General features: G+C 69.3%; 54 protein-coding genes, 1 tRNA gene and 1 pseudogene (1 of these 56 only partly in view). 22 read left to right on the top strand and 34 right to left on the bottom strand.

The features are described 5' to 3' along the window. Nucleotides 1-2,618, bottom strand: partial view of a glutamate synthase large subunit gene (gene gltB / locus GGR16_RS23155; RefSeq protein WP_246373275.1) — the 5' portion only. 2,083 nt of this gene lie to the left of the window's left edge; only the first 2,618 of its 4,701 coding nucleotides appear in the window; the start codon lies at nt 2,616-2,618; the stop codon falls past the left edge of the window. A gap of 626 nt (nt 2,619-3,244) precedes the next feature. Here gltB and GGR16_RS23150 point away from each other — a divergent pair. Both GGR16_RS23150 and GGR16_RS23145 read left to right on the top strand, forming a co-directional pair. Beyond that, nucleotides 3,245-4,309 (top strand): threonine aldolase family protein, encoded by a 1,065-nt coding sequence (locus GGR16_RS23150; protein WP_026014944.1) that lies wholly within the window; start codon nt 3,245-3,247, stop codon nt 4,307-4,309. A gap of 70 nt (nt 4,310-4,379) precedes the next feature. Next, nucleotides 4,380-5,105 (top strand): PepSY domain-containing protein, encoded by a 726-nt coding sequence (locus GGR16_RS23145; protein ID WP_019401085.1) that lies wholly within the window; start codon nt 4,380-4,382, stop codon nt 5,103-5,105. Nucleotides 5,106-5,228: 123 nt separating this feature from the next. Here the strand turns inward: GGR16_RS23145 and GGR16_RS23140 are convergent, their stop codons facing one another. Beyond that, the gene (locus GGR16_RS23140) at nt 5,229-5,711 is read right to left on the bottom strand and encodes an Hsp20 family protein (protein WP_019401086.1); all 483 of its coding nucleotides are present in this window, start codon (nt 5,709-5,711) and stop codon (nt 5,229-5,231) included. A gap of 197 nt (nt 5,712-5,908) precedes the next feature. Between GGR16_RS23140 and GGR16_RS23135 the strand changes: the two genes are divergently transcribed. Then, nucleotides 5,909-6,895: an alpha/beta fold hydrolase gene (locus GGR16_RS23135; protein WP_019401087.1), complete on the top strand. Its 987-nt coding sequence runs from the start codon at nt 5,909-5,911 to the stop codon at nt 6,893-6,895. Here GGR16_RS23135 and hisN read toward each other — a convergent pair. Then, nucleotides 6,862-7,644 carry a histidinol-phosphatase gene (gene hisN / locus GGR16_RS23130; RefSeq protein WP_183318478.1) on the bottom strand — a complete coding sequence of 261 codons (783 nt, stop codon included), beginning with the start codon at nt 7,642-7,644 and terminating at the stop codon, nt 6,862-6,864. The genes GGR16_RS23135 and hisN overlap by 34 nt on opposite strands. 153 nt (nt 7,645-7,797) lie before the next feature. On the opposite strand from hisN, the gene GGR16_RS23125 reads away from it, so the two are divergent. After that, nucleotides 7,798-9,084, top strand: coding sequence for an MFS transporter (locus GGR16_RS23125; protein WP_156332667.1), 1,287 nt, complete (start codon nt 7,798-7,800; stop codon nt 9,082-9,084). 183 nt (nt 9,085-9,267) lie between these two features. Here the strand turns inward: GGR16_RS23125 and GGR16_RS23120 are convergent, their stop codons facing one another. Beyond that, nucleotides 9,268-10,158 (bottom strand): N-formylglutamate amidohydrolase, encoded by an 891-nt coding sequence (locus GGR16_RS23120; protein WP_183318476.1) that lies wholly within the window; start codon nt 10,156-10,158, stop codon nt 9,268-9,270. Between the two features lie 315 nt (nt 10,159-10,473). On the opposite strand from GGR16_RS23120, the gene cpdR reads away from it, so the two are divergent. The 4 genes from cpdR to GGR16_RS23100 all read left to right on the top strand — a co-directional run bounded on the left by cpdR (nt 10,474) and on the right by GGR16_RS23100 (nt 11,968). Beyond that, nucleotides 10,474-10,833 carry a cell cycle two-component system response regulator CpdR gene (gene cpdR, locus GGR16_RS23115; RefSeq protein WP_019401091.1) on the top strand — a complete coding sequence of 120 codons (360 nt, stop codon included), beginning with the start codon at nt 10,474-10,476 and terminating at the stop codon, nt 10,831-10,833. Nucleotides 10,834-10,919: 86 nt separating this feature from the next. Next, nucleotides 10,920-10,994: transfer RNA gene (locus GGR16_RS23110), tRNA-Val, on the top strand. Nucleotides 10,995-11,048: 54 nt separating this feature from the next. Continuing rightward, a complete protein-coding gene (gene ykgO / locus GGR16_RS23105) occupies nt 11,049-11,174 on the top strand; it encodes a type B 50S ribosomal protein L36 (protein ID WP_019401092.1) in 126 nt (41 codons plus the stop codon). 203 nt (nt 11,175-11,377) lie between these two features. Continuing rightward, on the top strand, nt 11,378-11,968 hold the full coding sequence (locus GGR16_RS23100) for a tetratricopeptide repeat protein (protein WP_246373274.1): 591 nt from the start codon (nt 11,378-11,380) through the stop codon (nt 11,966-11,968). A gap of 85 nt (nt 11,969-12,053) precedes the next feature. On the opposite strand, the gene pyk is transcribed toward GGR16_RS23100, so the two are convergent. The 4 genes from pyk to GGR16_RS23080 form a co-directional block, all read right to left on the bottom strand. Beyond that, nucleotides 12,054-13,514: a pyruvate kinase gene (pyk, locus tag GGR16_RS23095; protein WP_183318472.1), complete on the bottom strand. Its 1,461-nt coding sequence runs from the start codon at nt 13,512-13,514 to the stop codon at nt 12,054-12,056. Then, the gene (locus GGR16_RS23090) at nt 13,511-13,984 is read right to left on the bottom strand and encodes a DUF1036 domain-containing protein (protein WP_050996494.1); all 474 of its coding nucleotides are present in this window, start codon (nt 13,982-13,984) and stop codon (nt 13,511-13,513) included. The genes pyk and GGR16_RS23090 overlap by 4 nt, the downstream gene beginning before the upstream one ends. A gap of 87 nt (nt 13,985-14,071) precedes the next feature. After that, nucleotides 14,072-15,397, bottom strand: a complete 1,326-nt coding sequence (locus GGR16_RS23085; protein WP_183318642.1) for a glycerate kinase type-2 family protein — start codon at nt 15,395-15,397, stop codon at nt 14,072-14,074. A gap of 60 nt (nt 15,398-15,457) precedes the next feature. Continuing rightward, nucleotides 15,458-16,390, bottom strand: a complete 933-nt coding sequence (locus GGR16_RS23080) for a DMT family transporter (RefSeq protein ID WP_183318470.1) — start codon at nt 16,388-16,390, stop codon at nt 15,458-15,460. A gap of 116 nt (nt 16,391-16,506) precedes the next feature. Between GGR16_RS23080 and GGR16_RS23075 the strand changes: the two genes are divergently transcribed. After that, nucleotides 16,507-16,815 (top strand): DUF1244 domain-containing protein, encoded by a 309-nt coding sequence (locus GGR16_RS23075; RefSeq protein WP_019401098.1) that lies wholly within the window; start codon nt 16,507-16,509, stop codon nt 16,813-16,815. A gap of 147 nt (nt 16,816-16,962) precedes the next feature. Continuing rightward, nucleotides 16,963-17,214, top strand: a complete 252-nt coding sequence (locus GGR16_RS23070) for a DUF2312 domain-containing protein (RefSeq protein WP_019401099.1) — start codon at nt 16,963-16,965, stop codon at nt 17,212-17,214. Nucleotides 17,215-17,299: 85 nt separating this feature from the next. Here the strand turns inward: GGR16_RS23070 and GGR16_RS26105 are convergent, their stop codons facing one another. From GGR16_RS26105 to GGR16_RS23055, 3 genes are all read right to left on the bottom strand, one after another. Beyond that, the gene (locus GGR16_RS26105) at nt 17,300-18,970 is read right to left on the bottom strand and encodes a peptidoglycan L,D-endopeptidase MepK (RefSeq protein ID WP_210289691.1); all 1,671 of its coding nucleotides are present in this window, start codon (nt 18,968-18,970) and stop codon (nt 17,300-17,302) included. Between the two features lie 201 nt (nt 18,971-19,171). Then, nucleotides 19,172-20,920, bottom strand: a complete 1,749-nt coding sequence (locus tag GGR16_RS23060) for a L,D-transpeptidase scaffold domain-containing protein (protein ID WP_183318468.1) — start codon at nt 20,918-20,920, stop codon at nt 19,172-19,174. 110 nt (nt 20,921-21,030) lie between these two features. Continuing rightward, a complete protein-coding gene (locus GGR16_RS23055; protein ID WP_019403301.1) occupies nt 21,031-22,515 on the bottom strand; it encodes a sigma-54-dependent transcriptional regulator in 1,485 nt (494 codons plus the stop codon). A gap of 209 nt (nt 22,516-22,724) precedes the next feature. On the opposite strand from GGR16_RS23055, the gene GGR16_RS23050 reads away from it, so the two are divergent. From GGR16_RS23050 to GGR16_RS23020, 7 genes are all read left to right on the top strand, one after another. Further along, a complete protein-coding gene (locus tag GGR16_RS23050) occupies nt 22,725-24,548 on the top strand; it encodes a M3 family oligoendopeptidase (protein WP_019403302.1) in 1,824 nt (607 codons plus the stop codon). A 69-nt stretch (nt 24,549-24,617) separates the two neighbouring features. Next, nucleotides 24,618-25,982, top strand: a complete 1,365-nt coding sequence (locus GGR16_RS23045) for an ABC1 kinase family protein (protein ID WP_183318466.1) — start codon at nt 24,618-24,620, stop codon at nt 25,980-25,982. Between the two features lie 141 nt (nt 25,983-26,123). Further along, on the top strand, nt 26,124-26,279 hold the full coding sequence (locus tag GGR16_RS23040) for an aa3-type cytochrome c oxidase subunit IV (protein ID WP_019403304.1): 156 nt from the start codon (nt 26,124-26,126) through the stop codon (nt 26,277-26,279). A gap of 82 nt (nt 26,280-26,361) precedes the next feature. Beyond that, a complete protein-coding gene (locus tag GGR16_RS23035; RefSeq protein ID WP_183318464.1) occupies nt 26,362-27,498 on the top strand; it encodes a Re/Si-specific NAD(P)(+) transhydrogenase subunit alpha in 1,137 nt (378 codons plus the stop codon). 52 nt (nt 27,499-27,550) lie between these two features. Continuing rightward, the gene (locus GGR16_RS23030) at nt 27,551-28,000 is read left to right on the top strand and encodes an NAD(P) transhydrogenase subunit alpha part 2 (RefSeq protein ID WP_183318462.1); all 450 of its coding nucleotides are present in this window, start codon (nt 27,551-27,553) and stop codon (nt 27,998-28,000) included. A gap of 4 nt (nt 28,001-28,004) precedes the next feature. Continuing rightward, nucleotides 28,005-29,405, top strand: coding sequence for an NAD(P)(+) transhydrogenase (Re/Si-specific) subunit beta (locus tag GGR16_RS23025; protein WP_019403307.1), 1,401 nt, complete (start codon nt 28,005-28,007; stop codon nt 29,403-29,405). A 112-nt stretch (nt 29,406-29,517) separates the two neighbouring features. Then, nucleotides 29,518-30,390: an alpha/beta hydrolase gene (locus GGR16_RS23020; RefSeq protein WP_019403308.1), complete on the top strand. Its 873-nt coding sequence runs from the start codon at nt 29,518-29,520 to the stop codon at nt 30,388-30,390. 5 nt (nt 30,391-30,395) lie between these two features. On the opposite strand, the gene GGR16_RS23015 is transcribed toward GGR16_RS23020, so the two are convergent. From GGR16_RS23015 to GGR16_RS22995, 5 genes are all read right to left on the bottom strand, one after another. Continuing rightward, nucleotides 30,396-31,286 carry a tetratricopeptide repeat protein gene (locus GGR16_RS23015; protein ID WP_019403309.1) on the bottom strand — a complete coding sequence of 297 codons (891 nt, stop codon included), beginning with the start codon at nt 31,284-31,286 and terminating at the stop codon, nt 30,396-30,398. A gap of 251 nt (nt 31,287-31,537) precedes the next feature. Further along, nucleotides 31,538-31,768, bottom strand: a complete 231-nt coding sequence (rpsU, locus tag GGR16_RS23010) for a 30S ribosomal protein S21 (RefSeq protein ID WP_019403310.1) — start codon at nt 31,766-31,768, stop codon at nt 31,538-31,540. A 141-nt stretch (nt 31,769-31,909) separates the two neighbouring features. Then, nucleotides 31,910-32,995 carry a 5-(carboxyamino)imidazole ribonucleotide synthase gene (locus GGR16_RS23005; protein ID WP_183318460.1) on the bottom strand — a complete coding sequence of 362 codons (1,086 nt, stop codon included), beginning with the start codon at nt 32,993-32,995 and terminating at the stop codon, nt 31,910-31,912. Then, entirely contained in the window at nt 32,988-33,479 is a 492-nt protein-coding gene (gene purE / locus GGR16_RS23000; protein ID WP_019403312.1) for a 5-(carboxyamino)imidazole ribonucleotide mutase, read from the bottom strand. Before purE ends, GGR16_RS23005 begins: the two co-directional genes overlap by 8 nt. Nucleotides 33,480-33,837: 358 nt before the next feature. Then, complete coding sequence (locus tag GGR16_RS22995; RefSeq protein WP_197286595.1) at nt 33,838-34,062, bottom strand: YdcH family protein; 225 nt, start codon at nt 34,060-34,062, stop codon at nt 33,838-33,840. Nucleotides 34,063-34,268: 206 nt separating this feature from the next. On the opposite strand from GGR16_RS22995, the gene GGR16_RS22990 reads away from it, so the two are divergent. Then, entirely contained in the window at nt 34,269-34,457 is a 189-nt protein-coding gene (locus GGR16_RS22990) for a YdcH family protein (RefSeq protein WP_019403314.1), read from the top strand. 71 nt (nt 34,458-34,528) lie between these two features. Here the strand turns inward: GGR16_RS22990 and GGR16_RS22985 are convergent, their stop codons facing one another. From GGR16_RS22985 to GGR16_RS22975, 3 genes are all read right to left on the bottom strand, one after another. Next, nucleotides 34,529-36,157 (bottom strand): acyl-CoA synthetase, encoded by a 1,629-nt coding sequence (locus GGR16_RS22985; RefSeq protein WP_183318458.1) that lies wholly within the window; start codon nt 36,155-36,157, stop codon nt 34,529-34,531. A gap of 92 nt (nt 36,158-36,249) precedes the next feature. Continuing rightward, nucleotides 36,250-37,245 carry a glycerophosphodiester phosphodiesterase gene (locus GGR16_RS22980; RefSeq protein ID WP_183318456.1) on the bottom strand — a complete coding sequence of 332 codons (996 nt, stop codon included), beginning with the start codon at nt 37,243-37,245 and terminating at the stop codon, nt 36,250-36,252. 43 nt (nt 37,246-37,288) lie between these two features. After that, the gene (locus tag GGR16_RS22975; protein WP_019403317.1) at nt 37,289-38,044 is read right to left on the bottom strand and encodes a sulfite exporter TauE/SafE family protein; all 756 of its coding nucleotides are present in this window, start codon (nt 38,042-38,044) and stop codon (nt 37,289-37,291) included. A gap of 182 nt (nt 38,045-38,226) precedes the next feature. On the opposite strand from GGR16_RS22975, the gene GGR16_RS22970 reads away from it, so the two are divergent. Beyond that, nucleotides 38,227-40,170 (top strand): propionyl-CoA synthetase, encoded by a 1,944-nt coding sequence (locus tag GGR16_RS22970; RefSeq protein ID WP_019403318.1) that lies wholly within the window; start codon nt 38,227-38,229, stop codon nt 40,168-40,170. 63 nt (nt 40,171-40,233) lie between these two features. Here GGR16_RS22970 and GGR16_RS22965 read toward each other — a convergent pair whose 3' ends face one another. From GGR16_RS22965 to GGR16_RS22955, 3 genes are all read right to left on the bottom strand, one after another. After that, nucleotides 40,234-40,956, bottom strand: a complete 723-nt coding sequence (locus GGR16_RS22965; RefSeq protein WP_019403319.1) for a DUF1013 domain-containing protein — start codon at nt 40,954-40,956, stop codon at nt 40,234-40,236. Nucleotides 40,957-41,161: 205 nt separating this feature from the next. Continuing rightward, nucleotides 41,162-42,421 (bottom strand): RNA polymerase sigma factor, encoded by a 1,260-nt coding sequence (locus GGR16_RS22960; protein WP_183318454.1) that lies wholly within the window; start codon nt 42,419-42,421, stop codon nt 41,162-41,164. A 57-nt stretch (nt 42,422-42,478) separates the two neighbouring features. Then, complete coding sequence (locus tag GGR16_RS22955) at nt 42,479-42,901, bottom strand: YciI family protein (protein WP_071924114.1); 423 nt, start codon at nt 42,899-42,901, stop codon at nt 42,479-42,481. 210 nt (nt 42,902-43,111) lie between these two features. Here GGR16_RS22955 and GGR16_RS22950 point away from each other — a divergent pair, with 210 nt between their 5' ends. Then, nucleotides 43,112-43,318, top strand: coding sequence for a DUF1192 domain-containing protein (locus GGR16_RS22950; RefSeq protein ID WP_019403323.1), 207 nt, complete (start codon nt 43,112-43,114; stop codon nt 43,316-43,318). 478 nt (nt 43,319-43,796) lie between these two features. Next, nucleotides 43,797-44,330 carry a protease adaptor protein RcdA gene (rcdA, locus tag GGR16_RS22945; RefSeq protein ID WP_019403324.1) on the top strand — a complete coding sequence of 178 codons (534 nt, stop codon included), beginning with the start codon at nt 43,797-43,799 and terminating at the stop codon, nt 44,328-44,330. Between the two features lie 91 nt (nt 44,331-44,421). On the opposite strand, the gene rpmE is transcribed toward rcdA, so the two are convergent. Beyond that, the gene (gene rpmE, locus GGR16_RS22940; RefSeq protein WP_026015329.1) at nt 44,422-44,652 is read right to left on the bottom strand and encodes a 50S ribosomal protein L31; all 231 of its coding nucleotides are present in this window, start codon (nt 44,650-44,652) and stop codon (nt 44,422-44,424) included. Nucleotides 44,653-44,828: 176 nt separating this feature from the next. Here rpmE and GGR16_RS22935 point away from each other — a divergent pair, with 176 nt between their 5' ends. Further along, nucleotides 44,829-46,667 carry an ABC transporter transmembrane domain-containing protein gene (locus GGR16_RS22935; RefSeq protein ID WP_425486599.1) on the top strand — a complete coding sequence of 613 codons (1,839 nt, stop codon included), beginning with the start codon at nt 44,829-44,831 and terminating at the stop codon, nt 46,665-46,667. A 320-nt stretch (nt 46,668-46,987) separates the two neighbouring features. Here GGR16_RS22935 and GGR16_RS22930 read toward each other — a convergent pair whose 3' ends face one another. The 11 genes and pseudogenes from GGR16_RS22930 to GGR16_RS22880 form a co-directional block, all read right to left on the bottom strand. After that, a complete protein-coding gene (locus tag GGR16_RS22930; RefSeq protein WP_183318452.1) occupies nt 46,988-47,200 on the bottom strand; it encodes a hypothetical protein in 213 nt (70 codons plus the stop codon). A 51-nt stretch (nt 47,201-47,251) separates the two neighbouring features. Next, the gene (locus GGR16_RS22925) at nt 47,252-48,265 is read right to left on the bottom strand and encodes a contractile injection system protein, VgrG/Pvc8 family (RefSeq protein ID WP_183318450.1); all 1,014 of its coding nucleotides are present in this window, start codon (nt 48,263-48,265) and stop codon (nt 47,252-47,254) included. Between the two features lies 1 nt (nt 48,266). Then, complete coding sequence (locus tag GGR16_RS22920) at nt 48,267-48,473, bottom strand: tail protein X (RefSeq protein WP_183318448.1); 207 nt, start codon at nt 48,471-48,473, stop codon at nt 48,267-48,269. Then, nucleotides 48,470-48,889 carry a phage tail protein gene (locus tag GGR16_RS22915; RefSeq protein ID WP_183318446.1) on the bottom strand — a complete coding sequence of 140 codons (420 nt, stop codon included), beginning with the start codon at nt 48,887-48,889 and terminating at the stop codon, nt 48,470-48,472. Before GGR16_RS22915 ends, GGR16_RS22920 begins: the two co-directional genes overlap by 4 nt. After that, nucleotides 48,889-50,910 (bottom strand): hypothetical protein, encoded by a 2,022-nt coding sequence (locus tag GGR16_RS22910; RefSeq protein WP_183318444.1) that lies wholly within the window; start codon nt 50,908-50,910, stop codon nt 48,889-48,891. The genes GGR16_RS22915 and GGR16_RS22910 overlap by 1 nt, the downstream gene beginning before the upstream one ends. A gap of 4 nt (nt 50,911-50,914) precedes the next feature. Beyond that, nucleotides 50,915-51,046, bottom strand: a complete 132-nt coding sequence (locus GGR16_RS26610; protein ID WP_425486602.1) for a GpE family phage tail protein — start codon at nt 51,044-51,046, stop codon at nt 50,915-50,917. After that, complete coding sequence (locus GGR16_RS22900; RefSeq protein WP_183318442.1) at nt 51,046-51,330, bottom strand: phage tail assembly protein; 285 nt, start codon at nt 51,328-51,330, stop codon at nt 51,046-51,048. Before GGR16_RS22900 ends, GGR16_RS26610 begins: the two co-directional genes overlap by 1 nt. A gap of 11 nt (nt 51,331-51,341) precedes the next feature. Next, a complete protein-coding gene (locus tag GGR16_RS22895; RefSeq protein WP_183318440.1) occupies nt 51,342-51,851 on the bottom strand; it encodes a phage major tail tube protein in 510 nt (169 codons plus the stop codon). A 21-nt stretch (nt 51,852-51,872) separates the two neighbouring features. After that, entirely contained in the window at nt 51,873-53,300 is a 1,428-nt protein-coding gene (locus GGR16_RS22890; RefSeq protein ID WP_183318438.1) for a phage tail sheath subtilisin-like domain-containing protein, read from the bottom strand. Between the two features lie 86 nt (nt 53,301-53,386). Beyond that, nucleotides 53,387-54,190: a DNA adenine methylase gene (locus GGR16_RS22885; RefSeq protein ID WP_183318435.1), complete on the bottom strand. Its 804-nt coding sequence runs from the start codon at nt 54,188-54,190 to the stop codon at nt 53,387-53,389. Nucleotides 54,191-54,348: 158 nt separating this feature from the next. Next, nucleotides 54,349-54,789, bottom strand: a pseudogene (locus tag GGR16_RS22880) (hypothetical protein); the annotation flags it as partial.

Here is a 54,789-nt window from a genome sequence, read left to right as displayed (position 1 = left end):
TTCTCCTGCTCGTTCACGAGGCGCGCGAACTCGCGGTAGCGATCCTGCGCATTGAGGCGCACCGCGTGCTGCAGCGTCGCCACCGTGTCCGGGTTCCAGACGTGGTCCTCGCCGCGCAGGCGGTAGGCATAGTCGCCGCCGACCTCGAGGGAATTGCGCAGCACCGGCACGTCCCCGAAGGCGTCGCGGTGGCGGCGCACCGTCTCCTCGGCGATCTCGGCAAGGCCGATGCCCTCGATGGTGGTGGCCGTGCCGAAGAAGAACTTCGCGACGAAGTCGCTCTTCAAGCCGACCGCGTCGAAGATCTGCGCGCCGCAATAGGACTGGTAGGTGGAGATGCCCATCTTCGACATGACCTTGAGCAGGCCCTTGTCGATGGACTTGATGTAGCGCTTGATGATCTCCTCGTCGTCGACCTCCTCGGGGAAGTCGAGCGCCTCGTGCATCGCCGCCAGCGTGTCGAAGGCGAGGTAGGGGTTGATCGCCTCGGCGCCATAGCCGGCGAGCAGGGCGAAATGGTGCACCTCGCGCGGCTCGCCGGATTCGAGGACGAGACCGACCGAGGTCCTCAGCCCCTTGCGGATGAGGTGGTGGTGCACCGCCGCCGTCGCGAGCAGGGCGGGGATGGCGATACGGTCCGGCCCCAGCATGCGGTCGGAGAGGATGATGATGTTGTAGCGGCCGTGAACGGCCGCCTCAGCGCGCTCGCACAGCCGCTCCAGCGCACCGGGCAGGCCCTCCGCGCCCTGGCCGGCGGGATAGGTGATGTCCAGCGTCTTGGTGTCGAACTGGTCCTCGCTGTGGCCGATGCAGCGGATCTTTTCGAGATCCTCGTTGGTCAGGATCGGCTGGCGCACCTCGAGACGCTTGCGGCGCGAGGTGCCCTCGAGGTCGAGGATGTTCGGCCGCGGCCCGATGAAGGAGACGAGGCTCATGACGAGCTCCTCGCGGATCGGATCGATCGGCGGGTTCGTCACCTGGGCGAAGTTCTGCTTGAAATAGGTGTAGAGCAGCTTCGGCTTGTCCGACAAAGCCGAGATCGGCGTGTCGGTGCCCATGGAGCCAACGGCCTCCTGGCCGGTGACGGCCATGGGCTGCATGAGGAGCTTGAGGTCCTCCTGGGTGTAGCCGTAGGCCTGCTGGCGGTCGAGCAGGCTCACGTCCGTGCGCGATTCACGCGCCTGGACCGGCGGCAGCTCCTCCAGCACGATCTGGGTGCGCTTCAGCCACTCCTTGTAAGGGTGGCGGCGGCTCAGTTCGCTCTTGATCTCCTCGTCGGAGACGATGCGGCCCTCTTCGAGGTCGATGAGCAGCATCTTGCCCGGCTGCAGGCGCCACTTCTCGACGATCTTCTCCTCGGGGATGGGCAGCACGCCCATCTCGGAAGCGCCGACGACGAGCCCGTCCTCGGTGACGAGGTAGCGCGCGGGGCGCAGGCCGTTGCGGTCGAGCGTCGCGCCGATCTGGCGCCCGTCCGTGAAGACGATGGCGGCCGGGCCGTCCCACGGCTCCATCAGCGCGGCATGGTACTCGTAGAAGGCGCGCCGCTCCTCGTCCATGAGCGGATTGCCGGCCCAGGCCTCGGGCACCAGCATCATCATGGCGTGGGCGAGCGAATAGCCGCCCTGGGTGAGGAACTCGAGCGCGTTGTCGAAGCAGGCCGTGTCCGACTGGCCCTCGTAGGAGATGGGCCAGAGCTTGGAGATGTCGTTGCCGAAGATCTCGGAATCGACCGAGGCCTGCCGCGCCGCCATCCAGTTGACGTTGCCGCGCAGGGTGTTGATCTCGCCGTTGTGCGCCACCATGCGGTAGGGGTGGGCCAACGACCAGGTGGGGAAGGTGTTGGTCGCGAAGCGCTGGTGCACGAGGGCGAGCGCGCTCTCGAAGCGCGGGTCGCGCAGGTCGGCGTAATAGTCGCCGAGCTGGTCGGCGAGCAGCATGCCCTTGTAGACGAGCGTGCGCGTCGACAGGCTCACCGGGTAGTAGCCGGCGGTGCGCGGGTCGTTGAGGTCGTAGATGGCGTTGGAGACGACCTTGCGCAGGATGAAGAGGTGCCGCTCGAAATCGTCCTGCGTCGTCACGCCCTCGCCGCGGCCGATGAAGACCTGCACGTGCCGCGGCTCGGTGGGCTTCACGCTCTCGCCGAGCACGGAGGGATCGACCGGCACGTCGCGCCAGCCAAGGAGCACCTGGCCCTCCTCGGCGGTGACGCGCTCCAGCGTCTCCTTGACGATGGCGAAGCCTTCCGCGTCGCGCGGCATGAAGAGATGGCCCACGGCATAGTCGCCGGCCGGCGGCAGGGCGATGCCGAGCTTCTCGCATTCCTCGCGCAGGAAGCGGTCCGGCACCTGCACCAGCATGCCGCAGCCGTCGCCCGCCTTCGGGTCGGCGCCGACGGCGCCGCGGTGGTCGAGGTTCTTCAGGATGGCAAGGCCATTGGCGACGATGTCGTGGCTCTTGTCGTTCTTCATGTGGGCGATGAAGCCGACGCCGCAGGCGTCACGCTCGCGCGCAGGGTCGTAGAGGCCTTGCGCGGGCGGCAGACCGGGGTCCGCAGCGCGCGTTTTCTGAAGCAGCGCCGGGTTGGAGACCAGCTTTTGCTCGTTCGTCGCGCTCATGTTCTGCCCCATCGTTGCCGCCGCGGCGGCGTGTCCACGTCGTTCGTCTCTCGCGGGGTCACCGGTCCGTGCCGGCGGCCTGTCGCCGCCCGCCCGTACGCACCCTCTTGTTGGTCTTGGAGGTCCGGTCGCGCTGTTTCCGTTGCGCCCGCACCTCGCGGGCGTCTCGCGGCATAAAGCCGGGGCGCGCCCGCTAAGCCCGCGTCGTGCGGGCGGCAGGTTTCGTATCGCGTTTGGCGGCCGTCAGACGTGCCATAACCAAGACCTGCCTTGCCTTGCTCGCGGAAGGCCCGACCGGATGCCGGGCTCGGGTGATCATCGGAATGGGACAGTAAGGCTGTCCTAAACCGGGCGGACCTTGCCAGATTTTTTCTAAGGTGACAAGCGGGTATTTGCGAGTCGTTTGATCGAAACTTATACGCAGGCCCCAGCCTGGATTGCGTTCGTGACGAATTGACGGAGGCACGCGTAATTTAATTGCGCGCCGGTCGCGGCTGAGCCGTTGCCGTCCGGCAGCAGGGGAGCCAGAGCGTGCTGCCGGAAAGGCGCCGCCATGACCCCTGTGCGCTTCACGCGGGCAGAACCATGCTCTAGCTTCCGCTGGCGACCGGAGTGCGGAGGCAGGATTGAATTTCGCAAGCGACAATGTGGCGGGTGCGAGCCCGCGGGTGATGGAGGCGCTCGTCGCCGCCAATGCCGGCAGCCAGCGCGCCTACGGGGCGGACGAGCATACGGCGCGCGTCGAGGCGCGGCTGAAGGAGATCTTCGAGCGCGACCTTTCGGTCTTCCTCGTCGCCACGGGCACGGCAGCCAACGCGCTGGCGCTCGCCACCCTCTGCCCGCCCTGGGGTGCGGTGCTGTGCCACGCCGAGGCGCATGTGGCCGAGGACGAATGCGGCGCGCCGGAGTTCTTCACGGGCGGGGCCAAGCTCGTCGGCTTTCCCGGGCGGCTCGGCAAGCTCACGGCGGAGGAGATCGCGGCGCATCTCGCCGCGCCGACCGGGCGGCCGCCGCATCAGGTCATTCCCTCGGCCCTCTCGCTGACCCAGGCGAGCGAGGCCGGCACCGTCTATACGCTGGACGAGATCGCGACGCTCGCGGACATCGCCCGCCGGCACGGTCTCGGCGTGCATATGGACGGCGCGCGCTTCGCCAATGCGCTCGTGCGCCTCGGCGTGAGCCCTGCCGACATGACATGGCGCGCGGGCGTCGACGTCCTCTCCTTCGGCGCCACCAAGAACGGCTGCCTTGCGGCGGAGGCCGTGATCGTCTTCGACCGCGACAAGGCGGCGCACATGGCGCAGCGTCGCAAGCGCGGCGGCCACCTCCTCTCCAAGGGCCGCCTGCTCGGCGCCCAGCTCGACGCCTATCTCGCCGACGGCCACTGGCTCGACCTCGCGGCCCGGGCCAATGCGGCGGCAGACCGGCTCGCCGCGGGCCTCGCGCGTCTCGGCTGCCGCATCGCTCTGCCGGTCGAGGCCAACGAGATCTTCGTCTTCCTGCCGCAAGCGATGGACGAGGAGCTGCGGGCGGCGGGCGCGCTCTACCACCCGTGGGTGACGTCGAGCCTGCCGGAGGGCGTTGCGGCCGGGGAGGGGGAGGTGCTGGTGCGCCTCGTCACCGCCTTCGATACCGCGGAGGCGGCCGTCGACCGCTTCCTCGCCATCGCCGGCGGACAGGCGGCGGCCTGACCTGCCGTTGCCGCGGCGGCGCCCAACGCCCGCCCCAATGCCGGTGCACAGACGAGGGTGACGAATGGCAATGAACGAGGCAGATGACGTGCTTGCTCCTGTTGCCGGACCGCGCCGCGCCCGGCGCGCTGCCGGGCTTCTCACGGCGCTCGCGGCGCTCACCCTGGCGTCGGGCGTCGCCCTCGCCCAGGGCTACTACGCGCCCGAGGTCTATGATGAGCCACTGAGCCCGCGCGAGGTGGTGCGCTCGGTGCGCTCGGAAGGTTTTGCGCAGATCTCCCGTCCGCGCCTGACGCGCGGTTTCTACGTCGTCGAGGGCACGGACGTGAACGGCTGGCGCATGCGCCTCTTCGTCGACGCCTATTCGGGTGCGATCGTCAATGCGCGCCCGCTGCGGTCGACGATCATGGCCGAGGAGCCGTACCGGCCCTATTCGCCCGACAGGTTCGGCGGCGAGATCGGCGTCGAGATCGATACCGGGCGCGGCACCACGATCTACGCGCCGGTGCCGCTCCGGCAACGCCAGCCGAGCATGGCGGCGCTGCCGCCGCCGCGTCCGAGCGACCAGGAACTCGGGCTGCGCGCACCGCTACCGCCGTCGCGCGGGGACGTGAGGCTGCCCGAGACCTCCGGGCAGGCGGATGCGGCTGGCGAGGCTGAGGAGAGACCGAGCGTCGTCCTCGCGCCGCCCGAGGTGCCGCCCGTGCCGCCGGCAGGCGATGTCATCGGCAATGACGGCGATGAGATCGGCGGGCCGGCCTCGGGCGAGGAGATCCTGCCGAGCGCGCCGTTCTGATACAGCGGCCGGTCGGACCCATCGCGGGCTCGATCCCGAAAACAAAAGGCGCCGGAACGTCCGGCGCCTCGTCTTTTCTGGAGCGTTCCATGGCCTCGGCACGCGAGGCCATGGCCTGCCGCGTCAGGCGGCTTCCTTGGCGCGATCCGCCACCTTGGCGTCGATGGCGATGTTCGTCGGCTTCGTCGCGATGGGGATGGTGCGGGGCTTCATCGCCTCCGGCACCTCGCGGACGAGGTCGACGTGCAGGAGACCGTTCTCCAGCGCGGCGCCTGTCACCTGAACGTGGTCGGCGAGCTGGAAGCGGCGCTCGAAAGCCCGGGCCGCGATGCCCTGGTAGAGCATTTCGGGCCTCTGGGCACCTTCGGCGACCTTCTTCTCGCCGCGGATCGTCAGGGTGTTGTTCTTCGTCTCGATGGCGAGATCATCGCTGGCGAAACCGGCGACGGCTACCGTGATGCGATACGCATCTTCGCCGGTTCGCTCGATGTTGTAGGGCGGATAGCTCGGGGAGCTGTCGACGCCGGCAACCTGATCGAGCATCGAGAACAGACGGTCGAAGCCGACCGTCGAGCGGTAGAGGGGGGACAGATCGAATTGACGCATGGCACATCCTCCATTTGAAGCGATATGCGGACAATGCCCGCCTGAAACGGCCAGGCATCCCACCGTGCAGCCGTCAGTGGCCTGCACGCCAGAGAGTTGGTGGCGCCCGGCCGGTCTTTCAAGACCTGTGGCGACGGGGCGGGTGCAGCGGCTATAACCGGCAGCGAGAGGCCGCAAACGGGCGGTGGGAGGGGGCGATGGAACTCGTCGCGACAGAGCTGAACCCGGTGCCGAGCCAGCCGGTGATCACGCCGGTGACCACCGCGGACGGCATCGTGCTGCGCGCCGTGCGCTGGCGGGCGACGGCGCGCCGGACGCGTGGCACGGTCTTGCTCGTGCAGGGCCGGGCGGAGTTCATCGAGAAATATTTCGAGACGGTGGCGGACCTGCGCCGCCGCGGCTTTGCGGTCGTCGCCTTCGACTGGCGCGGGCAGGGCGGCTCGCAGCGCGACCTCGCCAACCCGCGCAAGGGCCACGTCGACGACTTCTCGCTCTATGAGCGCGACCTTGCGGCCATCCTCGATCAGGTCATCCTGCCGCGCTGCCCGCCGCCCTATTTCCTGCTCGCCCATTCCATGGGCGGGACGATCCTCCTGCACGCGCTGAGGGGGAAGAAGACGCCCTTCGCCCGCCTCGTCGCGGCCGCGCCGATGATCGACATCGCCATGGTGCCCTGGCCGCGCGCCGCGCGCCTCCTGTCCGAGATGCTCGATGCCTGCGGCTTCGGGGCGAGCTACGTCCCCGGTGGCGGCGCCACGTCGATCTCCACGAAGCCCTTCGCGGGCAACCGGCTGACGTCGGACCCGGTGCGCTATGCGCGCAATGCCGAGGTGGCCGCCCGGGCCCCCGAGCTTGCCATCGGCGATCCGACCGTGGCGTGGCTCGACGCCGCCTATCGCGCCATGGGCGCCTTCGCCGATCCGAATTTCGCGCTCGAGATCAGGACGCCGGTGCTCGTCGTCGCGGCCGGGGCCGATCCGGTGGTCTCGACACCGGCGACCGAGCGTTTCGCCGCCCGCCTCAAGACGGGCCGCGCCATCGTGATTCCCGGTGCCCGGCACGAGATCCTGATGGAGCGCGACGGCATCCGCGACCAGTTCTGGGCCGCCTTCGACGCCTTCGTGCCCGGCTCGGAAGGGGCGCTGCCGGATCAGGCCGAGAGCAGCTTGAGCGCGGCTTCGTGAATCCGCGGGTCGCCCGCGGCGACGACCGTGCCGCCCGCTGCCGGTGAATCGCCCTGCCAGTTGGTGACGACGCCGCCGGCCCCCTCGATGATCGGCACCAGGGCGACGATGTCGTAGGGCTTCAGCCCGGCCTCGATGACGAGGTCGATGTGGCCGGCCGCGACCATGCAATAGGCGTAGCAGTCATAGCCGTAGCGCACGAGGCGCGTCTCCCGCTCGACCCGCTCGTAGCGCGGGCGCTCGTCCGCATCGAAGAGAGAGGGGGAGGTGGTCGAGAGGGTCGCCTCGGCCAGGCTCGCGCAGCGCCGCGTCTTGAGCGTACGCGCACCCATGGGGCCCTTGTAGCCGGCACTCCTGCCGCCACCGTAGAAGCGCTCGCCCGTGAAGGGCTGGTGCATGAGGCCGTAGACGGGCGCGCTGCGGTGGGTGAGGCCGATGAGCGTGCCCCACAGTGGCAGGCCCGAGATGAAGGCGCGCGTGCCGTCGATGGGATCGAGCACCCACACGTAGTCGGCATCCGTGCGCTCGTCGCCGAACTCCTCGCCGCAGATGCCGTGCTGGGGAAACTGCCGGCGGATGAGCTGGCGCATGGCGGCCTCGGCCGCGCGGTCCGCCTCCGTCACCGGGTCGAACCTGTCGCCGAGCGCCTTGTTCTCGGCCATCAGGGCGGTGCGGAAGAAGGGCAGGATGGCGCGCCCGGACACGGTTGCGAGCTCGTCCATGAAGGCGCTGAAGTCGACCGCTGCCATTCCCATCCCCTCCGCCAGCCGTGCACGAGCCTCGCACCTCACGCGGGCAGGGCTGCGTTGCAGAGGGGTCTTATCGCGGGCGGGGCCGTTTAGAAAGAGAGGAACGAACGACAGGCCATGCGCCCGGTGGAGCGCGAGGCGGGAGGAGCGGGCATGAAGGATGGTCAGATCCCGGCGGATGCCGGCACGACGCCGGTGGGAAGCCAGGCGGTGCTGCTCATCGCGGTGCTCGCGGGCATCTACAGCGTCAGCCAGTTCCTGCGCAACTCGATCGGCGTCATCGCACCGAATCTCGCCGCGGACCTTTCGCTCTCCGCCACCGATCTCGGGCTTCTTTCCAGCGGCTTCTTCCTGACCTTCGCGGCGGCGCAGATCCCGGTCGGCATCTCCATCGACCGCTACGGGCCGCGCCGCGTCATGCTGGTGTGCTCCCTGATCGCGGTGGCCGGCGTCCTGCTCTTCGCGCTGGCGCGGGACGCGACAATGCTGGTCGGCGCGCGGCTTCTCCTCGGCATCGGCTGCTCCAGCTTCTTCATGGCGCCGCTCGCCATCTATGCCCGCCTCTTCCCGCCCGAGCGCTTCGCCTTCCTCACCGGCATCCAGCTCAGCATCGGCAATTTCGGCACGCTCGCCGCCACCGCCCCGCTCGCCTTCGCCGCCGAATCGATCGGCTGGCGGGCCAGCTTTCTGGTCGTCGCGGCCTTTGCGACGGCCGCGGGCCTCGCGGTCTTCCTCGGCGTGCGCGGTCCCGCCGTCACCGCATGGGCCGGCCGCGAATCGTGGCGCATGGCGCTCGCCGGCGTGCGCGAGGCGGTGCGCGTGCGCTCGTTCTGGCCGCTCTTCCTGATGCACGCGACCGGCTATGCGGCCTTCGGCACCGTCATCGGCCTGTGGGCGGGGCCGTTCCTGAGCGACGTGTACGGCTTCGACCTCGAGCGGCGCGGTGTCGCGCTCTTCGCGGCCTCGGCGACGCAGATCGCCGCCCTCTTCCTCTGGGGAGCGGCTGACCGGCTCTTCCGCGGGTACAAACCCCCGGTCGTGCTTGGCGCCTCTGCAACCATCGCATGCCTCGCCTACGCTGCCCTCATGCCTCTCGGCCCGGTCTCGGTGGTCGTCTGGCTAGTCGTCTTCGGGGCGGCCGTGGCCTACACGCCGCCGGTCATGGCGCACGGGAAATCTCTTTTTCCTCAAAATCTTATAGGTCGCGGCATCACGCTGATGAACATCGGCACCATGGGCGGCGTCTTCGTGATGCAGACGGTGACGGGGCGGCTCATGGACCTCTTCGGCCGTGGCCCCCTCGGGCACTATCCACAAGAGGCCTACAAGGCTGTCTTTTCCTTGCTGGCCCTTGCAATTGCGGCCGCACTCATTACCTACGTCCTCGCACACGACCCCCACCCCGGCCGGGATCGCGATCCCGGGGGCACAAAAAAATAGGTCAATCACCCTTGCTTTTTGTGCGGTGCGGTGGCATGTTGTTGCAGTGCGGTACGGCGATGTTCCGTCGCGGTGCCGCTGCCCTCCTTGGGCGTTTCCTCCCTAGACTTGGGCCGCGCACGCAAGTGTGCGGCCTTTTTTCTTGCCTGGCGCCGGACTGACGGGGCTGACGGCGAGCGCCGGCTATTCGGCAGCCAGGCGCCGCTCGGTGAGATCCGCGCCGGCCGTCTCGGCGATGAGGGAGAAGACCTCGGTGATGTCGCTCGCGAGGCGGGCGAAACCCTCCGTGCGCTGCATCGTCCGCTCGTCCATGTAGAGGCTGCGGTTGATCTCTACCTGCAGGGCATGCCGGCCGGCCGCGGGCTCGCCGTAGTGCTCGGTGATGAAGCCGCCGGCATAGGGGCGGTTGCGGGCCACGCGATAGCCGAGGCGCTCGAAGGACTGCGCGACCCTGTCGCTGGTCGCCGCGGCGCAGCTCGTGCCGAATCGATCGCCGATGACGATGTCGGCGCGCGAGTTCTCGTCCCGCGTCACGCTTGAGGAGGGCATCGAATGGCAGTCGACGAGCAGGACCGAGCCGAACCGGCGCTGGGTGCGCATCACGATCTGCCTGAGGGCGCGGTGGTAGGGCTTGTAAAGCCATTCGATGCGGCGCATGGCCTCGGCCACGGGGAGCTTGCCGGGATAGATCTCCTGCCCGTCGCCCACGATGCGCGGGATGGTGCCGAGCCCGCCCGCGACGCGCAGCGAGCGCGTGTTGGCATAGGGCGGCAGCCGGCCGTCGAACATGCGCGGGTCGAGCTCGTAGGGCTCGCGGTTCACGTCGAGATAGGCGCGGGGAAAGCGGGCGACGAGCATCGGCGCGCCGAGAGCGCCCATGCCGGCGAAGAGCGCGTCCACATAGGCATCCTCCGAACGGCGCAGGGCGAGCGGATCGAGACGGGCGCCGTCGACGAAGCTCTGCGGGTAGACGGCGCCGGCGTGGGGCGCATTGAAGACGAGCGGCACCGTTTGATCGGACGGTTCGACGACCGTGAAGGGGACTGCGAGTTCCGGCTCGATCGGAGACGACATCGGGGACCATGACGCTGATACGGGGACGACGGCGCCCGCGGGCAGGGCCGTCTCGAACGGCGATTGTGGCCGATTTGCCGGCGCGTCGTCCATCGCCGCGTCGCCTGGCGCCCGTGCGATCCGTGCCGCGCCGTACGTCATGCGTGGTTTTTCACGCCTTTTTTACGAGGAGCGTGGCTAGACGGTAGGGCACGGCGTCGGCAGCTCGGACGGAGCATTGTCCGGCGACGGACGTGCCACTAACCTCTCGGCCGGGCAGCGCGGCACGGCAGATCCGAGCCCGCAGCCCGCCCGATCACTTTCGACGCGTGCGCCATGAGCAAGATCCTTCTCGCCGAAGACGACAACGACATGCGGCGCTTCCTCGTCAAGGCCCTGCAGAACGCGGGCTACGAGGTGGTGTCCTTTGACAACGGGCTGTCGGCCTACAATCGCCTGCGGGAGGAGCCGTTCGAACTGCTGCTCACCGACATCGTCATGCCGGAGATGGACGGCATCGAGCTGGCGCGGCGCGCCACCGAGCTCGACCCCGACATCAAGGTGATGTTCATCACCGGTTTCGCGGCGGTCGCGCTCAACCCCGATTCGCAGGCGCCGAAGGACGCCAAGGTGCTGTCCAAGCCCTTCCACCTGCGCGAACTGGTGTCGGAAGTGGAAAAGTTGCTCGCCGCCTGAGTATTTTTCGCGGACGGCTTGCGCACCCCGCCACAAGCCGCTATATCCGCGGCCCACATGAGGACGTCGCGAAAGCGTCGTCCGAAGGGCGCGTAGCTCAGCGGGAGAGCACTACGTTGACATCGTAGGGGTCACAGGTTCGATCCCTGTCGCGCCCACCATTTTTTTGAGGACGGCCGAGGTTCGCTGGAGCCGCGCCGTACGGAGATCGGACGATGAAGATCCGCAATTCGCTCAAGTCTCTGCGCGAGCGCCACCGCGACAACCAGCTGGTCCGTCGCAAGGGCCGCGTGTACATCATCAACAAGACGCAGAAGCGCTTCAAGGCGCGCCAGGGCTGACGCCCGGGCCAAGCGTCCGGCCGCTTCGGCGGTCTTGCATGAAAAACGGAGAGCCCGGCGATGACGCCGGGCTTTTGGCGTTGGCGCGACGGGCCGCAGCTCACGGCGACGTGTCCGCGAGGGGCCTTGCCCCCGGGGCGCGGCGCGCTAGGCTCATTCTCATGACACGCGCAATCCGCCCGCTTGTGCTTCTTTCGATGGGGATGGCCCTTGCCGTTCCGCCGTGGAGCGGCGTTGCGGCCCAGTCGCAGGGCTCCGAGCGGCGGGAGGCGCCGAAGAGCGCAGAGCGGCCTGTATCGCCCGAGGCGCGGCGTGCGGCGCAGCTCGACCAGCTGTTCGAGCGGCTCGGCAACAGCGGTGACGCGGCCGAGGCGGCGGGTATCGCCCGCCTCATCGAGCGCCAGTGGCTGCGCTCCGGCTCCGATACGGCCGACCTCCTGATGAGCCGGGCGCTCGTCGCCGCGCGCTCGGGCAACCCGCCGCTGGCGATCGAGCTGCTCGACCGGGTCGTCGTCATCGAGGCGGGCTGGGCCGAGGCCTGGGCGAAGCGCGCGACGCTCTTCGGCATGCTGGGGGATCGCCGGCAGGCCATTCTCGACCTCCAGCAGGCTATCGCCCGCGAGCCGCGCCACTACGAGGCCTGGACGGCCCTCGGCCGGCTTTTCGAGGTGGACGAGGAGAAGGTGCTCGCCCTGCGCGCCTATCGTCAGGCGCTGGCCGTCCACCCGCACCTGGAGGCGGTGAAGGCCGCCGTGGAGCGGCTGGCGCCCGACGTCGACGGCCGGGACATCTGACACGCACCAGAGGGCGCCAGGCGCCCACGGGCGCGCGTGGCGCCCGTGTCAGCCCGTTTGAGCCGGATCTGCTGCCAGCCTGGTGTCAGGCCTTGCGCGACGTATTGCCGTGGCCGAGCGCGCCCCCTTCCGGGGCGACGAAGGCGACGCGCACCATGTTCGTCGCGCCCGGCGTGCCGAAGGGCACGCCCGCCACGATGATGACGCGCTGACCGGTCTCGGCATAGCCCGCATCGCGGCTGATGTCGCAGGCGCGGTCGGCCATGTCGTCGATGTCGCGGGCATCCTCGGTCACGATGGGATGCACGCCCCAGACGAGGGCGAGGCGCCGTCCCGCATCGGCGTTCGGGGTCAGGGCGAGCAGCGGCGTCTGCGGGCGCTCGCGCGCGATGCGCAGGCCCGTGGCGCCGGAGGAGGTCCAGGCGACGATGGCCTTGAGGTCCAGCGTCTCGGCTATCGAGCGCGCGGCGGAGGCGATGGCGTCCGCGCCCGTCGCCTCGGGCTCGGCGCGCTGGGCATTGATGATGGCGCGGTAGTTGCTGTCGCGCTCGATCTCCTCGGCGATGCGGTTCATCGTCGCCACCGCCTCGACCGGATACTCGCCCGCCGCGCTCTCGGCCGACAGCATGATGGCGTCCGCACCCTCGAAGACGGCAGTGCCGACGTCCGACACCTCCGCGCGCGTCGGGACCGGCGAGGTGATCATCGATTCGAGCATCTGCGTCGCCACGACGACGGGCTTGCCCCAGCGGCGGGCGCTGCGGGTGATGAGCTTCTGGATGCCGGGCACCTTCTCGAGCGGCATCTCGACGCCGAGGTCACCGCGGGCGACCATGAGCGCATCGGAGACCTCGATGATCTCGTCGAGGCGGGCGACCGCCTGGGGCTTCTCAATCTTTGCCATGACGAGCGCCCGCCCGCGCGCGACCTTGCGCACCTCGGCGATGTCCTCCGGCCGCTGCACGAAGGACAGAGCGATCCAGTCGACGCCGATGTTGACGGCCGCCTCGAGATCGGTGCGGTCCTTCTCCGTCATGGCGGAGACCGGGATCGTCGTGTCGGGCAGGCTGACGCCCTTGCGGTTGGAGATCTTGCCCCCCACCACGACGCGCGTGGTGGCCTTGCCCTTGCCGACGCTCTCCACCTCGAGCCGGATCTTGCCGTCGTCGATGATGATGGCATGGCCGGGCTCGAGCGCCGCGAGGATCTCGGGGTGCGGCAGGTGCACGCGCTTGGCCGTGCCGGGCTTGGGGTCGGAATCGAGGACGAAGCGCTCGCCCGCCGACAGCATCGCGGCATCCTTGGCGAAGGTGCCGATGCGCAGCTTCGGGCCCTGCAGGTCGACCAGGATGCCGATGGGCCGGCCCGCGCGCTGCTCGACGCCGCGGATGGCGGCGACGCGCTCGGCGAGGCCATCCTTCGAGGTGTGGCTCATGTTGATGCGGAAGACGTCCGCCCCGGCTTCGTGCAGCCGGGCGATCATGGCCGGGTCGTTGGACGCGGGTCCGAGGGTGGCCAGGATCTTTACGCGCCGCATCCGTCTCATCTACGCACCTCGGCTGCTCTGTTGCTGTCCGTGAGCTGGACGGTCCAGCTCTTCTGCTGGCCCGTGTCGACCTCGAAGAACCCGGTCCGCTCGTAGCCCCGGGCGAGGCAATTATCGATGCCGCGAATGGAGAACTCGCGGTCGCGCGTGCACAGGAAGGAGCGGCCGCCCCATTCCCCGCCGCCGGAATAGTCGAGTGCGTAGATGTAGTAGAAACGCCCGGCGAGCGGCCCCTTGAGCAGCGTCTCGCACTTGCGCTCGTCGATGTTCCACCAGCCTTCGGTCATCCAGCCCTGCGGATCGCGATAGCCGAGCGCGACGCCGACGCGCGCCCCTGTCATGTTGCAGATGCGCAGGTCCGCCCGGGCGGGCGACACGGCCCCGACGGCGAGTGCGAGCGGCGCCAGCGCGAGGACGCTGAGGGCGAGCTTTCGCAGCCGGGGCAGAGAATGCGAGCGATCGGTTTTCATCGGCAAATCGAGCATCTAATCGATACAGGTCTTGAGCGTCGCGGCATGGAATGTCAACGCGCTCCTCGTCGTCCGCACCGGCGCATCCTAGCGGTCGTCGACGAGGATCACGCGACAATCGTTGACGTTGGTGCGTGTGGGACCGGGCAGGAGAAGGTCGCCGAGGGCTTCGAAGAAGCGCGTCGAGTCGTTGTCGGCCAGAGATGCGGCGGGATCGAGGCCAAGGCCGCGTGCACGCGCGATAGTCGTCTCGTCGACGATGGCGCCTGCCGGGTCGCTGGCGGCGCCGCCGCCGCCGTCCGTGCCGTCGGTGTCGCCGGCGAGGGCGGAGATGCCCGCCGCGCCGTCGAGGGCGAGGGCGAGCGCCAAAGCGTATTCCTGGTTGGGGCCGCCGCGTCCCTTGCCCTTCAGCGTCACCGTCAGTTCCCCGCCGGAGATGATGGCGGCCCGGCGTCCGGCCTCGCGCAGGGCGAGCGCCTGCCGCGCATGGTCGGCCGCGACCTCGCGCGCCTCGCCCTCGAGGTCGGCGCCGAGGACGATCGGCTCATAACCGGCGTCTCGCGCGGTGCGCGCCGCGAGTGCGATCGAGTCGGCCGGGCGGGCGATGATCTCGAAGCGGCTGTGGGCGAAGGCCGGGTCGCCGGCCTTGGGCGATTCGTTGGCCGGATCGTCGAGCAACGCCTCGGCCGAGGCGGTGAGGGGAACGCCCCGGCGCGCGGCGATGGCGCGCGCCTCGGCGAGCGTCGTCGGGTCCGGCACCGTCGGGCCGGAGGCGATCGTCGAGGGGTCGTCGCGCGGCACGTCGGAAATGGCGAGGGTCAGGATCGTCGCCGGGGCGGCGCAGCGGGCGAGGCGCCCACCCTTGATGCGCGACAGGTGCTTGCGCACGGCGTTGATCTCGTCGATCGAGGCGCCGGAGCGCAGCAGCGCGCGCGTGATGCCCTGCTTCTCCGCCAGCGTCAGGTTGCCGGCCGGCGCGATCCAGTTGGCGGAGCCGCCACCGGACAGAAGCACGAGCACGAGGTCTTCCTTATGCGCCCCCGCGGCGAGGGCGAGCGCCCGCTCCGTGGCGGCAAGGCCGGCGGCGTCCGGCACGGGGTGCCCGGCCTCGACGATCTCGATCCATTGCGTGGGCTGGCCGTAGCCGTGCCGCGTCACGGCGATGCCGGTCATGCGCTCGCGCGGGAGGCGGTATTCGCTCTCGTAGAATTCCTCGGCGACGACCGTCATCGATGCGGCGGCCTTGCCGGCCGCGAGCAGGATGATGCGCCCGCTGGCCGGCGGGGGAGGCAGGTGCTGCGGCAGGCAGAGGCGCGGATGGGCGGCTGCGACGGCAGCCTCGAAGACCGCCTCCAGCACGGCGCGGCGCGCGCCGACGGGGCCCGACAGATGCGCCGCGTTCAGGTCCGCCATGCCTTCGTCGCCCAAGCCCTCGGCCATGTCGTTCTCCCTCGTTCCTCCCGGCGCCCGGCCCTAGTGCGGCACAGGCGATTGTCGTTCCACTGCGGTGCGCGGGGCTTTCGGCCGCGCGAGCCAGATGCCGAACAGGATGAGCAGTCCGCCTGCGGTTTGCACCAGCGTCAAGGCCTCGCCCGCGATCAGCCAGCCGCAGGCCGCGGCGAAGACCGCTTCCAGGAAGATGACGAGGGAGGAGAAGGTGGCCGGCAGGTGCCCGAGGGCAAAGGCGAGCAGCCCCTGGCCGCCGGCGTGGCTGAACCAGGCGAGCGCGACGAGAACGGCAAGGCCCCAGCCGCTTCGCGGCAGGATGTGCGGCTCCATGACGAGGGCCACGACGAGCAGGATGGCGGCGGTGATGAGGCTCGATTCGAAGGTGACGCGGGCGGCCCCGGTCGTCTTGCGCGCATGTTCGACGGCGAGGAAGTAGAAACCGAAGAAGACGGCCGTGGCGATGCCGAAGCCGTCGCCCACAAGCCGCTGCGGCGCGATGTCGAGGCTCTGGCCGATGAGGGCCGCCCCGCCCGCGAGGCAGAAGGCGAGGCCGACGAGAACCGGCCCGGCGACCCGGCGGCGCAGCACGAGCCAGCTCGCCAGCACGACGAAGAGCGGCGCCGTCGTCGCGAAGAAGGTGGCGTTGGCGATCGTCGTGTTCATGATGGCGAGATGCCAGAAGAACAGGTCGCCGGCGAAGAACAGGCCCGCGAGCACGGTGCCGCGGCCGAAGGGGCGTGACGGCGCGGCCCTGCGGCCGCGCTCCTCCGCCTGCATCCAGACCCAGAGGATGGGCAAGGCGAGCGCCACGCGCCAGAAGGCGCTGGCGAAGGGCCCGACGTCGGCAAGCCGCACGAGGACGGGTGACACGCCCATGGCGAGCGCCGCGGCGAAGAGCGCGCCGAGCGCGAGCGGCGAGGGCGAATGCGTGGCCTTGGAGGGCGAGGTGACGCTCAAGGGGGCACCGGCGGTCGGCAGCGGGAGGTCGCGGTCCCGACCCTCCTATGGCAAGTTGCGGCTTTCGTCACCATTGTTCCTCGCGACGGCCGGACCGGCGAGGAAGGAGAGCGGCAATGCAGCAGATCGACGCCCATACGATGACCGAACTCGAGGCTGCGGTCTTCCGCAGGCTCGTGAAGCACCTGCGCGAGCGCACCGACGTGCAGAACATCGACCTCATGAACCTCGCCGGCTTCTGCCGCAACTGCCTGTCCAACTGGCTCGAGGAAGCGGCCGCCGAGCGTTCGCTGACGCTCGACCGGGCGAATGCGCGCGAGCATGTCTACGGCATGCCCTACGAGGACTGGAAGGAGCGCTACCAGAAGGAGGCGACGCCGGAGCAGAAGGCAGCCTTCACCAAAGCGGGCCATGGCCACGGCTGATCCGGCCTTGACACCGGGATAGCGGGGACATGCGGCAGGCGAGCGCCCCCGCCCTCTTCCAATCCGCGCCGGAGCCACTAGTCTGCGCGGCTCGCGCGCGGGCGGCCGGAGGTCGCCCGTTTCCAATCAGTGAGACGGAAGAGACATATGGTCAACGACGTTGCCGACAGTGGCGTTGCCGCCGAGGAATTGAAGCAGTTCATCGAGCGCATCGAGCGGCTCGAGGAGGAGAAGGCGGCCATCGCGGGCGACATCAAGGAGGTCTATGGCGAAGCCAAGGGACGCGGCTTCGACACCAAGGCGATCCGCAGGCTCGTCAGCATGCGCAAGAAGCCGCCGGAGGAGCGCCAGGAAGAAGAGGCGATCCTCGAGCTCTACATGCAGGCGCTCGGCATGTGAGGCGCCGCGAGGCTGCCGCACCGGCCCAACAAAAAGCCCCGGTCCTGCCGGGGCTTTTTGTTGTCCGGGTTCGCGCCGCTGCGCCTCAGGGTTGCGGGGCCTCCGGACCGTCGGTCCGAAGCGGCAGCGCGAGCGTGAAGGCCGCTGCCGCGAGCCGGCCTGCCGGTACGGGTGCCGGGGAGGTGTCGGCGGCCGCGTGGGCCATCGCGATGCGAGAGGAGGGAGTCGGCGGCTCGACGGGATCGCCGCCGAAGAGCGGGCGCAGGACGCGGGGCACGGCCGCCGCGGCGACAGGACGGCGCACCTGGGGCGCGGGCCTCGCCTCCTCGGCGACGGCCGGCGAGACGGCGGCGGTGAGGCCGGGCCGGATGGGCGGGACCGGCACGTCGGCCGCGGCATAGGCCATCGGCACGAGGCCGGCGACGCGGGTCGCGGGCGGACGGGTGGCCGCTGCCGCGGCGAGGGCCGCGAGGGCGCCGCTCTCGTCGGACGAGGCGCGCGTGCCGATCTCCTGCGAGCCGAGGCCGGCGGCGGCGAAGCTGACCGGCCGGCTGGGCGGCACGGGAACATTCGCGACGACGGCCGTCGCGGCGATGGCGTTGACGGAGGCGATGGCATCCTCGGGCCGACGCGGCGGCACGGGCGCCAGGGCGAGGGCGACGGGCGCCTCGGCGGCCGGAGCGGCTGCAGGGGCGATGTCGTCCGGCCGGGCCTGGGGCAGAGGCGCCGTTGCCGGGGCCGCTGCTGCTGGAACCTGGGCGACCTGCGGCTGCGCCTGAGGCGCGACGGCCGCCACCGCGGTGGGACGGGGCGCCTGCGGCTGCGCTGCCGGCGCGCTGCCGCCGCGCCGGTCGCGCAGGAAGAAGGACACGTTGCTGTTGTCGGCGACCGCCGCATCGCCGCCCGAGGGAGCGGCGCCGGAGGAGGCGACCCGCGTGCGCGTGTTGCCGTTCGGCTTGGCGAAATCCTCGTCCTCCTCCTCCTCGAGGCCGAAGAGGGAAGCCCAGAAGCTCTTGCGCGAGCCGCTCGGCTGGGCCGATTCGGCTTCGGCATAGGCCGTGTAGGAGCCGGCGACGGCATCGCCGCGCGACATGATCTCGGCGCGGGCGAGCTCATAGCCCGCCATCGGCTTGCCGTCGGCGGGAATGTGCACGGTCTTGCCGTCGGGGAAGAGGCGCGAGAGCTGGTCGCGCGTCATGCGCGGCCACGAGCGCACGCTGCCGACGTCGAGATGCACGAAGGGGTTGAAGGCCGTCGGATAATAGCCGACGCCGCCGCGCTGCAGCCGCATCGCGATGGCGCGCACCTGGGCCATGTTGGCGTCGGGCAGGTAGAAGTCCATCGCCTTGCCGCGCATGTGCTGGCTCTGCTTGGCGACCGCGCTGGAGCGGCGGCGCAGCATGGCGTTGGTCTCCGGCGCGCGGTAGCCTGAGACGACATGGAGCGGCTGGCGCGAGCCCACCTCGCGGTGCACGGCCCAGGCCACGTCGAACAGCTTGGGGTCCATGGCGATGGGCTCGTCCCGGCGCCAGTCGCGCAGGATCCAGTTGAGCTTCTCCAGCGCCTCGCGGTCATAGACCCCGTTGCGCTTGAAGGTAACGGTCACGCTTTCCTTGGTATGGGTCTGGTACAGGCTGATCGCCCGCGTGTCGCCATTGGCGACCGCATCCTGGAGACTGCGGGTCCCGGCGACGACCGCGGCACAGGCGATCAGGATCTTGCACGCGGCACGCGAACAAGGCCCTACCCGGGACAACGCTTGCCTGAAGCGTGTCGAATACAAAGCCAACTCATCCGTTGCTGAGACGGCCTGGAACGCGGCCGTCAGTCAAACGATGAACGAACTCTTACCGCAAAGCCTTAACGCAAGGTTAGCGCCGGGGCCGGCTGCGGACAAGAACCGGTTAAGGCGAGACGATGGCAAAATAATGCCGATCGCTCGCTCCTGCCGCCACGTTCAGTGCAAATCGCGGAGCGCGGCCGCGACACGCTGGTCGTGGCTATAGATATCCGGGTAGCGGACGAGCTTGCCTTCGTCGGTGACGACGAGGGTGAAATAGGTGAGATGGATGGGGATAAGTTCGGGGAGACGCACGAGGCGCTCGCTCTTGCCGATCAGCTTCTTCATCCGCGACTGCGGCCAGGCTTCGCCGAGGACGATCTCGGCGAAGGTGAAGGGATCGTCCACCCGCACGCAGCCGTGGCTGAAGGCGCGCTCGCCGCGCTTGAAGAGGGAGCGACTGGGCGTGTCGTGCAGGTAGACGGCGTGCTGGTTGGGGAACATGAACTTGATGTGGCCGAGCGCGTTGCGCTCCCCGGGCGGCTGGCGAATCGAAATGCTGTTGCCGCGCCGAATCACCTCGTAGCCGCGGCGCGCCGCATAGTCCGGGTCCTGGGCCATGCGCGGCAGGAACTCGTTGCGCAGGATCGACGGCGGCACGTTCCAGTAGGGATTGACGACGACGTGCCGCATCACGTCCGAGAAGACGGGCGTCGGCGTCTCCGGCTTGCCGACGATGACGCGCGCCTCGTGGATCACCTCGCCGCGGTCGAGGACGCGGACCATGTAGGCGGGGATGTTGACGGAGATGTGCCGGTCGCCGAGGTCGGCCGGCAGCCAGCGCCAGCGCTCCATGTTGGCGAGGATGTCGGCCTCGAGGCGGCCGCTCGTCGTCACGCCGCCGCCGAGCGCCGCCAGCGTCTGCGCGCCCAGGATGCCATCGGCGGCGAGCCCGTGCTCGCGCTGGAAGTCGGCGACGGCGGCCGCCACTTTCTCGTCATAGGTGTGGTCGCCGTCCGGCGTCACGTCGAGGCCGAAGCGGGCGCGGATGAGCGGCACGCGCTCGTCCTGCATGCCGAGCCGCAGCGCCGGGCCCTTGGGCACGCGCACCATGGGCGTCTGCGCCGGCCGCTCGGAGCGCACCTCCGCGAGCTTGCGCTTCAGCGCCGCATATTGCGCGTGCTGCGGGTTGTAGGCCGCGAGCGCGGCACCGGGATCCGCGGCGGCGCCGAGGCGCTCCAGCACGTCGCCCGCCTCGGGCAGTTCGCGCGTCGGCGTCAGCAGCTTCGACAGCTTCGTGGGCTCGATGCGCCCGCCGCGCGCATCGCGCGCATAGAGGACGACGGCCGCGGTGAGCTTCAGGTCGGCATCGGCGAGCGCCTTGCCACGGTTGTCGCCCTCGAGGCCATCGACCTGCGGCAGCGGATAATCGGCAGGGTCGAGCCCGTCGGCCGCCGCGCCCTGAAGCACCGCCATGACCTTGCGGGCCGCCGGCGTGAAGGCGCCGTTCGCGATCCACAGGGGATTGAAGCCGCGCGCCTCGTAGAAGGCGCGGACCGCCCTGCGCTGCTCCTCGCCGAGGCGCGGCAGCGCCCAGTCGCGCGCATCGAGGATGCGGCCGGCCAGGGCGACGGAGGGCTCGTCCGCGGTGATCGACACCGCGATGTCCGGGAGATCGGGCGGGGCGAGCAGATCGGGCGGGGCTAGCGCGTCCGCGCGTGCGGGCGAGGGCGTTGCAGGCCGAGGCGCCTCGGGCTCCGTTGGGGCGATGTCCGTCACGTCGACCGCCGCAGCGGGCGGGGTGGGCAGGACGAGGCTCTCGGACTGCGCCGGCAAAGCCGGCTCGGCCGCTGCGCGGCCCGCGATGGTGGCGGTCAGAAGACCGGTGCCAACGGCGACGATGCACGCTGCAGCGCTTGCCCGCATGAGTGCCCCCTTTCCCGCCGGTCCGGCCGCCGTGTCGGCCGGACCGGCTGTCTTGTAAACGATTCGCATGGTGAGAGGTTCGGCACCGTGTGCTGTCATACCTGCCGTCTTCATTCGATGGTTCCGTCCGCGTCCCCATCCGCGGCCTCGGCGAGGCCGAGTTCCTTGAGCTTGCGGTAGAGCGTCGAGCGGCCGATGCCGAGCTTGCGCGACACCTCGGACATGTGGCTGCGATAGTGGCTGAGGGCGAAGCGGATGGCGTCGGCCTCGATGTCGGCGAGCGGGCGTACGTCGCCGATGTCGTCGAGGAGGCGCAGGCTGCCCGGATCGCGGACCTCGACATGGACGATCTCGCGCGCCGGGGCAGGGGCGGGCGCCGGCCCCACGGGGGCGGGCGGGATGTCGACCGCATAGCCGTCGACCTGGCTCGCGATCTGCGGGAACTCCGCCACCGTCAGCTCGGGCCCGTCGGCGAGGACGACGGCGCGGAAGATCGCATTCTCGAGCTGGCGCACGTTGCCCGGCCAGTCGTAACGGGTGATGAGCGCCATGGCCTCTGGCGCGATGGCGCGCACGCGCTTGCCCTCCTCGGCGGCGAAGCGGGCGAGGAAGCCGAGGGCAAGCTCCGGGATGTCCTCGCGCCGCGCGCGCAGCGGCGGCAGGGTCATCGGGAAGACGTTGAGGCGGTAGTAGAGATCCTCGCGGAAGCGGCCCTGCTTGACGAGGTCGAGCAGGCTGCGGTTCGTCGCCGAGATCAGGCGGATGTCGACCTTGACCGGCCGGCGCCCGCCGACCGGATCGACCTCGCCCTCCTGGATGGCGCGCAGGAGCTTGACCTGCGCGTCGAGCGGCAGTTCGCCGATCTCGTCGAGGAAGAGCGTGCCCCCGCTCGCCTCGACGAACTTGCCGGCATGTTTTTCCGTGGCGCCGGTGAAGGCACCTTTCTCGTGGCCGAACAGGGTCGATTCCACGAGGTTCTCGGGAATGGCGCCGCAGTTGACGGTGACGAAGGGCTTGCCCTTGCGCTCGCCCGAGCCCTGGATGGCGCGGGCCAGCACCTCCTTGCCGACGCCCGATTCGCCCTCGATGAGCACCGGGATGCCCGAGCGCGCCGCGCGCTCGGCGAGGTGCAACGCCCGCCGCATGGCCTCGCTGCGCGTGGCGATGTCGCGGATGGAGAGGGCGCCCTCGACGCGCCGCTTCATGCGGCGGATCTCGTCCTCCAGCGCATCCGTGCGCAGGGCGTTGGCGATGGAGACCTGCAGGCGCTCCGCCCCCACCGGCTTGACGACGAAGTCCGCCGCCCCCGCCCGCATGGCCGAGACGACGGTTTCGATGGAGCCGTGCGCGGTCTGCACGATGACGGGCAGCGCGATGCCTTTCTCGCGCATCGCCGAGAGCACGCCCATGCCGTCGAGATCGGGCATGACGAGGTCGAGCAGCACGAGATCGACGGGCGGCTGGCCGCCGGTCATCCGCGTGAGCGCCTCCTCGCCCGAGCTCGCGATGAGCGGCTCATAGCCGAAGCGCCGCACCATGCCCTCGACGAGGCGGCGTTGCACCGGGTCGTCGTCCACGATCAGGATCGTCGTCATCTCGCTCAATCGCCCGGCTGTGTTCCGTTTCGGGGCGATGCTGGGCGAGAACGGTAAAGCTCTTGTTAACGCAGCCGCGCGCGGCCGCCGGATCTTGCATCGCGTCGCGGCGTTGATCATCGCGGTTCAAAGCCCGATGATCGGCCCGAAACGGAATCGTCCCGCGGCCGGCAAGGGCATGCGGGGCAGCGGACAACGACAGGAAGACGATGACGAACAGCAGCACGGGCGCGCAGGCGCGGGACGGCAACACGCTCGGCGGCCTGCCGGAATGGGACCTGTCGCATCTCTATCCGGGCATGGATTCGCAGGCCTTCGCCGACGATCTCACGCAGGCGGAGGAGGAGTGCAAGGCCTTCGCCGCCGCCTATCGGGGCAAGCTCGCCGCGATGGCGGCGGCGCCGGATGCGAGCGAGCAGCTCGCGGCGGTGGTCGCCCGCTACGAGAAGCTGGAGGATCTTCTCGGCCGGCTCATGTCCTACGCCGGGCTCGTCTATTCGGGCGACACGACGGACCCGAAGCGCGGCAAGTTCTACGGCGACACGCAGGAGCGCCTGACGGCGGCGAGCTCGGATCTCCTGTTCTTCACGCTCGAGCTCAACCGCATCGACGACAAGGTCCTGGCGGCTGCGGCGTCGCGGGCGCCACTCGCCCACTGGCGTCCGTGGCTCGAGGACATCGCCAAGGACAAGCCCTTCCAGCTCGACGACAGGATCGAGCAGCTCTTCCACGAGAAGTCGGTCACCGGCCGGGCAGCCTGGAACCGGCTCTTCGACGAGACCATCGCCTCGCTGCGCTTCACCGTCGACGGCGAGGAACTGACGCTGGAGCCGACCCTCAACAAGCTGCAGGAGCCGCAGGAAGAGGTGCGCCGGGCCGGCGCCGAGGCGCTGGCGCAGGTCTTCCGCGCCAATCTGCGCACCTTCACCCTCGTCACCAACACGCTCGCCAAGGACAAGGAGATCTCGGACCGCTGGCGCAGCTTCGAGGACGTGGCCGATTCACGCCACCTCGCCAACCGCGTCGAGCGCGAGGTGGTGGAGGCGCTGGTCAAGGCCGTGCACGAGGCCTATCCGCGCCTGTCGCACCGCTATTACGCGCTCAAGGCGCGCTGGTTCGGCAAGGACAAGCTGGCGCACTGGGACCGCAACGCGCCGCTGCCCAAGGTGGAGATGCGCACCATCGGCTGGGAGGAGGCGCGCGACACCGTGCTCGGCGCCTATGGCGAGTTCTCGCCGCAGATGGCGGACATCGCGCGCCGCTTCTTCGACGAGCGCTGGATCGACGCGCCGGTGCGGCCGGGCAAGGCGCCGGGCGCCTTCGCGCATCCGACCGTGCCCTCCGCGCACCCCTATGTGCTGCTCAACTATCTCGGCAAGCCGCGCGACGTGATGACGCTCGCCCACGAGCTCGGCCACGGCGTGCACCAGGTGCTCGCCGCGCCGAACGGCGCGCTCATGGCGCCGACGCCGCTGACGCTGGCCGAGACGGCCTCGGTCTTCGGCGAGATGCTGACCTTCCGCCGCCTCCTCGACGCCACGAGCGACAAGCGCCAGCGCAAGGCCATGCTCGCCGCGAAGGTGGAGGACATGATCAATACCGTGGTGCGGCAGATCGCCTTCTACACCTTCGAGCGGCTCGTCCACACCGAGCGGCGGGCCGGCGAGCTCACCTCGGAGCGGTTGTGCGAATTGTGGCTGAAGGTGCAGACCGAGAGCCTCGGCCCGAGCGTCGACCTGCGCCCGGGGTACGAGGTGTTCTGGGCCTACATCCCCCACTTCATCCATTCGCCGTTCTACGTCTACGCCTATGCCTTCGGCGACTGCCTGGTGAACTCGCTCTACGGCGTCTACGAGGGTGCCCGCGAGGGCTTCGCCGAGCGCTATCTCGCCATGCTCGCGGCCGGCGGCACCAAGCACCATTCGGAGCTGCTCGCCCCCTTCGGCCTCGACGCGCGCGACCCGGCCTTCTGGCAGATCGGCCTCGGCATGGTCGACCGGCTGATCACGGAACTCGAGGGGCTGGAGGATTGAGGGGGCGCTCGTGGCAGTCGCAATCCGGTCTCTTCGACACCAGATAGGGGCAGTTGGAGAAAACGCCCCATGAGCGATCCCGAAGGCAACCGGTTCTCGGCGCGTGCGGCCCGCTATGCGCGAGTCGGCGCCAATGTGGGCGGCATCGCCGCGCGGATGGTGGGCACGCGGGTGCTCGGGCGGGATGCGGACCGCTCGCGCTATGCGGCGGAGCTGACGGGGGTGCTCGGCGGCCTCAAGGGGCCGCTCATGAAGGTGGCGCAACTGCTCGCCACCATCCCGGACGCGCTGCCGCCGGAATATGCGGCGGAACTGCAGAAGCTGCAGTCGCAGGCCCCGCCCATGGGGGCGGCCTTCGTGCGCCGGCGCATGATGGCCGAGCTCGGGCCCGACTGGGCCGGGCGGTTCGGCGCCTTCGACCTGCAGCCGGCGGCGGCCGCGTCCCTCGGCCAGGTGCATCGGGCGCGCTCGCACGACGGGGCGCCGCTCGCCTGCAAGCTTCAATATCCGGACATGCAGTCGGCCGTCGAGGCGGACCTCAGCCAGCTCGGCATGCTGCTCGCCGTGCAGCGGCGGCTGAGCCCGGAGATCGACACGGCCGAGATCCAGGAGGAGATCGGCGCACGCCTGCGTGAGGAGCTCGACTACCGGCGCGAGGCGCGCCATGCCGCGCTCTACGCCCACATGCTCGCCGACGTGCCGGAGGTGCGGGTGCCGGGCGTGTGGGCGGAACTGTCGACGCTCCGGCTGCTCACGCTCGACTGGCTCGAGGGGCGGCCGATCCTCGACTACAAGCAGGCGCCGCTTGAGACCCGCAATCGCCTAGCCACGGCCATGTTCAAGGCCTGGTGGCATCCGTTCTCGCATTTTGGCGTCATCCACGGCGATCCGCACCTCGGCAACTACACGGTCTTTGATGATGCGGCAGGCCACGCCGCCGGCATCAACCTGCTCGACTACGGCTGCATCCGCATCTTCCCGGCCCGCTTCGTCGGTGGGGTGGTGGACCTCTACCAGGGCCTGCGCGACGACGAGCCGGACCGGGTCGTCGCGGCCTACGAGACCTGGGGCTTCCGCGGCCTGCGCAAGGACCTCATCGAGGTGCTCAACCTGTGGGCGCGCTTCATCTACGGCCCCCTGCTGGACGACCGGGTGCGCACGATCGCCGACGGCGTGGCGCCCGGCGAATACGGCCGGCGCGAGGCCTGGCGCGTCAAGCAGGCGCTGCGCGAGAAGGGGCCGGTGCGCGTGCCGCGCGAATTCGTCTTCATGGACCGGGCGGCCATCGGCCTCGGGGCGGTCTTCCTGCATCTCGGGGCCGAGCTGAATTTCCATCGCCTGTTCGAGGCGGAGATCGACCGTTTCAGCCTCGATACGGTCGCGGCGGCGCAGGGCAGGGCCCTGTCCACGGCCGGTCTTTCCGCGCCGGCGTGAAGAATCGCTCTTGCGCGTCGATTAAAACGGTTTAATAGCAGAGCCCGCCAAATGAACGAGGCCACGCTGTCGCGGCCCGCGTTGCATGCGGCGACACCTTGCGGTAAAGCCGGACGACGCCGGATCATACCGAGGATTACCATGGCAGAGCACAAGCACGCCGTTCCCGCCGGGGGGCACCCGGACATGGATTATCCCGCCCACGAGCGCACCTACGCAGCGTTCATCACCTTCTCGAAATGGGCCACCATCGCGGTCGTGCTCGTCTTCGTCTTCTTGGCGATCTTCCTGCTCTGACAGCGGGCCCGGCCGGGCCCCGCGGTTTTCATCACGATCGGCCCCTGCCCTGGCGGGATGGCCTTGTTCCCGGGGGGAAACAATGCGCATCGCGATTGCGAAGGAGACGGCTCATCTCGAAAGCCGCGTGGCCGCGTCGCCGGAGACGGTGAAGAAGTTCACGGCACTCGGGGCGACCGTCGCGGTCGAGGCCGGAGCAGGGCTCACCTCCGGCATCACGGACGCGGACTACGAGGCCGCCGGGGCGACCATCGCCAAGACGGCGGCGGAGGCCGTGAAGGGCGCCGACATCGTGCTCGCCGTCAGGCGGCCGGAGCCTCAGGCGCTGAAGGGCGTCGGCAAGGGTGCGCTCGTCATCGCCATCATGGACCCCTACGGCAACGAGGCCGCCGTGAAGGGCCTCGCCGAGACCGGCGTCGCCGCCTTCTCGATGGAGCTGATGCCCCGCATCACCCGCGCGCAGGTGATGGACGTCCTGTCCTCGCAGGCGAACCTCGCCGGCTATCGCGCCGTGGTCGACGCGGCGGCGGAATACGGCCGCGCCTTCCCGATGATGATGACGGCGGCGGGCACCGTCCCGGCCGCACGCGTCTTCGTCATGGGCGCCGGCGTCGCGGGCCTGCAGGCCATCGCCACCGCCCGGCGCCTCGGCGCCGTCGTCACGGCGACCGACGTGCGCCCGGCGGCGAAGGAGCAGGTGGAATCGCTCGGCGCCAAGTTCATCGCCGTCGAGGACGAGGAATTCAAGCAGGCGGAGACGGCCGGCGGCTACGCCAAGGAGATGTCGGACGCCTACAAGCAGAAGCAGGCGGAGCTCGTCGCCTCGCATATCGCCAAGCAGGATGTAGTCATCACCACCGCCCTCATTCCGGGCCGGCCGGCGCCGAAGCTCGTGAGCAAGGCGATGGTCGAATCGATGAAGCCGGGCTCGGTCGTCGTCGACCTCGCGGTGGAGCGCGGCGGCAACTGCGAGCTGGCGAAGCCCGGCGAGGTCGCGGTGCACAACGGCGTCAAGATCGTCGGCCACCTCAACGTGCCGGGGCGGCTCGCGGCCACGGCCTCCAGCCTCTACGCCAAGAACCTCTACGCCTTCGTCGAGACGCTCGTCAGCAAGGAGACGAAGGCCGTTGCCGTGAACTGGGACGACGAACTCGTCAAGGCAACCTGCCTGACGCGCGACGGCGCCGTCGTCCATCCGGCCTTCCAGCCGCAGGGTTAAGACAGTCCGACAGGCCCCGTCCGGGGCGAGGATCAGCAGGGGGAAGCGAGCCATGGCCAACCTGACGCCGGAACAGGCGCTCGAACAGGCCCGTGCGGCGGCCGACGTCGCCAGACAAGCGGCCGAAGCCGCACAGAGCTATGCCGATCAGGCGGCCGCGGCGCTGGGTGCCGCCGCCCATGCCGCGACGGGCGGCGCCGTCGACCCGACGGTGTTCCGCCTCGCCATCTTCGTGCTCGCGGTCTTCGTCGGCTACTACGTGGTCTGGTCGGTGACGCCGGCCCTGCACACGCCGCTGATGTCGGTGACCAACGCCATCTCCTCCGTCATCGTCGTCGGCGCGCTGCTCGCCGTCGGCGTCGAGACGGCGCCGGTGCTCGGCGACGGGCCGGTGTGGGCGCGGATCTTCGGCTTCATCGCCCTCGTCTTCGCCTCCGTGAACATCTTCGGCGGCTTCCTCGTCACGCAGCGCATGCTGTCCATGTACAAGAAGAAGGGCTGAGCGAATGTCGGCCAATCTCTCGACCCTTCTCTACCTCGCCGCGGGCGTCCTCTTCATCCTCGCGCTGCGCGGCCTGTCGCATCCGGTGACGTCGCGGCAGGGCAACCTCTACGGCATGATCGGCATGGGCCTTGCCATCGTGACGACGCTGGTGGGCCATCCGCCGGCGGGCGGGCTCGCGTGGCTGCTCGTCATCGTCGGCATCGCCATCGGCGGCGGCACGGGTGCGGTCATCGCCAAGCGCGTGCCGATGACGGCGATGCCGCAGCTGGTCGCGGCCTTCCACTCGCTGGTTGGCATGGCGGCGGTGCTGGTGGCGGCGGCCGCGCTCTATGCGCCGCAGGCCTTCGACATCGGCCAGGTCGGCACCATTCACGGTGGCAGCCTCGTCGAGATGGCGCTCGGCGTCGCCATCGGCGCCATCACCTTCACCGGCTCGGTCATCGCCTTCCTCAAGCTCGACGGGCGCATGAGCGGCAAGCCGATCATGCTGCCGAGCCGGCACGCCATCAACATCGCGCTCGCCGTGGCGCTCGTGGTGCTGATCGTCCTCTTCGTGCTGACGGAGAGCCGCCTCGTCTTCTGGCTGATCACGCTCGTCAGCTTCGCGCTCGGCGTGCTGCTCATCATCCCGATCGGCGGCGCCGACATGCCCGTCGTCGTGTCGATGCTCAACTCCTATTCGGGCTGGGCGGCGGCCGGCATCGGCTTCACCCTGGGCAACCTCGCGCTCATCATCACGGGCGCGCTGGTCGGCTCCTCGGGTGCCATCCTGTCCTACATCATGTGCAAGGGGATGAACCGCTCGTTCATCTCGGTCATCCTCGGCGGCTTCGGCGGCGAGAGCGCGACGGCGGCAGCCGGCGAGACCGAGGCGCGGCCCATCAAGCAGGGCTCGGCCGACGACGCCGCCTTCCTCATGAAGAACGCGAGCAAGGTCATCATCGTGCCGGGCTACGGCATGGCGGTGGCGCAGGCCCAGCACGCGCTGCGCGAGATGGCCGACAAGCTCAAGCACGAGGGCGTCGAGGTCAAATACGCCATCCACCCCGTGGCGGGCCGCATGCCGGGCCACATGAACGTGCTGCTCGCCGAGGCCAACGTGCCCTACGACGAGGTGTTCGAGCTCGAGGACATCAACTCCGAGTTCGCGCAGGCGGATGTCGCCTTCGTCATCGGCGCCAACGACGTGACGAACCCGGCGGCCAAGACCGACCCGGCCTCGCCAATCTTCGGCATGCCGATCCTCGACGTCGAGAGGGCGAAGACCGTGCTCTTCGTCAAGCGCGGCATGGGCTCGGGCTATGCCGGCGTCGAGAACGAGCTGTTCTTCAAGGACAACACGATGATGCTCTTCGCCGACGCCAAGAAGATGGTCGAGGAGATCGTCAAGGCGCTCGACTGACCGGCTCCGGCAGCAAACATCGGAAGGGCCGCCGCAAGGCGGCCTTTTTCTTGGGCGCGCCTCACGAGGCCGTGGCTGGCGGCTGCGGGCCCGCTCGTGATATGGCGCAGACATGATCAAGGTCGCGCTCAACGCCACTGCGCTGTTCGCCGTCGTCTACGGGCTGATGGTGGCGGGGCTCGTCGTCTTCCAGCGCGACCTGCTGTTTCCCGCCGACGCCGCGCCGATCGACGGCAGCGTGGCGGCCATCCCGGGGCTCGAGCAGGTGCAGCTCGAGACGAGCGACGGCGAGAGCCTGAATGCCTGGGTGGTGCCGCCGGCGCCGAACAGGGCGGTGCTCGTCTTCTTCCACGGCAATGCGGGCAATCTCGCGCTCGCCTTCCGCGTCAGCCGCTTCCGGCAGCTGGTCGCGGACGGTACCGGCCTCGTTGCCGTCAGCTACAGGGGCTATGGCGGGTCGACCGGCCGGCCGAGCGAGGCGGGCCTGCACCGTGACGGCGCGGCGGCCTATGCCTATGCCGCCGAGCGTTTCGGTACGGAACGGCTCTTCGCCTATGGCGAATCGCTCGGCACGGGCGTTGCCGTGCGCCTTGCGGCCGAGCAGCGGCTGGCCGGGGTCATCCTCGAGGCGCCCTACCTGTCGACGGCCAAGGTGGCCTCAGGCATCTATCCGTTCGTGCCGGTGTCGCTGCTCATGAACGACCAGTTCCGCAGCGACGAGATCGTGGGCCGCATCGGCGTGCCGATGCTCATCCTGCACGGCATGCGCGACGGTGTCATCCCCTTCGCCCATGGCGAAGCGCTGTTCGGCCTTGCCGTGACGGCGCGCCGCTTCGTCCGCTTTGTCGACGGTGGCCATGTCGATCTCTTCGACCATGGCGCGGTGCCGCACATCCAGCGCTTCATCGCCGATACCCTCGCAGGGAGGGTCGCCGGCACGGATGTTCTGACCGTTCCGGCGCAGCAGGAGGCCGGCCGGCGGTAGGGGGATCAGCGGAACAGCGCGAGGCCGCCGCCAACGCGGGACATGCCCTCGCGCGCCACCTGGTTGCTGCTGTCGATGGACAGCGCCCGCTGGTACGACTCGGTCGCCTGCGCGCGGTCGCCCTGGCGCTCGAAAGCGACGCCGCGCCACGCCCAGGCCACCGCATTGCGGTTGTCGGCGTTGAGGGCGGCGTTGAAGTCCTCGATCGCCTCCTGGTACTTGCCCACGGCGACGAGGCTCTGGCCGCGCGCGGCATAGGGCGCGCCGGCGAAGGGGTTGCGGTCGATGGCCGAGCGGAAGTCGGCGATGGCGAGCTCGTTCTGCCCCTGGCGCTGGTGCACGAGGCCGCGGGCATGATAGGCCTCGGCCGATTCGGGGTTGAGCTGGATGACCCTGGAGAGATCGGCCAGCGCCTGGTTGAAGTCGCCCTTGACGCGCAGCAGATTGGCGCGGCCGAGATAGGCGGGGCCGTAATTGGGGTCGGCCTGGATGGCACGGTTGAAGTCGGCCAGTGCCTGATCGTCCCGGCCGGTCTGGCGCAGCGACAGCGCCCGGTTGGTGTAGGCCGCGGCGAAATTCGGATCGAGCTTGATCGCCTGGTTGAAGTCGCTCATCGCGTCGCTGTAGCGGCCGGAGCGCGCATAGGCCGCACCGCGGGCGTTATAGGCCTGGGGATCGTTCGGGTTGGCCCGGATCACCTCCGACAGCGAGGCGAGGTTGGTCTTGCTCGCGTCCGTATTGTCCTGCACGAACTCCGCCACGCCGCGCGAGCCGCCGACGCCGCCCACCGTCTCGCAGCCGGCCAGGGCCAGTGCCACCGCAAGCGGCAGCAGGCCGCGGCCGAGCGTCGTCGCCGACAGGATGGCGCCAGAGGCCGACTTCCCCCGTTCGTTCACGTCAATCCTCCACCCCGAACATGTTGATCGTTTGTTGCGTGCCGGTTCTGGGACACAAGTGAGGCAGGAGCGTGAACGCCCCGGCGCGGCCGGGACCTCGCTGGCGCTCCCCGAGAGGCGGGACGGCGGGCACATGCAAACAAAGCGCCCATCCGCGAGGAGGGCGCTTGCGCTGCCGGGGCCCGGACCCCGTGATGATACGCCAATGCCGCGATGCCGGAGGCGAGAGGCGCCCCCGCTGCGGCGGCCCCTCAGCGGGTCGGCTTCGGCTTGCTCGGCAGCAGGCCTTCGCGCTGCAGGCGCTTGCGCATGAGCTTGCGGGCGCGGCGGACGGCCTCGGCCTTCTCGCGGGCGCGCTTCTCCGACGGCTTCTCGTAGTGGCCGCGGAGCTTCATTTCCCGGAAGATGCCTTCGCGCTGCATCTTCTTCTTCAGCGCACGGAGCGCCTGATCAACGTTGTTGTCGCGAACGAGAACCTGCACGCGTCGTCTTCCCGCTTTTGAATTCGTGGTGAGTGGCGAAACGCCGTAATGGCGCGAACGGCGCGCCACAACCGTGGCAGGGTGGATAACAGATCGGATGGCGCCTGTCCACAGGTCCGGCGCCGGAAACCGGTCTACACCTCAGGTTTTGACGCGGGTGACGTGGCCCATCTTGCGACCGGGCCGGGCGGTCGCCTTGCCGTAGAGGTGCAGATGCGCGCCCTCCTCGGCGAGGAGCTCCGGCCAGGCGGCCATGTCATCGCCGATGAGGTTGGTCATCTCCACCGGCCCGACGAGCGCGACCGAGCCGAGAGGCCAGCCGCAGACGGCGCGGATATGCTGCTCGAACTGCGAGGTCTTGGCGCCCTCGATCGTCCAGTGGCCGGAATTGTGCACGCGCGGTGCGATCTCGTTGACGAGAAGGCGCGGGGGCTCGCCGTCCGTCTCGACGACGAACATCTCGACGCACAGCGTGCCGACATAGTCGAGCGCCGTGGCGATGCGCCCCGCGATGGCGCGCGCCTCGTCGCACAGGTCCGCGGGCAGGGTGCCGGGCACGCGCGTGATGGCGAGGATGTGGTCGCGGTGCTCGTTCTCGCACAGGTCGTAAGCGGCGACGGTGCCGTCGAGGCCACGCGTCGCCACCACGGACACTTCGCGCGAGAAGGGCACGAAGCCTTCGAGAATCGCCGGCACGTGGCCGATGGCGCCGAGCGCGGCCGCCGGGTCGTCGCCCGTCCTGATGATGACCTGGCCCTTGCCGTCGTAGCCGAAGCGGCGCGTCTTGAGCACGGCCGGCCGGCCGAGGGCGGCGAGGGCGGCGCGCAGGTCCGTCTCGTCGGAGACGGCGCGGAAAGGGGCGGTGGCGATGCCGAGGTTGCTGACGAAGGTCTTCTCCTCGAGCCGGTCCTGGGCCACGGCGAGGGCCCGCGCGCCCGGCCGCAGCGGCACGTGCGATTCGAGGATGTGGGCCGTATCGGCAGGGACGTTCTCGAATTCGTAGGTGACGACGTCGACGCTCGCCGCAAAGCCGACCAGCGCCCCCTCGTCGGCGTAGGGGGCGACGGTGTGGCGGGCCGCCACCTCGAAGGCGGGGCTGTCGGGATCGGGCGCGTAGATATGGGCCTTGAGGCCATAGCGGGCGGCGGCGAGCGCCAGCATGCGGCCGAGCTGGCCGCCGCCGAGGATGCCGATGGTGGAGCCGGGGGCGAGCATCGCGTCAGTCATCCTGCGGCCGCTCGGCCACGGCCGCGCTCTGGGCGGCGCGCCAGTCGTCGAGGCGCGCGGCGAGCGCCGTGTCGGAGAGGGCGAGCACCGCCGCGGCGAGAAGGGCGGCGTTGACGGCGCCGGCCCGACCGATGGCGAGCGTGCCGACGGGAATGCCGGCCGGCATCTGCACGATCGACAGGAGGCTGTCCTGGCCCGACAGGGCCTTCGACTGCACGGGCACGCCGAAGACCGGCAGCGGGGTGAGCGAGGCGACCATGCCCGGCAGGTGGGCCGCGCCGCCGGCCCCGGCGATGATCACCTTGAAGCCCTCGTCGCGCGCGCCCCTGGCGAAGGCGAAGAGCCGCTCGGGCGTGCGGTGGGCGGAAACGATGCGCGCATCGTAGGCGATGTCGAGCGCGGCCAGCGTCTCCGCCGCGTGGCGCATGGTCTCCCAGTCCGACTGGCTGCCCATGACGATGGCGACCGGCGTGTGCGTCGTCATTGATGATCCTGCGAAAAAGCCTTCCGCGCGGGGCATACAGTAACAGGCGGGCAGTGGGCAATCGGCAATCGGCTCCGCTCTCGCGTCTCACCGACGCTGCATGCGTCCGGCAAATGCGACGGGGTATGGTCGCGGCGTGCCTCCGCCAACCCTGCGCACGCTCGTGCCCCGGACGCACCGCAGCACGAAATGATGCGGTGCTGAGCCGGGGTCTATTCACATGGCGCCTTCGGCAGATTCTTGCGCTGGGTCCCGGATCGCATTCCGCTCTCGCTGCATGCGTCCGGGACACGAGGTTGCTTCCGGTTGCGGCGAGGTGATGCCCGCGCGACTGCCGACTGCCGACTGCCGACTGTCGCTACGCAATGATGTCCGGCGTCAGCCTGTCTTCGAGAAAGGTGATGCGGTCCTTGAGGATGAGCTTGCGCTTCTTCAGCCGCTGGATCTGCAACTGGTCGGCGGGGCCGACGGATTCGATCGCCGCGATCGCCGCATCGAGGTCGCGGTGCTCCTCGCGCAGGCGATTGAGTTCGCCCAACAGTTGCTGGCGCTCGTCTTCGTCGTCGATATCAATGGTCATCATGGCGCTGCCCGGGGGCATCGGCCCGGTGAATGACGGGAGCGCGAAGTATGCGGCGCGGCCGCACGCTCGGCAAGCCGAGCCCGTGCAAAAAGGGTGGCTTGCCCACTGCTCGCCGCGGGTGCGCCGCTGATGGCGGAATCTGCTTCGACTCCGCCACAATGCTGTGTCACAGTTCTGTCGTCGGAGTGATCCGAAGGAGGAAAGCGATGTCTTTGAACGCCCATCTGGCCGAGCTCGCAAAGCGGCACGAAGCGCTTGAGCGGGAGATCCAAACGGTGCAGGCCAGCCCCTCGGCTGACGAGCTCAAGATCGCGGAACTCAAGCGCAAGAAGCTGCAGTTGAAGGACGAGATGGAGCGCTTGCGTCATACGACGATATCGCAATCGATACATTGACAGATCTGCCGGCTGAACCGGCACGACGGCCACCCTGAGGGTGGCCGTTTTCATATGGGCCGGCGGCTTCCTCAGACCTCGCGGGCCATCTCGCGCAGGCGGAACTTCTGGATCTTGCCCGTCGAGGTCTTCGGCAGCTCGGTAAAGACCACGTAGCGCGGGCATTTGAAGGCGGCGAGCCGGCTGCGGCAGAAGGCGATCAGCTCCTCGGGCGTCGCCTCCGCCCCGGGCTTCAGCTCGACGAAGGCGCAGGGCGTCTCGCCCCATTTCTCGTCCGGCTTGGCGACGACCGCGGCGGCCTGCACCGCCGGGTGCTTGTAGAGCGCGTCCTCGACCTCGATGGAGGAGATGTTCTCGCCGCCGGAGATGATGATGTCCTTCGAGCGGTCCTTGAGCTGGATGTAGCCGTCGGGGTGCTTGACGCCGAGGTCGCCGGAGTGGAACCAGCCGCCGGCGAAGGCCGTGTCGGTGGCGGCCTTGTTCTTGAGATAGCCCTTCATCACCACGTTGCCGCGGAACATGACCTCGCCGAGCGTCTCACCGTCGGCCGGCACGGGGGCGAGCGTCTCGGGATCGCGCACGTCGAGGGCCTCGAGGACGAGGTAACGCACGCCCTGGCGCGCCTTCTTCGTCGCATAGTCGCCCATCGGCAGGTCGTCCCAGGCGCTGTTCCAGTCGTTGACGACGGCAGGGCCATAGGTCTCGGTGAGGCCGTAGAGGTGGGTCACGTCGAAGCCGGCGTCCTTCATGGCGGCGAGCACCGCCTCGGGCGGCGGCGCGGCGGCGGTGAAGAAGGAGACTTTCTGGGGAAAATCGCGCTTGTCCGCGTCGGGCGAATTGAGCAGCGTCGCCATGACGATGGGCGCGCCGCACAGATGCGTGACGCCGTGCTCGGCGAGCGCGGCATACATCGCGCCGGCGCGCACCTGGCGCAGGCACACATGCGTGCCGGCGACCACCGAGATGGACCACGGAAAGCACCAGCCGTTGCAGTGGAACATCGGCAGCGTCCACAGATAGACGGGATGCTTGCCCATGCCGCAGGTGACGACGTTGCCCATGGCGAGCAGGTAGGCGCCGCGGTGGTGGTAGACGACGCCCTTGGGGTCGCCGGTCGTGCCCGAGGTGTAGTTGAGCGAGATCGCGTCCCACTCGTCGCCCGGCATCTGCCAGGCGTGTTCGGGGTCGCCGCCGGCGAGGAAGGTCTCATAGTCGGCACTGCCGAGGAGCTCGCCGGGGCCGTCGTATTCGGGATCGTCGTAGTCGATGACGAGCGGCTTCGTCCTGGCGAGGGCGAGGGCCTCGCGGACGGTCTTCGAGAACTCACGGTCGGTGATCAGCACCTTGGTCTCGGCATGGTCGAGCGTAAAGGCGATGATGGCCGCGTCGAGCCGGGTGTTGAGCGTGTTGAGCACCGCGCCGGCCATGGGCACACCGTAGTGGCATTCGAGCATCGCCGGCGTGTTCGACAGCATCACCGAGACCGTATCGCCACGGCCGACGCCATGGGCGGCGAGCGCCGAGGCGAGGCGCCGGGCGCGGGCATAGAAGTCGCGATAATTGCGGCGCAGGCTGCCGTGGATGATGGCCGTGCGCTCGGGAAAGACGCTCGCCGCCCGTTCGAGGAAGGTCAGCGGCGTCAGCGGCTGGAAATTGGCCGGGTTGCGATCGAGGTCGAGGTCGTAGGCTGAGGCCGTCATCTTTCCAGTCCACTTCGGAACTTGCGATGTGGCAGCCTAGCCGGCCAGGTCGCAGGCGATCAATCAGCCAAAGGGAGAGGCGCCTCGTCGGCCTAGGGCGCGACCGGCGCGGGCAGGGGCAGGCCCTTGGCGGCCATCACGGTGCGGGCCCGGTCGGGATAGTCGGTGATGAGCCCGTCGACGCCCCAGTCGATCAGGCGCGCCATGTCATCGGTCTCGTTCACCGTCCAGGGCACCACCGCCAGCTCCATCTCCTGGGCTTCCTCGACGAGCGGCTGCGTGAGGTTGCGGAAATTGGGCGACCAGGTGGTGCAGCCGGCCTCCGTGACGAGGGCGGGCACCGAATCGAAATCGTCGACATCGAGGCCGCCGAGCCAAGGCGAGCCGCCGTCCTTGCCGCGCTGGAGCGTGTCGAAATTGCCCTCGCTCGTCAGGCACACGCGCGGGATGTCGGGCGAGACCTCCTTCAAGGCCATGAGGGTGCGCCAGTCGAAGGACTGGACCGTGGCGCGCTCGCCGAGCCCGGCCTTGTCGATGGCCTTCGCCAGCGCCGTGGCGAAGGCGCGCGGCTCGGGCGTGCCGGCATCCGGCGCCGGGCTCGACTTGGTCTCGATGTTGAAGCGCACGTCCTTCGCGCCGAGGCGTTCGGCGAGGGCGAAGACATCCTCGAGCGTCGGTATGCGCGTGCCGTCGACCGGCGTCTGCTCCGGGAAGGACTTGGCGGTGCGGCTGTCCGGCCTGGTGCGGCCGACGTCGAAGCTCCGCAGTTCCTCGAGCGTCATGGCGGTCAGCGCCTTGCCCGGCCCGGCCAGGAAGGTGCCGTCGGGCCCGCGCGTGATGTCGGGATTGAGCTTGGGATCGTGCGAGACGACGAGCACGCCGTCGCTCGTCATGCCGATGTCGAGCTCGAGCGTCGCGACCCCGGTGCGCAGGGCCTTCTCGAAGGCGGGAAGGGTGTTCTCGGGCGAGAGCCCGCGCGCGCCGCGGTGGCCCTGCAGGTCGAAGGCTGCCGCGCTCGCGCCGGCAAGAAGGAGGGCAAGGCAGGCCACGCCGGTGCGAAGGATGGTGAAACGTGCGAACGGCGGCATGGCTTTTCCTGTCGAGCTCTCGTCCCGGGCGGGACGGGAAGAATCAGATGAGTGCAATAAACCCATCATATGTCAGTTTGAGGCCGACGAGCACGAGCAGGGCATAGATGAGGCGATAGAAGGCGGTCGGGTCGACGCGCCGCACCAGCCAAACGCCAGCCATGGTCGAACCGACGGCGACGGGCATGAGCACGAGCGAGGTTGTGAGGTTCTCGTGCGTGAACTGGCCGAGCCAGACATAAGGCGCCACCTTCATCAGATTGACGGTGGCGAAGAACCACGTGGTGGTACCCACGAGCACGTCGCGCGAGAGCCTGAGCGGCAGCACGTAGACCTGGAACGGCGGCCCGCCGGCATGGCTGATGAAGCTGGTGAAGCCGGATACGCTGCCCCACAAGAGCCCCCAGGCGATGCCGCCCGGCCGCTCGCCCGCCGCCTGCTTGGCGAGGTTGAGCCACCAGTTGAGGGCGAAGACGAGGGCGATGAGGCCGACAGCGAGCCGCACCGCCGCCTCGGAGACCGCCGCGGCCGTGAAGGTCGCAAGGACGATGCCGGCAAGCGCGCCCGCGAGGGTGATGGCGAGCAGGCGTTTGTTCACGTGCCGGCGGAAGGCATAGATGCCGACCGCGTCCTGCACGATGAGGATGGGCAGCATGATGGCGGCGGCCTGCACCGGCGGCACGAACAGCGCCATCAGCGGAATGCCCAGGATGGCGAGCCCGACGAAGCCGCCCTTGGAGAGGCCGATGATGACGACCGCGGGGATGGCGGCGAGATAGAAGAGGGGATCGGTGATCATTCGGGCTGGGCTCGGCAGGCATCTCTTGGTAGTCAGGCCCGCCGAAAGTCTCAAGGCGGCCGGCCGCCGGGCTGCTATGCTCACAGGGCCGGACATGCTTTCGGGCATGTTGCAAGGCGCCGCCGCCGGTCGCACCATCTGTCCGCCGGGGCATGCCCCGGCCAAGCGGGAGGACAGCCAGCATGATCGCCGCGCCCAAGGCATCTGCAGCACGCAGCCGATACGGGGAGGTCTACGAGGCCTGGCGCACGGACCCGCTCGCCTTCTGGGCGCAGGCGGCCAAGGCCATCGACTGGATGCGCCCGCCGACGCAGATCTTCGATGGCTCCCTCGGCGTCTACGGCCGCTGGTTCCCGGGGGCGACCTGCAACACCTGTTTCAATGCTGTCGACCGGCATGTCGACGCCGGGCGCGGCTCCCAGCCGGCCATCATCTACGACAGCCCGGTCACGGGGGCGAAGCGCATCATCTCCTACAACGGCCTTCTGTCGGAGGTGCGCGTGCTCGCGGCGGTGCTGCGCGACCTCGGGGTCGGCAAGGGCGACCGCGTCGTCATCTACATGCCGATGGTGCCGGAGGCGGTGGTCGGCATGCTCGCCTGCGCCCGCATCGGCGCCATCCATTCCGTCGTCTTCGGCGGCTTCGCCGCACGGGAGCTGGCACAGCGCATCGCCGACGCCGAGCCGAAGGTCATCCTGTCCGCCTCCTGCGGGGTCGAGCCGACCCGGGTCGTGCCCTACAAGCCGCTGCTCGACGAGGCGATCGAGCTCTCGCCGGCGAAGCCCGAGGCCTGCCTCATCCTGCAGCGCGCCCAGGAAGAGGCGAGCCTCGTCAAGGGCCGCGACCTCGACTGGGCGGAGACGGTGAGCAAGGCCCGCGCGGCCGGCAAGGACGCGGACTGCACGCCGGTGGAGGCCACCGACCCGCTCTACATCCTCTATACCTCGGGCACGACGGGAAAGCCCAAGGGCGTGGTGCGCGACAACGGCGGGCACATGGTGGCGCTCGCCTGGTCCATGCAGAACCTCTATGGCGTGGCGCCGGGCGAGGTGTTCTGGGCGGCCTCCGACATCGGCTGGGTCGTCGGCCACAGCTACATCGTCTACGGACCGCTGCTCACGGGCTGCACCACCATCCTCTACGAGGGCAAGCCCGTCGGCACGCCCGACGCCGGCGCCTACTGGCGCGTCATCGCCGAGCATGGCGTCACCACGCTGTTCACCGCGCCGACGGCCTTCCGCGCCATCCGCAAGGAGGATCCGCAGGGTGCGCTGATCGACAATGTCGACATGACGGCCTTCCGCGCCCTGTTCCTCGCCGGCGAGCGGGCCGACCCCGACACCGTGCAATGGGCGGAACGGGTGCTCAACGTGCCGGTGATCGACCACTGGTGGCAGACGGAGACCGGCTGGGCCATCGCCGGCAACCCGCTCGGCCTCGGTGCGCTGCCGGTCAAGCACGGCTCGCCGACGGTGCCGATGCCGGGCTACGACGTGCACATCCTCGACGAGGCGGGCAAGGACCAGCCGCAGGGCACCATGGGCGAGATCGCGGTGAAGCTGCCGCTGCCACCCGGCTGCCTGCCCACCCTGTGGCAGGCCGACGAGCGCTTCCGGGAGAGTTACCTCGATGCCTTCCCCGGCTTCTACAAGACCTCGGACGCCGGCTACGTCGACGAGGACGGCTATCTCTTCGTCATGGGGCGGACGGACGATATCATCAATGTCGCCGGCCATCGCCTGTCGACCGGCGGCATGGAAGAGGTGATCGCCGCCCATCCCGACGTTGCCGAATGCGCCGTCGTGGGCGCGAGCGACCCGGTGAAGGGGGAGGTGCCCGTCGGCTTCGTCGTGCTGAAGAGCGGTGTCGATCGCGCGCCCGCAGAGATCGAGGCCGAGATCGTCGCCCGCGTGCGCGAGGAGATCGGCCCCGTCGCCGCCTTCAAGCTCGCCCTCGTCGTCGCGCGCCTGCCCAAGACGCGCTCGGGCAAGATCCTGCGCGGCACCATGAAGAAGATCGCCGACGGCGACGCATGGTCCGTGCCCGCGACGATCGACGATCCGGCGGCGCTCGACGAGATCGCCGCCGTGCTCGCCCGCCGTCCGGGCGGATCGGCTGCCTCATAAGAAAAACCCCGCGGATGGTGCCGCGGGGTCCAATCGGTCGGAAGCGCCGTTCCCGGCGGCTTCTCAGAGCTCTTCGTCCTCCTCGTCGTCCGGGCGCTTGAGCTGCTTGAGCTTGGCGAAGACGGAATCGACGTCGAGCTTTTCCTCTTCCTCCCGGCGCGGGCGCGAGGTGTCGCCGAAGGGCTGCACCTCCTCCTCGGGCGCGGTGGTGACTTCGGCCGGCAGCAGCGTCTGGTCGCTCTCGGGCGCCACCTGCGGACGGTCCTTGGCGGCGCGGGCCACCTCGAAGTCGAGATCGATCTGCGAGCACAGGCCGAGCGTGACCGGGTCCATCGGCGTCAGATGCGCCGCATTCCAATGGGTGCGGTCGCGGATCTGCTGGATGGTCGTCTTGGTCGTGCCGACGAGACGCATGATCTGCGCGTCCTTCAGCTCGGGGTGATTGCGCAGCAGCCAGAGGATCGCATTCGGCCGGTCCTGGCGGCGCGAGACGGGCGTATAGCGCGGGCCCTTCTTGCGCTTGACCTCCGGCAGCTTGACCTTGGGCGGGGCGAGCTTGAGGCGGTAGGCGGGATTGGCCTCGGCCCGGGCGATCTCCTCGCGGGTGAGCTGGCCGTTCACCGTCGGATCGAGCCCCTTGATGCCGGCCGCGACCTCCCCGTCGGCGATGCCCTTCACCTCGAGCGGGTGCAGCTTGCAGAAGTCGGCGATCTGATCGAACGTCAGCGCCGTGTTTTCGACGAGCCAGACGGCGGTCGCCTTGGGCATCAGCGGTCCGGTGGACATGGTCGGCTCCTTAAGACATTTCGGCGGGCGCCTGGCGCCCCGGCCTGGCGGACACGGTTTCCCTGCGCTCCGACCCGGCGGGGCCGAAGCAATCATCGATCGTCGATGACGGGGACTGGCCGCTATATAAGCGCGTCGCGCCGATCTGGCAAATGATCGCAGAGGATCGCGGCGACGTCTTGTCGGGGCCCGCCTCTTCCCGCATTCAGCCGCCGCAGGCGGCCGCCCGCTTGAGGAGGAAAGCCCTCTCGCGCTCGTTGCGGGTGAGGGCGGCCGCCTCCTCGAACGCCTGCCTCGCCTCGGCGAGGCGGCCGGAGCGGAAGAGGAAATCGCCCCGGGCCGCCGGCAGCGGCGCGTAGTTGCGCAGGGCGTCGCGATCGATCGCCGCGAGAAGCGCAAGGCCGGCCTCGGGGCCGAAGGCCATGGAATGCGCGATGGCACGGTTGAGGTCGACCACCGGCGAGGGCATGACCTCGCGCAGGGTGTCGTAGAGCGCGGCGATCCGCGCCCAGTCCGTCTCCTCGGCCCGCCGCGCCCGCGCGTGGCAGGCGGCGAGGGCGGCCTGCAGGGCATAGGGTCCGCGAGCCCCGCCCAGGGCCTCGGCGCGCGCGAGGGCGGCAAGGCCGCGGCGGATGAGGAGCTGGTCCCAGCGGGCGCGGTTCTGCTCTGTCAGGGGCAGGAGCATGCCGTCCGGCCCCAGGCGCGCGGCGAGGCGGGAGGCCTGCAGCTCCATCAGCGCCAGGAGGCCGAAGACCTCCGGCTCCTCGGGCATCAGGCCGGCCAGGATGCGGCCGAGGCGCTGGGCCTCCATGCACAGCGCAGGGCGAGTCAGGTCCGCGCCGGCCGTGGCGGCGTAGCCTTCGTTGAAGATGAGGTAGATGACCTCCAGCACCGACGCGAGGCGCTCCGCCCGCTCCCCGCCGCGCGGCACCTCGTAGCTCAGCCCGGCCTCGCGCAAGGTCTTCTTGGCCCGGACGATGCGCTGGGCGATGGTCGGCTCGCCCGCGAGGAAGGCGCGCGCGATCTCGTCCGTCGTCAGGCCGCCGATGAGGCGCAGCGTCAGTGCCGCGCGCGCATCCGGCGAGAGGACCGGGTGGCATGCCGTGAAGATGAGGCTCAGCACCTCGTCGCCGACATCGTCGTCGAGCGCCGCCTCGAGCGCGGCCACATGACTCTCGCTTTCCTCGGCGAGATCGCGGCCGATCTCGGCGTGCTTGCGCGTGAGCATCGCGGCGCGCCGCAGCCGGTCGATGGCCCGGCGCCTGGCCGTGGCCGTCAGCCACGCGCCGGGGTTCTGCGGCACACCCGTTCTCGGCCATTCGCAGAGGGCGGCAAGGAGCGCGTCCTGCGCCAGCTCCTCGGCGAGGTCGACGTCCCGCACCATGCGGGCGAGGCCGCCGACCAGCCGCGCGCGTTCGATCCGGAAGACCGTCTCGATCGCGCGGTGGGTGTCGCTTGCCGCCATGCCTTCCGCTTAGGCGAGAAACAGGCGGCAAGGCAAGCATGGCGACGAGGGGATGCCTCAGCGTTCCGGCAGCCTCTCGCGCAGACGGTTGAGCCGCTCCCCGAATTCGGGGGCGAGCTCCTCGCCGAAATCGGTGGCATCGACCACCGGGCGGATCTCGATCTCGCTCGGCCCGGGCATAGGATTGGGGCAGCGCTTCACCCAGGCGACCGCCTCGTCCATGTCCTTGACCTCCCAGAGCCAGAAGCCGGCGACCAGTTCGCGCGTCTCGGCGAAAGGGCCGTCGATGATGGAGCGGTTGGGGCCGTCGAAGGCCACGCGCTTGCCGGCGGACGAAGGCTTCAGCCCGTCGCCGGTCAGCAGCACGCCGGCGCTGATCAGCTCCTCGTTGTACTTGCCCATGGCCTCGAGCAGCTCGGCCGAGGGGATGGCGCCGGCTTCGCTGTCCTTGGTCGCCTTGACCATGACCATCACACGCATCGTCTCGTCTCCTTGTCTTCCGGAGAGGCCCCGATGGCCTTCCTGCCCCTACGACGAGCGAGCATCGCCGGGATCGACATGGCACGCGAAATTTTTTCGACCGAGGCACGGTGGAGGGCCGACAGCGGGTCACCGTCGCCCGGGCGGGTGACAATCCCGGCCGCCTCGCCGTAAACTGAGGGGTCCGCAACTGGCGACGGGAGGGAGGACATGCAGGACATCTTCGGCGACGAGCCGCGCAAGGGTCCCCTCGGCAAGAGTCCCCTCGCTCACGAGATCGGGCAGGATCTGTCGGCGCTGTCGCTCGACGAGCTCGAGGACAGGATCACGCTGCTCAAGGCGGAGATTGCCCGGCTCGAGGGGATGAGAGAGGCGAAGCAGGCTTCACGGCAGGCGGCGAACGCCTTCTTCCGCTGATCCATTCTGGATGATGGATCAGCCTGTGCCGTAGCGGGACGCGAGCGCCCTTGCCGGCCCGCAACAGCTTAACGGAGCGTTAAGGTTTCCGATTTATAACGGAAGCCATCCAGTCTTCTGGATGCCGAGTGGCTCCTGTCCACTCTGTTTGACGCCTCCCTGTTATCACTTCGGGCCGCCCCTCGGGCGGCTCTTTTTTGATGCCCGCGCGGCGGGGGCAGGGCGCCTGAAGCGCCAAGGAAAGCTGATCGACGCCAGGGGCTTGATCGCCATTGCCGCCGCCACGGGGCAGCGGGGCCGACGCCGCGGCCGGCCCGGCATGCATGCTCTTAAATTCTGCCGCTTTCTCTCCATCGGCAGTTTCGTTAACCTATTGCTGAGGTGATTGGCGGCAAACTTGCAACGTGTCTCCCGCAACGAGTGCAACGTTCCATTTCGGAGCAGCATGGTGGCGGAACCGAGGGAGGCGCGAGGACCCATGAGCGAACAGAGCAAGCTCCGCAGCGAGCACAACGACGATACGGCCCCCATTCCCTTCGGGCGCAGCTTCGTGGCCTCCGAGGCTTTCCGGCTGCTGTTCCGCGAGGGGATGGACCTGATCGAGGAATCGGCGGCCTATCTCGACGGGCCGGGCCGCGAGGAAAGCCGCCAGTTGCAGAGGCAGGCGGCGCTCGCCTATGCCGCCGAGAGCATGCGGCTGACGACGCGCCTCATGCAGGTCGCGTCCTGGCTGCTGCTGCAGCGCGCCGTGGCGGAAGGGGAGCTGACGCCCGAGCAGGCGATGCAGGAAAAGCACAAGGTCAAGCTGACCTGGCAGAACACGCCGACGTCGGACGACCTCGTCTCGCTCCTGCCCGAGCGCATGCGCGAGCTCATCGACCATTCGCTGCGCCTGCAGGAGCGCGTGCTGCACCTCGATGCGCTCTTGAGCGGGGAAAGCCTGCTCGCCTCGTCGACGAGCCCGGTCGCCCTGCAGCTCGGGCGCCTGCAGTCGGCCTTCTCCCGGCACTGACCGCAACAGCCTCCCCTCGACAAGCAAAAGCCCCGGCGACAACGCCGGGGCTTTGCATTTGGGGAGAGAGGCAGAAGGCTCCGCCCCGCCCTTACTTCTTGCCGAAGCTGAGGCCGGCGAAACGGTTGTTGAAGCGCGAGACGCGGCCGCCGCGGTCGAGCAGCTGCTGCGAGCCGCCGGTCCAGGCCGGATGGGTGCGCGGATCGATGTCGAGGTTCAGCACGTCGCCTTCCTTGCCGTAGGTCGAGCGCGTGACATATTCCGTGCCGTCGGTCATCACGACCTTGATGAAGTGGTAATCGGGATGCGTATCGCTTTTCATGGCGGTGTCCTTGTCCAACACTGCGCCGCACGTCTCACGCCGGCAGCAGCGCATCATGACGACGACGGATATTCCTGAAGATCGCGACCCTATAGCGCAGCGCCAAGGCGGATACAAGCAGGGCAGAAAGGCCAAAATCGCCGCGGGCGATCCGGCGAGGAGGAAAGGACGGGACGATGGCAGCGGGCAGGGGCCGCACGCGTATGGAAGGCGAAGCCGCGGACGGGGCGGCGGGCGGAAGGGGCGAACGCGCGCCGATGGCGGCGCTGAAGCCGCTGGTGCCCTTCGCGCTCGCCTACCGGGGCCGCATCGCGGCGGCCCTCGTGGCGCTCGTCGTTGCCGCGGGCGCGACGCTTGCGCTGCCGCTGGCGGTGCGGCGAGTGATCGACGGCGGCTTCTCCGACCCCGACAGCGGCATGATCAATGCCTATTTCGGCATGCTCGTCATCGTCGTCGCCGTGCTCGCCGTTGCGAGCGCGGCCCGCTACTACCTCGTGACGACCCTCGGCGAGCGGGTGGTGGCGGACCTGCGCACGGCCGTCTTCCGCCATCTCCTGCGGCTCGATCCCGGCTTCTACGACAGCGCGCGCAGCGGCGACCTCGCCTCGCGCCTCGCCGCCGACACGACGCAGATCAAGGCCGCCTTCGGGGCGAGCGCCTCGATCGCGCTGCGCAACCTCTTCCTCTTCATCGGCGCGGCGACGATGATGGTGGTGACGAGCCCGCGCCTGTCGGCCCTCGTCCTTGCCGCCATCCCGGTCATTGTCCTGCCGCTCGTCGCCTCGGGGCGCAGCGTGCGCCGACGCTCGCGCGCCGCGCAGGACAGGCTGGCGGACGCCTCGGCCTTCGCCACAGAGGCGGTCGGCGCCATCCGCACCATGCAGGCCTTCGGCGTCGAGACGGCGACCGCCGGGCGCTACAAGGCGGCCGCCGAGGACGCCTTCGAGGCTGCGCGCGCCTCCATCCGCGCCCGCGCCTATCTCACCGCCGTCGCGCTCTTCCTCATCGCGGCAAGCGTCGTCGCGGTGCTCTGGTACGGCGCGCAGGACGTGCTCGGCGGGCGCATGAGCGCCGGGCGGCTGTCGCAGTTCGTGCTCTATGCGGTCTTCGCCGCCGGCGCGCTCGGCGAGCTCAGCCAGGTCTGGGGCGAGGTGTCCCAGGCGGCGGGTGCGGCCGGCCGCCTGTCGGAGCTGCTCGCCACGCGTGCGAGTGTCGCCTCGCCCGCCTCGCCGGTCGCCCTGCCGCAGCCGCCGCGCGGCACGGTGGCCTTCGAGAACGTCTCCTTCGCCTATCCGAGCCGGCCGGAGCGCTCGTCGCTGCATGCGCTCGACTTCTCGGTCGCGGCGGGCGAGCGCGTCGCCATCGTCGGGCCGTCGGGCGCCGGCAAGACCACCGTGTTCCAGCTCATCCTGCGCTTCTACGATTGCCAGGGCGGCACCGTTCTGGTCGACGGCGTCGACGTGCGCCGTGCCGATCTTGCGGCGCTGCGCAGCCGCATCGCCTATGTGCAGCAGGAGGCGGTGATCTTCGGCGCGAGCGTCGCCGACAACATCCGCTACGGCCGCCCCGATGCGTCCATGGAAGAGGTGCGCCGCGCGGCGGAATTCGCCGCCGCCGATACTTTCATCGCGGCCCTGCCGCAGGGCTACGACACCATGCTCGGCGAGCGCGGCGTCACGCTCTCGGGCGGCCAGCGCCAGCGCCTCGCCATCGCCCGCGCCGTCCTGAAGGACGCGCCGATCCTCCTGCTCGACGAGGCGACCTCGGCGCTCGACGCCGAGAGCGAGCGGCTCGTGCAGGCGGCGCTCGACCGGCTGATGCAGGGCCGCACCACGATCGTCGTCGCCCACCGCCTGGCGACCGTTCAGTCCGCCGACCGCATCCTCGTCATGGACGAGGGGCGCATCGTGGAGGAGGGCACGCACGCGACGCTCGCGGCGCGCGGCGGTCTCTACGCCAAGCTCGCCCGCCTGCAGTTCGGCGACGTGCCGGCCGAGGTGCTCGCGGCGAAGTAGATTTTTGGAGCGGAGAGGGGCGATCTCTTCTCCCTCCCCCCACGAAGTGGCGGGGAGGGTCGGGGTGGGGGGTGGTTCAGCAGGCAGGCGGCAGCGAATTCGGGGACGAGGGTAACGGATGCGCCGCTCAGGCGGCGCCGCCCCCCACCCCTAGCCCCTCCCCGCCGCAAGCGGGGGGAGGGGGACGGGTTGCTCCGGGCCCTCCAGTCCCTCCTATGAAGCGCGCCACTTGAATTTGCAGAGCGGGACACTTGAATTTGCACCACTCGAAGCGGCCTCTGAGACCTCTCTCAGGGGCCGCAAAGACCCTCTCAGGTGGATCAACGTTCGGCGCGCTCACCATCGATGATCCTCTCGTCCGCCGCCATGCTGACGAGCGTTCGGTGGAGCGAGCCCAGCAGCACGACCCAGACGCCGACATATGCCCACCACGGCAGATCGGGGAGGAACCAATAGACCCCTCCGGTCGCAACGGCAGCGATCCCTCCAGCGATCAATGCCAGCCTCTCAGTCGCCTTCAGATTGGTGCGCATTGCCAGCCTCCCATGCATCGGCCGGCACCGTAGCGGAAGCGCGTCAGCTCGTCACTCCTCGCCGTCGTCACCCTCGCCCTCGCCGCCTTCCTTCTTCTTGCCCTTGCCGGCTTCCAAGCTGGTGACGTAGCCGCCGCCGTCGAGCCGGTGCTCGGCCCGCTCTATGGTCCAGGCGCCGGCGATGCCGTCGCGGAAGCCGACCATGTCCACCTGCATCTCGGCCGCGATATCGGTGCGGCCGGGCATCTCGACGGAGAGCGAGCCTTCTGCCCGGTCAAGCTCTCGCGAGCGTGCCTCGGCCGCGCGCACGGCCTCCTCTTCGCTCGGGTAGGTGTGCGGGAGGCGCATGCGAGGGCCTTCGCCGTTCTCGACCAGGACGGAGCGTCGCTCGGCCCCATCCCGGTCGTACCACTCGGCCTCGACGCCACCATGGTCGGGCCGGTCGGCCTTCGAGACGCGGACGTGCGTCACGTCGCCCGGCCGCAGCACGAGCCGCTCCAGCGTCTGTCCGGAACCTGACCGCCCCGCGCCCTTGTGCGCGACCACGAGCCGGCCGTTGGCGGGCTTTGCGACCGCATCGTGCCGGCGGGCGAGCCGGGTCGCGAAGTGCAGATCGCTTTCCTCGGTCTGGGCGACGTAGCGGACCGCGCGCTTCGCCAGCTCGGGATCGATCGCGGCTTCCAATCCGTGCTCGGATGCGAGCTTCTCGAAGATGGCGCCGAGGGTCGTGCCCTCGAAGTGCCGCGTCTTCTGCTCCTTGAACGACGCACGAAGGTCGGCCGCTCGGCCGTGGACGCCGATCTCCCACGGCGGCCCCTCGATCGTCACCTCGTCGACCGTGAAGCGGCCCATGAGGCTGAGGCCCGTCTCCCGATAGCCCATGAGGATGGTGAGCGACGCGCCCTTTCGCGGCAGCGCCACGACGTTGTCCCTGTCGTCGACGGTGATCTCCACCGCATCGCTGTCGAGCCCGTCTTCGTCGGTGACCGTGAGGCTCAGCAGGCGGTCGTTGAAGGCCTCGGTCACGTTGCGGCCATCGGCGAAGATCTGGAACGCCGGCGTCATGTCAGTCCCACAGCTTGACGGGCGACCGCGGCATCTGGACCTGCGGCTCCGGCACGTCGATCGCAGTGCCGAGCGGCAGCACCGGCCCGAGGTCTGCGAGCCCCGGATTGGTGTCAAGGATCCGCTCGACGAGGCCGGGCTCCGATCCGCGTTCGCGCCAAGCGGTGAGGTCCACCGTGTCCTGGTCAAAGCTGCGCAGTTTGGTCATCCGAGGAGCCCTCCGAGCCCGGTGCCGTCCTCGCCGTAGCGGCCGAGCGTGATCTCAACCTCGACCTTGCGCGGCGTGCCGTCGGCCGTCAGGAAAGAGCCGGTGTCCGTGATCTCGCTGATGTACCAGCGGCCGAGAACACGGCCGGTGCCGGACACCATCATCATGACGCTGCCCGCCTCGGCGGCCTCGCCCATGGCGTCGACTTGCGCGAGCCCGCCGGTCAGCTCGGGATAAATCGTCGCGTTGATGGTGATCTCGCTCTCGGCGGTATGCACGAACTGGCTGGCAGGGCGGCGGCCGATCCTACCTTGCGACACCCACTCGCCGCCGCAGCGGCGCGCCAGCTCCTCATAGGCGTGGCGCGTGACCCTGAAGCGAAACGGGCCGAGGCCCAAGAGAACGCGATCGTACATTATGGCTGCCCAAGGAAGGTTGATCCGGCGGCACCGCCGTCATGGAGGCCGCTCAGACCGCGCCGGGTGCCGCGCTCGACCCCACCGGCCGCTGCCCGGCCGATCTCCGCTGCCGTCGAGGGCGACGATGCCTGGATGCTCACGTGGTTGGTGACGCTCACCGGCATGTGCTGATTGAGGGTCCGGCTTTGGTCGATCTCGTTGACCACATCGGAGAGCATGCGCGGCGCGGGCACCGCCTGAGAGCCCGAGGGTGGCGATGCCGCCGGCTTTTGCCAGCCCATCGTGTTGCGCACCCAATCGGGCACCATGGCTGACCAGTCGATGGTGAGTGCGCTGCGGATCTCGCTCCCGAGATTGGCGATCCATGCCTTGATGTCCCGAGCGACCGACTTCATGCCCTCCCAGAGGGACATGAGAATGGAGCGGCCGATTTCGGTCAGGTCGATCGCAGCGAAGGTCGCCTTGATGTCCTCGATGACCTCACCGATCGAGCGGGCGACCTCGCCTTTCCACTCCTGCACGCGATCGTTCGACCGGCGGAACCAGCGGCCGATGGCCGTCTCGTTCTCCATCCAGCTGTTGAGGCGATCGGCGGCTTCCCAGTTCTCGTTGATCAGCGCCAGGCGCTCCTCGCGCGTGCGCTTCAGATCGTCGAGGATCATGGAGCCGATGGCGAGCGCTCCGCCGGCGATCAGAACACCGCGCAGGCTGAGCCTTTGAAGGACACCGCGTAAGCCTTCTGCAGCTCGGGAGGATCGGAGGAAATAGCCGGCCAGCGGGGCGAGGTTCTGCGCTGACTTGGCGCCGATCCACAGCAGGCCCTGCGCAATACGGAATACGCCCTCCACCAACTTGAACGCTGCCGGCACGAACAGAAGGCCCAGCGCCAGAAGTCCCGCTCGCCCAAGGCCGCCGACCGCGTCCGTTGTTGAGCGTACCGCCTCCGCAATGCCCCGCACGTCGGCGATCGCCTGATTGAGGTCGAACCGGCCGAGCATCTCGCCGAAGGCGCGGACGAAGTCGACGATGCCGGTCGACACCAGCTCTCGATTGGCGGCGATCCAGTCGCGCAACTCGATGAGCATGGGTGTCAGGACCGGCAGTGCCTTCGAGGCGATCGCATCGCGCAGGCCGATGATCGTCGTGGTGACGTCGCTCAGCGCATCGTTGAACGCCTCGGCCTCGGCGCCGGCCTCGTCGCCCAAGACGCCCATGAGGCGGCGCGCCTCTGCGCTCATGTCCGCCAGCCCGTCCTTGCCGAGTTCGGCGATGCGGGTCATGACGAGGCCAGATCGCCCGAAAGCCGCCTGGGCGAGAGCCGCCCGCCGGGCCGGATCCTCGATCTTGGAGAGTGCATCGATCATGAGATCGAAGGCCGCCTCCGGCCCCTTGCTCTTCCTCAGCTGGCCCAGCAGCTTCGGGTTGGCCCGCTTGAGGAAAGAGACGAGCGAACCCCGGCCGGTGCGCAACTCGCCCATGCGCCTGTTGAGACCGTCGATCGACGTCTCGAGTTCTGATGCGGAGACGCCTTGCCGTCCCGCGACGAAGTTCAGCTCGCGCAGGCGCTGGATGGTGAAGCCGGTCTGCCGCGCCAGCTTGGCCTGCTCGTCGATCACGTCGGCATAAGCTCGGCCCATGGCCACGAGGCCGCCGAACGACAGGCCGCCGGCCGCCGCCAAGCGAGTGGCTGTGCGCACGCCGAGGCGCGCGGCCGTAGTCGCATGCCGGCCGGCGAGCGCGACGCCGTCATACATGTGCCGGAGCCCCAAGCCGATGCGCCGGCCGGCGGCTTCATAGACAGGGATGGAGGAGAGGAAGCGGCGGCGCGTCTGGATGATCGCGCGGCCGAGGCCGAATTGCTGGCGCGTCAGGCCGCGGGTCGATTTGGTCGCCGCGTCCGTGGCCTTGCGGACTTCCTTGGTGGTCTTCTCAACGCCGGCCAGCGAGGCCTTGGCCTTTTTCGCCGGGGCGCTGAGCTTGTCGACGAGCTTGAGGATGACATCGATATCGAGCGCCATCGTGTCACCTCAGACCTGCCTTGGCCAATGCTTCGAACCGGCGCAGTGCCCGGCCGTGCCACGCGCGGATCTCGTCGATGCCGCGGTTCTCCAGCTCGGCCGGTGACCAATGGAGGATGACCGCGACGTCCGCGATCAGTTCCTCGACTTGCTCCGCGCCAGCTTCTCGAAAGGGGCGAAGGCTTCGTTGACCCGCGCCATCAGCTCGGCGCTGTCTTCGGGGCTGAGCTTGTCGACCTCGGCGACGTTCATTCCCGCCAGATCGGCGATCGAAAGGGAGATCGCCTCGATCTCGTCGCCCTCCTGCATGCGCTTGGAGAGCAGCTTGAAGTCCTTGAACGTTGCGTCGCGGAAGGTGACGTGGGTCGTCGTCTTGCCGCCCGCCTCGATGCTCCTCTTCAGGGTGTAGGGCCACTCCATCTTGCTCTCCTTCAGGCCATGCCCAGGGCGCGGCGCATGGCGACGTTCTGGTCGACGCCGTTGATGACGCGGATGCCATTGAGGACGTCGACCTCGATCAGGGGCACGTCCGCGATCGTGAGCTTCACGTAGGTGAGCCGCATGGCGTAGGTGAGCTTGGCCAGCTCGCCGGGCTTCCAGTCGCCGAAGTCCAGCTCCTTGATGGAGCCTCGCGTGTGGATCTCGGCCGCGCGATCGGTGCCCGTCTCGCCGACGAGGAACCCTTTGTGCGTGAACGCCTTGGTCTGTCCCGGCGCGAGGCCCCACAGGCCAATGACGCGCGGGTCCGCATCGGCCAGCTCGACCGAGGCTTCGAGCTTCTCGTAGCCGAGGGCGACCTCCACCGGGCCGTCCATGCCGCCGCCGCGGTGCTCTTCGACCACCTCGGTGAACTTCGGCAGGGTGATGCTGGCGACCGCGCCGTGCAGCCCGTAGCCGTCGGCAAAGGTCGAGCAGTTGCGCAGGATGTAGTCGAGAGCCATGGAGCCTCCTCACACCACGCGTCACGCGGCGAGCGCGCGCACGATCTCCTCGACCGCGTCGGTGTAGTAGTCGGGATTGCGGTGGATGCGGAACGTCAGCCGCTCGATCGGCGCCACCGGCTCGATGTCGAAGTCGAGCGTCAGCTTGCCGGAGACGAGATTGCCCGCCGGATTGAAGTCCGGATTGAGCCAGCACCGCCCGCCGACGATCGCGCCCTCGGTCTTGAGGAGCCGCAGGTAGGCGTTGACGCTCTCCACCAGCTCCCGCACGAGCTGGGGCGAGAACGGCCGATCGAGCGCCCAGGTATAGGAGGCCTCGACCTCGTCGCGGATGACGTCGATGATCCGCCGCACCGACAGGAAGGCCGTGAGCGGATCGTTCGAGCAACTCCGCAGGCCGAAGAAGCGGAACCCATCGTTGCGGATGATGGTCGTGACGCCGTTCTCGTTGAGCCAGTTGTGCTCCGAGTTCCGGTCCGACAGGTTGGCCGCGATCGGCCGGCCGGCGCCGACGATGCCGTTGATGACCTGATTGGAGAACGGCCACCAGAAGCCGCGGTCGTTGTCCATCTTCGCCTGCAGCCCGGCCGCATAGGCCGCTCCAGGGCGGGAGACGTTGGTGGCTTCCTCGCCGTCGAAGACGAGCACGCCGGGGTCGAGCACCTGCAGGCGGTCGGAGCCGAAATCCCGACGATAGGCGATCGCGGCCTGGTTGGTGGTGTTCGGACCGTCGACGAACACCACGGCCCGCAACCGATCGGCCACGCCGGCGAGCGCGGCCGTCACGGGGTTGGCGGTCGTGCCGATGACGGCGGTGGCCGCCGCCCCGGCCGCCTCCGCGCCGCCGCCGACGAAGGTGATCGTGGGCGGCGCAGAATAACCGATGCCGGGGCTCGTCACGATGACGCTGGACACCGCTCCGTTCTGGACCGTCGCGATGGCACTCGCGCCGGTGCCGTCGCCATCGATGACGACGGAGGGCGCCTCCGTGTACCCGGTGCCGCCCTCGTTGACGTCGATGGTGGCGACGCCCGTCGCCGGCCGGACGCTGGTGAAGCCGGGCGCGATCAGGATCTTCGGCTTGAGGCCGGTGAGGCTCTGTGCACTGAGCAGCGCGTGGACGCCTGTCTTGGCGACGGGGTCGCCCATGACGTTCGCGAGCGTCTCGCTGGCGTTCGCGCCCTCGTTCACGCGCACCACGACGACGAAGGCGCCGATCGAGGCGTAGATGGCCCGCATGGCGTCCGACAGCGTGCCGGCGGCACCGAGGGAGGCCGCGAGCATCGTGTTGCCGGGGATCGCCACGGGCTTGTTGAGGGGAAACAGGATCGGATCGGCGTTCGGCGCCGTGCCGACCAGACCGATGACCGAGGTGCGAACGCGCCGGACGGGGCGGATGCCGTCCGACACCTCGATCGTCTCGACGCCGTGCAGATATTCAGTGGTCATGCTGGCCTCCTCGGGCTAGCATTAGGAGCCAGCACCGAGGAGATCGCCCCGGAAGAGCTTCAGGGCAGCGACGCGGAAGAGGCCTCTCAGACCCCTCTGATGATCAGTTCACGGACCGCTTTTGCGGAGCCGTTGCCGCCGGCCGTGTAGGTCAGGTCGACCGGCTCGATCGATGCCCAGGAGAAGAGGTCGCGTACCTCCGGGACGTCGTTGATGGTCAGGATGAACCGGCCCCGCAGCGCCCGCAAGACCTCGGCCATCTGGGCGAACTCGTCCCGGCTGAACAACTCCCGGCCGTAGTAGTGCTCGGTGCCCCAATAGGGAGGATCGAGCACGAAGAGCGTCTCGGGGCGGTCCCACCGCTTTACGAACTCGGCCCACGGCAGGCACTCGATCCAGACGCCGGCGAGCCGCTCGTGCGCGGCCTCCAGCAGCGGACCGAGCTTGCGCACATCGAAGCGCGCCGGGCCGCGCGTGTCGATGCCGAAACTGCGACCGGCGACCTTCCCGCCGAAGCTCAAGCGCTGGAGATAGAGGAACCGGGCCGCCCTCTCCAGGTCGGTGAGGCTGTCCGCCTCCTGGGCGAGGAGCCGTTCGAATTCGGCCCGGCTCGTGATCTGCCAGCGCAGCATGTCCATGAAGGCGACGAAGTGCCTCTGCAGGATCCTGAAGAACACGGCCACGTCCCGGTTGAGGTCGTTGATGGCTTCGGCCTTGGGGATCGAGTGGCGCTTGAAGAAGAGCCCGCCCATGCCGACGAACGGCTCGCAATAGGTGTTGTGCGGGACGGTCGCGATGATGTCCGCCAGCTGCTTGGCGAGCTGGCGCTTGCCTCCGATGTAGCCGCTTGCGGGGCGGATCGGCCGCACCCGGTGCAATTCGCTATGCATGTTGCCTGTCGTTGGAGAATCAGCGCCCATTCCGGGGCGGCCTTGCGGCCGTCGTGACGGGCGGCGTGGTTCAGCTCTCGTCGGGCGGCTTACCTGCCAGGGACTGGCCGCCGGAGCCCTCGGGCTCCCCTGTCACGTCACGTCGATGAAACGTGGATCTACATAAGCGCCGCCTCGCGAAACGCCTGATCGATATCAGCTGGCGTCATTTCGAAGGCCGGCCCGATGAGATCGAACAGGGGATGCGAGCGCTGATAAGTGCTCGCATCTTCATATTCGATCAGCGCCTGCGAACGCTCCGGCTCGTCGAGTGTTGCAATGGCCGCCCGGATCGCTGCGTCGTCGTGCCCGGCGCTCAGCATCCAGAGGCGCAGCTGCCGGCGGGTGATGTCGGCGATGGGAGCGTCTTCGAGGGCGTAGCTCTCGCGCGGCACTCCGTCGTCGTCGACCAGGACGGGCTCGCCAGTCGCGACCTTGCCGGGCGGGATCAGCGCCGGCTGGATGACGGCGAGCCCCGCGTCCTCCAGCTCGGCCGGCGACCAGCAGCGCTCAACGTCCAGCGTGTTGTGGCGGGCCTCGTCGAGCCAGCCGTCCCAGCG

Source organism: Chelatococcus caeni (genome assembly GCF_014196925.1).
Lineage (GTDB): Bacteria > Pseudomonadota > Alphaproteobacteria > Rhizobiales > Beijerinckiaceae > Chelatococcus_A > Chelatococcus_A caeni.
This window is presented reverse-complemented; position numbering and strand designations above follow the sequence as displayed.

Coding starts and splice junctions, on each gene's coding strand:
- GGR16_RS23090 (WP_050996494.1), bottom strand. CDS start 13,984: ATGAAAACCGATCGCTCGCATTCTCTGCCCCGGCTGCGAAAGCTCGCC.
- GGR16_RS22990 (WP_019403314.1), top strand. CDS start 34,269: ATGTCTTTGAACGCCCATCTGGCCGAGCTCGCAAAGCGGCACGAAGCG.
- GGR16_RS22980 (WP_183318456.1), bottom strand. CDS start 37,245: ATGCCGCCGTTCGCACGTTTCACCATCCTTCGCACCGGCGTGGCCTGC.
- GGR16_RS22925 (WP_183318450.1), bottom strand. CDS start 48,265: ATGACGCCGGCGTTCCAGATCTTCGCCGATGGCCGCAACGTGACCGAG.
- GGR16_RS23120 (WP_183318476.1), bottom strand. CDS start 10,158: ATGTCGTCTCCGATCGAGCCGGAACTCGCAGTCCCCTTCACGGTCGTC.
- GGR16_RS23030 (WP_183318462.1), top strand. CDS start 27,551: ATGGCCAACCTGACGCCGGAACAGGCGCTCGAACAGGCCCGTGCGGCG.
- GGR16_RS23135 (WP_019401087.1), top strand. CDS start 5,909: ATGGAACTCGTCGCGACAGAGCTGAACCCGGTGCCGAGCCAGCCGGTG.
- rpmE (WP_026015329.1), bottom strand. CDS start 44,652: ATGAAAAGCGATACGCATCCCGATTACCACTTCATCAAGGTCGTGATG.
- GGR16_RS22950 (WP_019403323.1), top strand. CDS start 43,112: ATGCAGGACATCTTCGGCGACGAGCCGCGCAAGGGTCCCCTCGGCAAG.
- GGR16_RS23145 (WP_019401085.1), top strand. CDS start 4,380: ATGAACGAGGCAGATGACGTGCTTGCTCCTGTTGCCGGACCGCGCCGC.
- GGR16_RS22885 (WP_183318435.1), bottom strand. CDS start 54,190: ATGCATAGCGAATTGCACCGGGTGCGGCCGATCCGCCCCGCAAGCGGC.
- GGR16_RS22975 (WP_019403317.1), bottom strand. CDS start 38,044: ATGATCACCGATCCCCTCTTCTATCTCGCCGCCATCCCCGCGGTCGTC.
- GGR16_RS23070 (WP_019401099.1), top strand. CDS start 16,963: ATGGTCAACGACGTTGCCGACAGTGGCGTTGCCGCCGAGGAATTGAAG.
- GGR16_RS23060 (WP_183318468.1), bottom strand. CDS start 20,920: ATGCGGGCAAGCGCTGCAGCGTGCATCGTCGCCGTTGGCACCGGTCTT.
- GGR16_RS22910 (WP_183318444.1), bottom strand. CDS start 50,910: ATGGCGCTCGATATCGATGTCATCCTCAAGCTCGTCGACAAGCTCAGC.
- GGR16_RS23005 (WP_183318460.1), bottom strand. CDS start 32,995: ATGACTGACGCGATGCTCGCCCCCGGCTCCACCATCGGCATCCTCGGC.
- GGR16_RS22970 (WP_019403318.1), top strand. CDS start 38,227: ATGATCGCCGCGCCCAAGGCATCTGCAGCACGCAGCCGATACGGGGAG.
- GGR16_RS22895 (WP_183318440.1), bottom strand. CDS start 51,851: ATGGCTCTCGACTACATCCTGCGCAACTGCTCGACCTTTGCCGACGGC.
- GGR16_RS23025 (WP_019403307.1), top strand. CDS start 28,005: ATGTCGGCCAATCTCTCGACCCTTCTCTACCTCGCCGCGGGCGTCCTC.
- GGR16_RS23140 (WP_019401086.1), bottom strand. CDS start 5,711: ATGCGTCAATTCGATCTGTCCCCCCTCTACCGCTCGACGGTCGGCTTC.
- GGR16_RS23085 (WP_183318642.1), bottom strand. CDS start 15,397: ATGGCGGACCTGAACGCGGCGCATCTGTCGGGCCCCGTCGGCGCGCGC.
- GGR16_RS22955 (WP_071924114.1), bottom strand. CDS start 42,901: ATGCGTGTGATGGTCATGGTCAAGGCGACCAAGGACAGCGAAGCCGGC.
- GGR16_RS22920 (WP_183318448.1), bottom strand. CDS start 48,473: ATGACCAAACTGCGCAGCTTTGACCAGGACACGGTGGACCTCACCGCT.
- GGR16_RS23020 (WP_019403308.1), top strand. CDS start 29,518: ATGATCAAGGTCGCGCTCAACGCCACTGCGCTGTTCGCCGTCGTCTAC.
- GGR16_RS23055 (WP_019403301.1), bottom strand. CDS start 22,515: ATGACGACGATCCTGATCGTGGACGACGACCCGGTGCAACGCCGCCTC.
- GGR16_RS22915 (WP_183318446.1), bottom strand. CDS start 48,889: ATGTACGATCGCGTTCTCTTGGGCCTCGGCCCGTTTCGCTTCAGGGTC.
- pyk (WP_183318472.1), bottom strand. CDS start 13,514: ATGAGACGGATGCGGCGCGTAAAGATCCTGGCCACCCTCGGACCCGCG.
- cpdR (WP_019401091.1), top strand. CDS start 10,474: ATGAGCAAGATCCTTCTCGCCGAAGACGACAACGACATGCGGCGCTTC.
- GGR16_RS23045 (WP_183318466.1), top strand. CDS start 24,618: ATGAGCGATCCCGAAGGCAACCGGTTCTCGGCGCGTGCGGCCCGCTAT.
- GGR16_RS22985 (WP_183318458.1), bottom strand. CDS start 36,157: ATGACGGCCTCAGCCTACGACCTCGACCTCGATCGCAACCCGGCCAAT.
- GGR16_RS22935 (WP_425486599.1), top strand. CDS start 44,829: ATGGCAGCGGGCAGGGGCCGCACGCGTATGGAAGGCGAAGCCGCGGAC.
- GGR16_RS22930 (WP_183318452.1), bottom strand. CDS start 47,200: ATGCGCACCAATCTGAAGGCGACTGAGAGGCTGGCATTGATCGCTGGA.
- GGR16_RS23125 (WP_156332667.1), top strand. CDS start 7,798: ATGAAGGATGGTCAGATCCCGGCGGATGCCGGCACGACGCCGGTGGGA.
- rcdA (WP_019403324.1), top strand. CDS start 43,797: ATGAGCGAACAGAGCAAGCTCCGCAGCGAGCACAACGACGATACGGCC.
- GGR16_RS23050 (WP_019403302.1), top strand. CDS start 22,725: ATGACGAACAGCAGCACGGGCGCGCAGGCGCGGGACGGCAACACGCTC.
- GGR16_RS22965 (WP_019403319.1), bottom strand. CDS start 40,956: ATGTCCACCGGACCGCTGATGCCCAAGGCGACCGCCGTCTGGCTCGTC.
- GGR16_RS22900 (WP_183318442.1), bottom strand. CDS start 51,330: ATGGAGTGGCCCTACACCCTGAAGAGGAGCATCGAGGCGGGCGGCAAG.
- hisN (WP_183318478.1), bottom strand. CDS start 7,644: ATGGCAGCGGTCGACTTCAGCGCCTTCATGGACGAGCTCGCAACCGTG.
- GGR16_RS22960 (WP_183318454.1), bottom strand. CDS start 42,421: ATGGCGGCAAGCGACACCCACCGCGCGATCGAGACGGTCTTCCGGATC.
- GGR16_RS23035 (WP_183318464.1), top strand. CDS start 26,362: ATGCGCATCGCGATTGCGAAGGAGACGGCTCATCTCGAAAGCCGCGTG.
- GGR16_RS23100 (WP_246373274.1), top strand. CDS start 11,378: ATGGCCCTTGCCGTTCCGCCGTGGAGCGGCGTTGCGGCCCAGTCGCAG.
- GGR16_RS23075 (WP_019401098.1), top strand. CDS start 16,507: ATGCAGCAGATCGACGCCCATACGATGACCGAACTCGAGGCTGCGGTC.
- GGR16_RS22995 (WP_197286595.1), bottom strand. CDS start 34,062: ATGATGACCATTGATATCGACGACGAAGACGAGCGCCAGCAACTGTTG.
- GGR16_RS23040 (WP_019403304.1), top strand. CDS start 26,124: ATGGCAGAGCACAAGCACGCCGTTCCCGCCGGGGGGCACCCGGACATG.
- purE (WP_019403312.1), bottom strand. CDS start 33,479: ATGACGACGCACACGCCGGTCGCCATCGTCATGGGCAGCCAGTCGGAC.
- ykgO (WP_019401092.1), top strand. CDS start 11,049: ATGAAGATCCGCAATTCGCTCAAGTCTCTGCGCGAGCGCCACCGCGAC.
- GGR16_RS22890 (WP_183318438.1), bottom strand. CDS start 53,300: ATGACCACTGAATATCTGCACGGCGTCGAGACGATCGAGGTGTCGGAC.